The following is a 51,789-nucleotide window of genomic DNA, read 5'->3' on the forward strand; positions in this document are numbered from 1 at the left end:
GATGGGTGAGCTATGCGCTCTCCAAGTGGGTCGAAGACCCCGATTGGCCGCCGAAGGAGGAGCGGCTGGCGAAGCTTCTGACCGTGCCTCTGGGCGCCAACAAGCCTCAGCGTTTGCCCGCCTTCGAGACTCCTCCCACCCTGTGGGATCTGCCGGAGGACGAACACGCTGCGGTCTCCGAACAAGCGGGCCCGCCGCTCGGGGATCTGCCGCGGGACGAACGCGTTGCGGTCTCCGAACAAGCGGGCCAGTCGCTCGACCACGCATTGGCCATGCTCTTCATTCGCCTCGGGCCTCCGCCCGAACCGACCGAACTCGACTACGTGCCCGCCGGCAACGGCGGCGGAGGGGCTCAGCAGTGACCACGGAGGACAGGGGGTCCCTGCACGCCCCGCAGACCTCAGAAAGCGATCCCGTGCTGTCCGCAGGACTGAGTATCGCGAAGCAGTGGGGTTCGGTTCTCGATCCGGAGCAGCTCAACATCGCTCTCAACGCGCTGGAGCCCCAGCTGCGCCGGGAACACAAGGAGCGCATGTTCCGGCTGGAGATGCAGCGGGAGATCGCTGAGCAGGCGGCGCGGGAGAAGCGCGATCTGGCCGCGCACAGGCGATATATGGCGGGGTTGGTGGTGGGCTCGGTCGTGGCGATCGCGATGCTCGGCGCCGGGGTGTACGCGGCTAAGGACACCTGGTGGCTGTCCGTGCTGCTGTGCGGTCCCAGCCTGTTGGCCCTGGTGAAGATCTTCGTTCTCCGCCGAAGCGACGCAGGCGACATGGACGCGGTCTCGCTCGCGACTCGACGCGGCATGAACGCGGCTCAGCCCCCGCCCCCTCCGCCGCCCGTCGTCTGAGCTGTGCTCGCCGGCAGCAAACCGTCGGCCCTGTCGTCACCAGGGCCGACAAACGAGGCCGAGGACTGGCGGCATCTGTACGCCCTTCACTCCCCCACTGTTCTATCTCGCGCTCGTCGCGCCGCATACTGCGCTCGCCGCCTGTCCGACTTCCAGCGTTCCAGCTCGTCGGTGATGTAGACACAGGCCTCGATGTAGTCGCGAGCTGACTTCCTGGTCACCACAACGTCGTCGCGATCACGGCGAGTTTGCAGCCGGTGGAGAGCTCTCAGGATTCGAACAGCCTCGGGGCGCAGCCCGAGGGCTTCCACGTCATCAATGAGACTCGCCATGGACCGCGAGGGTGCAATCGTCGGTCGTTCGATCAAGTCTTCTCGGGCGACTCGAGCGAGAATGCTCACCAGGTTCCGTTCCGCGTGTTCCACCCCCCGTTCAGGCGACGTCGCTAGGCACAGGGCAGCGTCGACATACCGCCCCATAGGCGTCCTCATCGCTCTGCTGTAGGCGGCCCAGGAACCGTCTTCCCCAATCATGGTGGCGGGTGGGCGACCGAACTCTCGCTGCGCCTCCTCCTCCAACGGGCCCGCGAGATCTGCGGGATCCGCGTCCTCCGCAGGATCCGAGCGGTCTGTGGTGTGATCGTGATCGGGTGCTCGCTCGCCGGAATGCGCGGGTCGGGGAACGGCTGCGCCCGAGGCGGCCTGCTGGCTATGGGACTCGGCGAGATGACGCGCGTCGTCACGCGCATCTGATGCTTGCTCTGCGAAGTCAACCGAGCCGGCGGGGGTCTCCACCCTGGACACGCGCTTGAACACGTCGCCAAGGTGGCTCCGGAAGTAGATCACCAGGCCGAAGACGACGGTCGGCCACGCGAGTGCGCTCACGTACTTGAGGACGAGTTCAGCGATCTTCACACCTTGAATCCTGTTGCATGATCACCCGTCATGGGTGCTCGTCCACTGGAGTGTTACCAGTCCGTGGCGGGCGAACGCCGCCAGTGCCTGCCTCCCTATCCGTCGCCTCACTCCACCGGCGAGGTCGCCGAGGGCACCGCGCCGGCGCCGGGTCCGCTCATCGTCGCGATCGAGGAGAAGGGCCGCGACGAGAAGTCGGACCGCATCAGCAACGTCTTGTCGTACACCGTGGCGGCCGGGGAGCCGCCCGCTGGCTCATCTTCGTACCGGGGCCAGCAACTCCCCTGCCATCCTTGTTCGGTAGCAATTCACTGGAGGGGGCTGCTTTGATCATTCTGGACACGTGCATCTTGGACAAGGTCAAACCCGACAGCACGAGCGCGGACCTGCTGCGAACCCTCAGGACCTCGAACGTTGACGTGGTTGCCGTGCCCGACGTCGTGATGCACGAGCTAACCGCGCACAGGGTGATCCCTCAGCGTGAGAAGCACGATCGGATGGCTGAGGCGTTCCGGAACTACGCGGAGTCGTCGCCGTGGCCCGTAGTTCAGCAGCACCCTGCCCTCGACCATGATCGTCTGGATGAGCACTGGCGTCAGCAGTGGACGGACATCGTCGAGGTCATCGATTCCAGCGCGGACGCGATGAGGGAAGCTCTGCGCCGGGAGGCGATGCTCCTGCCTCCGTGCAAGCGGGTAGACGGCAGCAATCCAAAGTCCGCGAAGATCGGCGCGCGCGACGCGGCGATCTGGCTGACGGCGATCGAGTACGCGCGCGAGCACCCGGACGAGAGGGTCGTGTTCGTGAGCGCCAACACCAAGGATTTCGGGGATGGCACCGCGTACGACTACCCGATGGACCAGGACGTGGACGACGTCGACAACTTCGTGCACCTGACGAGCTTCACCGAGCTCATCGATGAGTTCACCGAGAAGGCCGAGGTTGATCTGCGCGACGTCGAGCGCATCCTGCGGACGGAGAAGGTCGAACAGGTGGCGACCCGCACCGCCGTGTCCGCGCTCGGCCCGACTCGCGCCTCGCGCCGCCTCTTCGACGTGACGCTGTGGCACGGTGTCACGGAGGACAGTGTCGAATACGGCCGCGCTCGATGCTTCGTGACGCACGCCAAGGTCCACTTCGATTCCGTTTCCGACGTCACCGCGCACCGTATCGGGGAGCACGTGTGGTGTTCGGCCACAGTACGGTGGCTCGTCACCGGCATCGCTCTGAGCGGGTTGACGACCAGTCCGGGGTTGCGGCTGGCCTGTACTAGCTGGCCAACTCGCATTCTGTTCAGCACTACCGACCCCGCGACGCCCGTGACGGTGCTGCGGACCTGGCCGCCGACGCCGCCCACAGCCTCCCAAATCGCCAGCGTCCCGCCCGAGCGACTTGGAGACGTCAGCGGACTGCTGCCCTACGTCCCTTCCGAGGGAGCGCTGACGAACTCCAACGACGGCTCACTGGCCGCCATTCTCGCGGACATTTCGATCATGTTCACATCGGCCCTGGCGAGAACCTCGGATACGCCGGTGGAACAGGAGCTCGCCAGGAGGCTACGCGGACGCTTCCACGACGGGAGGCACCGTTTCTTGTGGAAGGACTCGAAGGGCGACGACGCCGGTGCCGAAGTGGGCGACGATGAACCGGAGCAGTAGGCGCGCGCTCGTCGACAACCCCAGCCCCGCCCATCGAGATGCCGCTCGGGACGGCGCTGTGCAAACCCGTCCATCTGGTGTGACCGGTTCCGGCCGCACATCCTGCGGGGCATCCCTACGCTGTGGCGCATGAGCGATCTCAACGACCAGGGAGTGCGCGACATCCTCCACCCGCACCGCGACGGAGGGCCCATCAGCCGCCTGTACGCGACGGGCGAGATCTCCGAGGGCACCGCGCTGGCGCTCGGGACGCTGACCGTCGCGCTAGAGGAGAAGGGCCGCGACGAGGAGGCGGAGCGCATCGGCGACGTGCTGTCGTACACCGTGGCGGTCGGTGAACGGCCTGGAGTAGCCGGCTGGGTCGGCAAGCTCTGATCTTTTGAGCGCTGCGTTCCGTCAAACGCACTGCCATTCTTGCCTTCTGGCAAGAATGGCGAGGGGGCCACGTTGATCATCCTGGACACAAGCATCCTGGAGAAGTTCAGCCTCAACAGCACGAGCAGTGACTTGCTCAAGACCATTCGCACGTCTGGTGGCGACTCTGTGGCTGTTCCCTCTGTGGTGATGGAGGAGCTGACCTCGCACCGTGCTCTGCCACACCGGCAGAAGCACGAGCAGGTGACTGACCTCCTGAAGAGCCTCGCGCGGTCGTCTCCATGGCAGGAGCCGGTAGCGCCCCCGGCCTTGGACCTTGATGCCCTTCATCAGCACTGGCGGATGCGGTATGGCGAGATCGTCGACGTCATCGAGACGAGCGAGCGGGCACTGAGGCAGGCGGTACATCGTGAGGCCAACGTGCTCCTGCCGTGCAAGCAGGTCGAGACGAACAGCGGCGCGTTCAAGACCGGTTGCCGGGACGCAGCGATCTGGCTGACTGCGGTTGAGTACGCCGCCGACCATCCGGACGAAACGGTCGTGTTCGTGAGCGCCAACACCAGGGACTTTGGCGACGGTAGGTCTTACGCGTTTCCGATGGACGAGGACGTCAGGGGCCTTAGCAACTTCGTTCATCTCACGAAGTTCATCGAGGTCATCGATCGGTACGCCACCCCTGTAACGGTCGATGAGGGGGTGGCCGAGCTGACCCTTCAGACACCGGACACCGCCGGAGTTGTCCAGCGGGAAGCAGTGCGCCTCAACGGGCGAAGGCGAGGAAGAGTGCACCCCTCTTTCGAGTGCACCACGTCACGCACTGGCGCCTTCAGCGCGGAAGAAGTCCAGGCAGGCGCCTTGCAGACAGTGGTTGCGAATCGGTGGGCGCACCCTCCTCAGATCAAGTTCAACTCGGTGCGCGAGGTCGAGGCTCACAGCATCGGTGATCACGTGTGGTGCGCTGCCACGGTCAGCTGGCTCCTCACGGGCTACGTCTTCATCAAACCCGCCCCTGGGGGGATCGGCTCCACCAGCATCGCGCCGGCAGGAGCGGTGTGGGAGACGCGGATCCTGTTCAGCACGACGCATGCCGAGGCGCGCCCCACCATTCTCCGTACGTTCGCGCCGCGTGGCTTCACGGCCGACGAGTTCCCGGACATGCCCGACTTCCCGCCGGCCCTGGAGAGCCAGGAACGCCCCATCCACCGGCTCTCGGCGCTCAGCAACATCACGCACCTCGCCTCCGCGGTTCTCGAGGAATCGGGGCGCACCACGGTGGAGCGGATGTTGGAGAGACTCGGAGACCTTCGCGCTGGTGACATCGTCGGGTTTGCTGAACCTGTGGAGTCTGATCCAGACGATGCCTACGAAATCAGCTCCGACGCTGAAGATCTCGGCGCGGACCCCGACGCTGACGATCCGGGTGCGGGCCCCGACGAGATCGACCGGTAGTCACGCGCCGGCCCACGGTCACGCGCCGGGGCTCAGATCGTCGGCATGCCGAGCTGCTGCATGAGGTGCTGGGACTGCTCCACGCGCGTGCGGTCGAGGCAGTCGGGCACGACGCTGTCCATGATCCGGCGTCGCGTGTCCTCTGGTAGTCCCTCGGCCTCCATCGCCTCGTCGACGTGGCCGAGGACCGTGCGCAGCGTGTGGCAGGCGGCGGCGTACTCGGCATCGTGCATGGCCGCGTACCGGGCCCGCTCGTTGCCGTCCAGGTACGCGCGGATCGCCGCCTCGGCGGTCGGGGAATTCATGGCTCCAGTCTCGCAGCTCACTTACCGATCCGGCGCCCGTACGTGGCTGCTGCGGCGCTCGCCGGCGCGCTGCGCCCGTACTGGCCGGGCTGCGGCGCGGTCGGGAGCGGGGCGTGCACGATCGCACCCTTGTTGATCTCGGGGATCAGGCCGTAGACGAGGACACAGGACGCGTCGATACGGCCGGGACTGTCCGAGTCCGTCGGCATCCACGTCGCCCACTCGTTCTCCAGGTCGACGAACGAGCCGCGCAGACGCACCCGGTCCTCGACCATCTGCTGCGCGATCGGCTCCGCCCTGAGCAGCTTGCCCTGCTTCGCGCTGACCGGGTCGATGAGCGGCATCAGCTTGCCCTTGGGGATGCGGCCCTCGTCCTGCAAGGCCTGCCAGGCGGTGCCGATGGCGAGGGTGCACATGTCGCGGCCGAAGTTCCACTCCACGTAGATGACGCCCGCGTTCGTCTCGTGCGCCAGCATGCACGCCGTGCGGGACCACTCGGCCGACGACATGGCCTTCGTCTTGTCGTGCGTGATCCACACCCGGTTGTCGGCGCCGAGGAACCCGCCGATGACGCCCGCGGTGTCCCGGCCGCCGCCGGACGGGTCGATCGAGACGGCGATGCGCTGCGGCTCGACGACGGTGATCCCGTCGCGGATCGAGCGGAGCAGGTCGCGGGAGACGAGCGCGCCCTCGGACGGCTGCGGGTCGCCCTGCGACAGGGCGTGCCAGTCACGGACGCTGGACCCGGCCTTGTCGGCAGCCCACCACGCCTTCAGGGCGCGCCGGTTCCGGGTCGGGATCTTCGGGTGCGGCAGCGGGTCCCCGTCCCGCCGGCCGAGCGGATCCGGCCCGAACTTGCTGGGATTGGCGATCGCCGGGAGATGGACGACCTTCCACTTGCCGCCCTCCTCGATACGGCCGTCTTCCGCGAGCCGGCGTCCTGCGAAGTCGTCGGGATGCCACCTGGTCTGGATGGCCACCACCGCGTGGCGATCGGGCTGGAGACGCTTCAGGGCGGCCGACGACCACCAGTCGTGAACCTTCTCCCGCATCTTCTTCGACTCGGCCTCCGCCCGGTCCTTGTGCGGGTCGTCGACGACGAGGAGATTGACGTCGAAGCCGGTGAGCCCCGCCCCCAGCGACACGGAGCGGACGCCGCCGCCCTGGTTCGTGTCGTAGTCCTGCGCCGCCTCCGAACCGGGCAGCAGCGACAGGCCGTACTCGCCGCCGAACTCGTTGATGTACCGGCGGATCGTCTTGCCGCGCCGCTGCGCCAGGTCATCCGAGTACGAGGTGACTGCGGCCCGGTCCTCGCCGTGCAGGCACAGCCACCAGAACGGGAACCATTCCGCGACGGTGGTCGACTTACCGACCTGCGCCGGGGTGATCACGAGCAGGAAGTTGTAATCGCTGCGCTCCAGGCCCACCAGCGCGTCGCTGATGACCTTCAGGTGCGGCCGCATCCGGTAGCCGGGGTCGAGGCCGCGCGCGAGCGTCGCCGGGTCCCGCAGCAGATCGCGGGCCGCGGCCCTCTTCGCGGCCTGGAGCTGCCGGTACACCTCCGCGTCGTCGAGGTGGTCCAGCTCACCGAAGGCGGGGGCCGTCGTCACTGCTCCTCGCTGCCCTCATCCGAAGCCTGCACGGGCTCGTCCTGGTCGTCCTCGTCGTCGGCCGGCTCGTACGTCTCCTCCCCCTCGTCCTCGTCGTCAGCGCCGTCCATGGCCCGCGCACGGCGGGCCACCGTCGCCGCGAGCTCGGCGAGGCGTACGCGCCGCTGCTCCGGCGGCATGTCCGCGAACTCCTGCACCTGCACCGTGAGCGGGTCCCCGCCCGGCCCGGTGACCGCGATCGTCTCCGTCGGGTCGCCGAGGAGGTTCCGGCGCAACCGCATCGTCGTCTCCACGAACTTCGTGAACTCGCCGATCGACATCTCCCCCGCCTGCTGCTGCACGTTGGGCAGCGCGGCGCCGATCATGCCGGTCATGATGCGGAGGATCTTCGCGTCGTCGCGGGCCGCCTTGCGGCGCTCTTCCTCCAGCTCAGCGCTGTACTGGCGCTGCTGGTGGGCGTCCCAGGCAGCGGCGCGGTCTTGCCACCGGAACTCGGCTGCCATGGCCCGTACATGGCTGTACGAAAGTGCGAGGCCGTCTGACGCTTTTGCAAGGTTGCGTGTGAGGCCCAGATCTCGGAAGGCGATGAAGCGTGCGTGGCGTTTGGCGGACTCTCCGGGCTGTCGGTCCCAGGGGTCGAGTGTGGGGTCGAGGGTGATGCGGTCGCTCATGGTGATCACGGTCCCGAGGGGTGTGCGCGGGGCCCGCGAAGCGTGCGCGAGGTGGGTGCTTCGCGGGCCCTGGTGCGGGGGTCAGGTGGTGGCCGCGTCCTGCTGCTCGGCTGCTTCCTTGGCGGCTTGGTCGACTTCGCGGCGGGCGATGTCGGTGAGGAGGGCGATCATCGTGGTGAAGTTGCGGACGTCCTTGGAGCGGCCGAAGGCGTATACGGCGGAGGCGAACTCTTCGAACTGCTCGACGGGGGCGATGCCTACGAGGTCGGTGCCGTTGGCGATGGCGGTGATGGCGTCTTTGAAGTCGTCCATCTGGTGCGGGAGGAACATGAGCGTTGCGGCGCGCCAGTCGAATTCGCCGTGCGGGATGGCGAGCTTCGTGTCGTCGGGTTCGACGGTGGGGAGCTGGTCTTCGTCGAGGCCGGTGGCGATGAGGTCGTCGACGTTGTCGATCATCGAGACGAGCTGGGCGAGGACGTCCTTGTCGGGGTCGCCGTGGAGTTCGTTGTGGGCGATCTGCTTGGCGATGACTTCGGAGCGGCGCATCGTGCGGGTGTCGATGATCGCGGGGATGCGCTGGAGGCCGGCGGAGCGTGCGGCGCGGGAGCGGTGGTGCCCGGAGATGACTTCGATGGGGCCGGTGCCGCCGGGCTGGTGGCAGTAGGGCAGCGACTCCAGCATGCCGCGCTTGCGGATGTTGCCGGTGAGCCGCTCGAAGTGGCGGGGCTGCATGACCTGCGCGTTGATGTCCTGTTCGCGGAGCGACGTGACGTCGACCCAGCGGATGAACAGGTCCTCGCCGATCTGCATGACGTCCTGCGGCGGCTGGGCCGTGGACCAGGGTGCGTCGGTCGGGCCGGGGTCGGGGGCGCCGGCCGTGTCAGGTGCGGCCGGGGCCGCGTCCTCGAGGGCCGTCGCCTCTCCGGCGGGGGCCTCCACCGCGGTGTGATCCGTGCTGGTGGGCTCGGGCGCGGTCACTTCTTCTTCGCCTTGCTGCGGCTTGCGCGCCATGACTGCTCCTTGCTGAGGAAGTTGGTGAGGGTGGTGGGCAGGTCGGTGTGCGTCCAGTCGGCGCGGTAGGACAGCTTGTAGCCGTCCGGGTGCTTGGCCCTGGACTCCAGCTCCATCAGGCCGCGGAGGCCCTTGGCTTCGGGGTGGCGGGTGTACTCGACGGTGACCAGGCCGTTCGACGCGGCGAGGAGGATCTCCGAGGCGCCGGTGAACACCAACTTGGCGGTGTCGCGGCGCAGCGCGAGCATCGTCGCGAGGCGGGTCAGCCGGTACGTGGCGTGCGGGGCGCCGAAAGCAAACCGCATCAGGAGGTGCGTCGTGTACTTCGTGGCGCCCGGGTACGGGCGGGTCATCGTTTCGGCGCCGTAGCCGATGACGCCGGCCGCGTAGCCGTCGATGACGACGAGCATGTTGTACGAGCCGGGGGCCGCGGCGAGTCGGTGCATCCACAGGTCGCGGTAGTAGTCGGCCTCCGTGCCCTTCGCCGGCACGACCTGGATCGTCGACTGGTCGGTGATCTCGTGGTCGGGCGGGATGATCGGGTGCGGGGTCGGCGCGTACGAGCGGGAGGCGCCGAGCGCGATCTTGGGTCCGCCGGTCAGCGCGAAGATCTCGTCGGGCCGGTTCGAGATGACGAAGGCGCGGGCGACGTCGCCGAGCGGGTGCGCGAACACCGGGGTCTCGTGTGCGGCGATCCCGGAGCGCTCCTCCTGGAGGAACATGAGCAGCGCGTTCTTGTCCCGCATGTGATCAGCGAGGCGCTGCATGTCGACCTCGGGGTCGAAAATGCTGTACGGGGGCGTCGCCCACTCGACCCGACCGCCGGTATCAAAGAATTTCTCGAAGCCGGCGCGGTAGGTCGGGGGCGCTGCAATCACGATCGTTCCGGGGTCGTCCTCGACCTCCCGGATGTGATCCCACATGCACTTGGGCGTGAACTGGACGCCCTGCAGGCGGGTGGCGATCGATTCGATGGAGTCGACGAGCCGCTTCTTGTGCTCGGCCTCGCGCTCGACCATGTCGGTGACGAGGTTGTTCCAGTAGTCGGCCTCGCCCTTGGCCTGCATGCGGGCGAGCCAGTGGACGTACATCAGGTGCGCGGCCTGCTCGGCGAGCGTGGAACCGATCAGCTCGACGGGCTCGCCGTCGAGCGTCATCTCCAGGCTCTCCAGGTCGCCGCCGGCGACGCACGTGCCGAGGATCGACGTGTAGAGCGTGACGTCGCTGGTCTCCATGGTCGACGGTGGGATGCCCGCGTTGGCGGCGACGAGGGCCGCGGCGAACGAGCCGACACCGACTTCGACGTACCTCGTGTACTTGTCGCGCGGGAGCTTGTTGAAGACCTGCCGGTAGAAGGCCCGGTCGGGCGCGGAGCTGTTGCCGGCGAAGAGCACGCCGGGCTGTGCGAATCCTGCGGGCATGGCGATCCCATGGGTGAGGGGTTCGCCCGGCCCACAACCAGCAGCGTTCGGGGGCACAGGGTAGCCGCAGGGCTGATCACCGAAACGGCGCCGGCCCCGCTCGGTGTGACCAAGCGGGGTCGGGTTGGCGCATTCAGGGCCGAGGGATCTCGGGCAATGCGTTGGGGGCACTGCCGTTACGCCGCGCCGACGGCAGAGCCGCGGCGGCGTCAGGTGCGGTATCGCCGGTGGGCGGCTCGTCGGGAGCGACCGGCAACGGTGGCAGGCCCTTCTCTGCTCGGAGGAACTCGGCCTCTTGCCGCTTGAGTTCGGCCTGCGCCCTGATGATGGCTGCTTCCCCCTCCTTCGTGGCTCTGATGACGTCTGCTTCGTTGCTCCCCGAGTCCTTCGTCTTGGCGCCCCACGCACGCAGGATGCGGGGGATCACGGCTACCAAAGTAGCGATCAGCGCCGGGCCGCCCAGTCCAACGCCGAGGACGGCGGGTACATCTTGGGGCCCTAGCCGCCCGTGGCTATCGATGCTGGCCAGGATGTCGTACACGCCGGCAACGGTGACCACCAGGACGGAGACCATCAGGTACGCCATCGTCAAGGACCGCTGCATCTCGTCCAGCTCCCTACGGGCCCTGTGGATGCGCATACTCCCCAAGGCATCCTCGCGAAAGTAGTGGGGGGTGCCCTGAGTGCTCCAGCGACTGATCCCAATACGAGCGCGATCGCGGAGGCCACGCGGGATCGTCATCGAGGACCAGTTCCCGAGCAGCCAGCCCCCAAGGCCGATCCAACCAAGCAGCACGAGGCCGCCGTACTTGGCAGGGAGGGTGGATGTCCAGACGAGCGCACCGGCCAAGACCAGCACGGCCATGGCGACGGCCTCGGCCACCGCAATGCGCTGGGCGCGCTTGATGGGTGAAGCGTTCATTCGACAAGCTTGCCGAAACGGCCCCACCGTTCGGGATGCTTTCAGTCAACGAGCCCCCACCGCGGCGGTGGGGGCTCGTGCTGCTTGACCGCGAGGGAGGACTCGAACCTCCAACCTCCGCCTTCGAGAGACGGTGCTCCATCCAATCGAGCTGCTCGCGGGCGCCCGTGACGGCAAGTCAGGACATTAGCACCTTTCGCGGGGCACCCAACGGCGCTCTGGGCGGCCCCTGATGACTCCCAGATGGTCATGGGCACCTGACGTGAAGAGGGGTGCTCGGTCGCTCCGGTCGGCACCCGTGCCGCGAGCTGGCGGAGCGCCAAGGAGGTTGTGCCTCCCCGGCGCTCGGCCGGCTCGTCAGAACAGGGGCTCGGGCGTCGGCGGCTTGGGCCTGCGGGGCTGGCTCGGGGCCACACCCATGGGGGCGGGGAGTTCGGGGATGTCCCAGCCCCACCGCTCGGCCGCCCATCCCGCGAACCAGCGCCGGTGGCAGCCGTTCGGGCCGTCCTTGCCGAGGACGTCTTCGAAGCACATGAGGGCCGCCGGGGTGTCCGGGTGCTCGTGCGCCAGGTGGTTGAAGGCGTCGAGGATCTGGGGCTCGTACACGCGGAGGCGTTCGCGGTACACCTTCCGCTCGATCTCGATGTTGTCGACGCCCTTGAGCGCGCCGCGCATCAGCTCGTACGGGGCGAGGGCGTTGATGGCGAAGTAGTCCGCGCGGAAGAAGCGAGGCCGGCCGACCGTGATGCCGACCGGGAGGTATCCACTGGCGGGCCTCCACCACTGGTAGCGGGTGGTGGCCAGCTTCAACGGCTGTGCGACCTCGACGCGTTCGGCGGGCTCTTCGGGGGCCGTCAGGTCGAGCTTGCGGATGTCGATCATCGGGTGCGCTCTCTTTCGGTGGGGGTGGGATTGTCCATTTTCATTCATTGACCAACCCGCCGGGTTCAACCTCGTTATCCCGGCGAATTTGGCCCAGGGGTCCGGCTGTGCGGACCCCTGGGCGGCCGGGGCTACGCCTCGGTGGTGTTGGTGGCCTCGGCGTCGGGAGCGACCCGGAGGGCGCCCGCGCGGACGGTGGCGGCAGTGGCGGCCTTGGCCAGGTTCTGGGATGCCTTCGTGGCGACCTGCCGCAGGTGGTCGACGCGCATCCGGTTGCCGGGAATCCCGCCGTGCGCGCCCGCCAGGAGCAGCGCGAGCTCGTCGGGGTCCATGGAGGCGATCTCCTGGAGGATCTCGCCGGCCGCGCCGAGCTTGCCGATCTTGCCGACGAGCTTGTTGCGGTCGCTCACGATCTTCTCGCGCCGGTCGACGTCGACCGAGTCGAGCTCGGGGAACATGCTCTCGTTGACCTTGGCCGGGTCGGCGACCTCTTCGGCGAGGACGAACATGACGCTCTGGCTGGCCGCGTTCTCCTCTTCGGCGCGCACGCGCTGGGCGAACTGCTCTGCATCACGGATGGTGTTGAACTCCCCTCGGCTCCAGCGGGCGATGAACGCGTTCTGGTTGGCGGGGCTGATCTGGGCGGCGTACCAGGCGAGGCCGACCGGCAGGTGCCCCTTGAGGAGGGCCTCCTGGACGGCGGGGACGAGCTTGAGGAGCTGGAGCCGGTTGTCGACGTGATTCCAGCTCTTGCCGACGCGCTTGGCGACTTCGTCGGGGGTGAGGCCGAAGTCCACGAGCTTCTGGAAGGCCCGCGCTTCTTCCATAGGGGTCATGTCGGCGCGGCCGAGGTTTTCGGCGACCGACCGGGAGAAGGTCCCCAGGGTTTCGGCGCCGCCTTCGAGGCCGTGGACGACCATGGCGTGCATCTCGGTGAGCCCAGCCATCTGGGCGGCTCGCCACCGGCGTTCGCCGCTGATGACCATGTAGCGCCGACTGCCGGGGAGGTACCGGACGGTGATGGCCTGCTGCTGGCCGACTTCCCTCAGGCTGTCGGCGAGTTCCTGGAGGGCTTCGGGGTCGAAGACTTCGCGGGGCTGGTTCTCGTCGCGGTCGATGCGGTCGGTGGGGATGGTCTTGAGGGCGGTCTTGAGCTGGGTCGGCTCGGCGTCGGCGAGGCCGCCGCGGAGCTTGCTGCCGGTGGTGGTGGAGGCCGCCTTCTTGGCCGCCGTCTTCTTCGCCGCGGTCTTCCGGACGGTCGGCTTCTTCGCCAGCGCGGCCTTGGCGTCTGCGGTCGCCTTGGGGGCGGCCTTCTTGGCGGCCTTGGTGGTGGTGGCGGTCATGGCGTCCTCCGTGGTGGGTGGTTGATGTCGTGCATTCATCATGTGACAAGCCGCTCGGGATTAACCTCATATGCCGGATTATTTGGTCAAGAGATCGGCAAGTTTGCGCAGGTCAGGGCGTCGAACAGGCTGCCTTGCCGGGTCTCGTCGGGGGCGAGCCGGGCGGTCTGGCGATCGAGGTGATGTGCGACCGTCCACCTGGCCCACTCGGGCTCGGGCCCGCCGCGCCGGCTGCCGGATCTGTCGAGGACGAGGCGGTCGGCGCGGACGCGGTGGACGGTGCCGTCGTCGTGCAGCCAGACGTCGCACGCCGGGGTGCCGAGGGCGGTGACCATGGCCAGCCGGTGAATGTCGCCCCATCCGGCGTGGAGTGCTCCAGGGCGGGCCCAGACCCACGTTCCGAGGTTCACGTCGCCGGGTCCGGCCGGGGTGTGCCGGTAGGGCGGGCGCTGGCGCACGGGCCGGGGCGGCTTCGGCGGGTAGAAGTGGCTGGGCGGGTAGTGCACGGGGCGGGCCTCGCGGAGTTCGGCGGCCTGCCAGCGGACGACGTCGGCGTCGGTGTAGCAGCGGGGGCCGAGGTGCCAGTGCCGGATGGTCGTCTTGTCCCGCCAGGTGGCCGCCCCGCAGGCGCAGCGGCCGGGGCTGAGGAACTCCCCCGCGGTCTCGCAGGGCCAGTCGGTGGCGCAGGCCCGGCAGGCGGGCTGTCCGTCGCGGAGGCCGTGCGGCAGGTGGCTGTCGGGGAGTCGAAGGGGGCGCATCACCCAGGCCATCGGGCGTCCTTCCTGGTCGGGCGGGCCGCTGTTGTCGGCGGCCCGCGGTGCGGGGGGATGTCAGGCGTGGCGGGTGATCTCGGGGAGGGCCGCCAGGGCGGTGGTGAGGTTGGGGACGCCGACGAGGCTGGCGGGGCCGTCCTGGCCGATCTCGTCGACGGCGTCGACGGGGACGATGCACTCTGAGCACCCGTAGGTGCGGGCGATGCTGGCGAGTTCGACGGTGTCGCGGGTGGCGGAGAGCCGTCCGTCGGGGCCGAGTTCGCCGAGGAGCACGACATCGGTGAGGCCGGTGGCCGGGATGCGTCCCGCGGCGGCGATGGTGGCGCAGGCGATGGCGAGGTCCGAGCTGGCGCCGATGCGTACTGCCGTCCAGCGGGCTTCGATGTGCACGCGGCCGGGGGCCTCGAGTCCGCTGTTCGCGATGGCGGAAAGGATTCGGTCGCCGGCTGCGCGGGCGTTCCGGAACCAGCCGTCGAGCGTGAAGGCGGGATCGCGGGCGGGATCGCACTCGGCGCGCACGGTGAAGATGCCGCTGGCGGTGCAGGAGATGCTGGCCGCTCGCCGGGGTGCGTCCGCACCGGCGGGGCGGGGGGCGGGGTTGGGCGTGTGGTCCATGGTGCGGTGTCCTTCCGGGGGTTGGGGTGACAGGGCAGGGTCGGGCCGGGCGACGTGTGCCGCCCGGCCCGCCGGCCGCTACTCGCCCAGGACGTGGACCGCCTTGCCGATCCGGCGGGGGGCGTAGCAGAGGTACTCGCCGTACTCGTCGTGGAGGCGCTTGCCGGTGCGGTCCCAGATGAGGGTGCGGTCGCACTGGGCGCACTGTCCGACGTCCTCCCCCGGCGTCCCGGCGGGGGTCGCGTGCATGCCCTTGAGGGAGGTGAGCGCGGCGCCGAGGTCCTGGACGCCGATCGGGGTGATGTCGGGGTCCTGGCGGACCTGGTCGACGTCGGCGGCGGCCACGATGACCGTGGAGCACCCGGCGTCCTTGGCGGTGCGGGCGAGGTCGAGGATGTCCCGGACGGGGTGCACGCGGCCGTCGAGCCCGAGTTCGCCGATCAGGGCCACGCCGTTAAGGGCGGCCGGGTCGATGATCCCGGCGGCGGCGAGGGCGGTGCAGGCGATGGCGAGGTCTGCGCTGGAGCCGGTTCGGACGACCGTCCAGTGGGCGGCGAACTTCATGAGGCCCGGCCCCCACTGGAGGCCGCTGTTCACGATGGCCGCTCGGACGCGGTCGCGCCGCTCGCGGGCGTAGGTGAGGTTCGGGCCGGTGATCTGGAAGGCGGACGTGCCGCCGGGCGTGTACTCGGCCTCGATCGTGACCATGCCGACCGGGGTCGGGAACGAGGAGGCTGCGGTGCTGCGCGCGGCGTTGTCGCCGGCGGGGAGCTGAATCGTCAGGTACGGAATGCCTCCGGTCGCGGCCTCCCAGCCGATTCCGTCGAGGCCGCCGAAGGGGAACGAGTGGTGGAACAGGCTGCTGACGTCGTCGGCGATGCCGTTGCTGAGCGGGCTGTCCTTGGTAAACGGGGTGCGGTAGAGGGCGTTCCCGTTTCCGTCGCGGACTTCGCGGAGTTCGCCGACTTCGGGGTCGACGGTGATGGCGTCAGCGTCGGGGTGGGCGGCGTGGATGAGGCGGGCGGCGTATTCGAGGGTGTTGCGGTGGAGGGCCTGACGGGTGCGGGTGGCGGCATCGAGGGCGTCGTCGGCGGCGAGGGAGAGGGCGGCGGTGACGGGGTCGGGAGTCTTGCGGGGATCGGTCATGGTCGGCCTTTCGTGAGGTGGGGCGGGGGCCGCCAGCGCGGCCCCCGCGGTGATTCAGCCGCGGCAGGTGCAGGTGTCGCGGGACTGCGCCGGCTCGCCGTAGAGCCAGTGGGAGAGGCGGAGGATGCGGTCCGCACCCTGGCGCGGTTCGGAGTTCTCGTCGCGCTCGGCCTGCGCGGTGCGGGTGCCGCGGAGCCAGGGGAGGAGGAGTTCCATTTCCTCCCAGGTGAGGAGAAAGCCGTCTCCGGCCTGGACCTTCTCCGCGAGAGTGGCGTTGGTGGTGGCCTGGTTCATCGGTCGCTCCGTGGCGGGTGGTTGGTGTGTCGTGCATTCATCATGTAGCAAGTCGTTCAGGTTTACCCCCTTATACTGGAGAATTTGGTCAAAGAATCGGCATGGAAGCCGCAGGTCAAGCGGCCAGGTCGTAGCGGCTGATCTCCTCGCCGGTGATGCACTCGGCGAGCGCGCAGATCAGGATCTCGGCGGCCGGGGGCGTAACCGCGTTGCCGAGCTGGCGGACGCGGTCGCGCTTGCTGCCGAGGACCTTGTAGGCGTCGGCGAAGGCCATTGCCCGCTGGATCTCGTGCGGCTGGAGCATCCTGAACAGGACGTCCTCGATGTTGACCTCGCCCTGGACGAGCGCGAAGCGGTCTCGGGTGGAGAGGGCGCCGACGGGGTCGCTGACGGGGCGCGGGGTCCCGTTGCCGTAGTACGGGGCCAGGAACGGTTCCCAGGTGACGAGAGACTGGTGGCCGGTGGTGGTGAGGGTCCGCATCGGGTCGTCGAGGCTCGTGCAGTGCTCGCCGCCGTCGCCGGTCGAGCCGTTGTTCCGCATCATCATGCCCGGCACGGGGACGGCGGCCAGGCCGTGATGGTTGCCACTGGCGCAAACGGTGGCGAGCGGGTCGGTGACGGCGCGGACGTCGCTGCCGCCACCCCGGATCTCGGTGATGAACGGGAGCCAGGCGAGCCCGGCTTCGGCCCTGGCGGTCTGGGTCTGCATCGGCCCGTAGATCGAGCGGGCGTTCTTGCCTTCGCGGCCGTCGCAGGGGACGAGGAGCGGCGGGATCGCGATGCCGTCGTTCTCGCGGGTGGTGCGGGTGGGCATGGGGTCGAGGAGGTCGCTGGCCGCGTCGCGCCAGGTGCCGCCGGTCGGGACCATGAGCGGGCGGGCGAACTTGTCGAGGCCGGCCTGGATGCGTCGCATCGTCTTGTCGGCGAGGGGCTTGGCGCGGTCGCCGATCCGGGTGCCGGGCATGGACCAGTCGATGGCGGCCGCCGCGGGGAGCGTCTCGGGCTCGACGATCTGGTGGCCGCACTTCGTGTTCGGGCACCGGTAGTCGTACTGGGTCTTGTACCGGCCCATGTCGACGCCGGGGCGCCGCCACGACTGGGTGGCCTGCACCCACTCGTCGCAGCCGGTGCAGAAGGCGCGCGGGTCCAGCCACTTCGACCAGTTCGGGGTGCGGCCGAGGCTCTTGTGCCAGTAGGCGAAGTACAGGCGGTCGCGGGACTGTGGCGCCCGGTGTACCGAGCGGGGGTCCGCGTGCATGCTGTTCAGGGCGATCAGGCGGGTCCGGTAGCCCATCTTGTGGAACTCGGCCACCCAGCGGTCCCACTCGTGCCACTGCCGGACGTCGACCACGTTCTCGACGACGCCGGCCTTGACGAGTCCGCCGCGTTCGATGACGCCCCGCAGGTAGAGCGGGATCTCTTCCATCAGGGCGCGGCTGGCCTCTTCTTCCTCGGTGGGGCCGTTGTCGCGCTCGTCCTCGGTCTGGAACTTCTCGGCTTCCAGCTCGGCGTACAGGTCGAGGAGGTCGCCTTGGACGGCTTTGGCGAACGACCGCTTCTTTCCCTGGGCGATGGACCACTTGGTGCACTCCGGCGAGCCCCAGTGGACGTCTGCGATCGGCCAGGCCCAGACCGGGGCCTTGCGGATGTCGCCGATGTAGTGGGCGACGCCGGGGAAGTTCCGCTCGTGGCTCTCGATGGCCTGCTTCCAGTGGTTGGCCGCTCTGGTGACCTTGACGTTCGGGACGGCGTCGGCGCCCTGGGTGGAGCCTCCGGCGCCGCAGAACCAGTCCATGACGGTCAGTTCGCTGCCGTCGTGCTTGTAGGCGCGGACGGGGGAGGTGGAGAGGGCGGGCCCGGAGGCCGCCATGGATCGGGTCTCTACGGAGATGTAGGGCATTCGGTCTGTCCGTTCGGGGGTCAGGCCTGCGTCCATGCCGAGTCCGCCGGGGCAGTTGGGTTGCCCCGGCGGACTTGGCTGCCAGGCCGTCAGGCGGTGGCGTTCGGGGTGGGGGTCAGGCGCGGCCGGCGAGGGTGTCGATGAGCTGCTGGGCGTGGGGCGCGAGCTGGTTGGGCCCGGCGAAGGTCATCTCGTTGTCGAGCTGGCGGGCGAAGTAGTTGAAGCGCCAGCGGGGGAGGTCGTCACCGCGTTCGAGCATCTGGGCCAGCTTGTGGGCCCAGCGGGCGCAGGCGGTCATGGACTCGCGCTCAGGGCCGTTGGCCATCAGGTCCGCGCGGGCTCCGGCGACGAGGCCGTAGCCGGTGAGGATGGCGGCCGTGGCGATGGCCTCGGGGGCGATCAGGGCGGTGGTGGTGGCCATGTCGGACTCCTTGGGGGTGGTGGTTGGTGACACATTCATCATTGACCAAGACTCTCGGGACAACCTCCCTTTACCGATGAATTTGGTCAAGAAATCGTCAGGAAAACCGCAGGTCAGGAGGCATCCTCCACGTAGACGAGCACGCCGTCGCGCCACTCCAGGCGCTGCCCCTCGTCCAGCTGCTCCTCGACCTCGTACCTGTCGATGGCCGCGCGGCACTCGGTGCAGACCAGCCGGCTCCGGTCGCCGTCGGCGGCGAGGTGGTTGTAGCTGCCGGTGCCGCACTCGTAGCAGGGCACGACCTTCACGTCCTGGCCGTCGGTGGCGGCATCCTTCTCGGCGGTGCTGCCTGCGAGTTCGGTCCAGCGGAGGAAGCGTCCGCAGCGGATCCAGTGGGCCTGGCTCTCGCGGCCGGCCAGGTCATACTCGCCGTACTCACCCGGCGCGGGGTCGCATCCGCAGTCGCAGGCCTTCTGCTCCTGCTGGCTGTCGCGGTTCAGCTTGCAGCGGGTGCAGTCGATGTCGTGCCAGTCCATGACGGACCCGCAGGCGCACCGCCAGGTTTCGTAACCCCAGCACCACTCCCAGCCGCCGACGCAGTAGCGGCCCTCGCGGTCGGGCTCGATGACCTTCGCGGACTCCTTGCCCGCGCCGTCTGCGAGGGAGGTCCAGGAGACGCGGAGGACGACGACCAGCGGGTTGCCCTCGCGGTCGGTGCCGCCGCCGTCGATGACGTGGACGGTGTCCAAGCCGTCCGGGCCCCATTCGTCGAGCAGGTCCTGCGTCTGCTTGGCGAGCTTGCGGACGTTGTCGAGGGTGAAGTGGGGCGAGACCCATCCGTTCCACAGGTTGGCGGGGTCGACCTTGGCGTCGAGGGGGCCGAGCATGTCGTCGATGCAGACGCGGGTGTCGATGATGCGGGCGCGGGCGGCGGCCCTGCGGAGTTCGGCGGGCGTGCGGTAGCCCTCCCAGATCTCGCCGTCCTCCTGGTCGAGTTCGTAGGCGAGCGTCTTGCACATCTGGGCGTAGAGGGCCTTGCGGTGGGCGTGGGTGAGGCTGTCCCGGTTGCGGCTGGCGGTCCACGCCTTCACCCAGGCGTTCCTGTCGAAGCGGGGGTTGAGCGGCATGTCGGCCGCGACCTGGAGGCAGACCCTGCGGTCGATGTGCGCGCCTTCGGTGCCGGCGAGGCGGGCGCGGGTGAGCAGGATGTCGCCGACGGCCTGGAGGGCGGCGGACAGTTCGGGCTTGGTGACTTCCGGGGTCGGGCTGGTCATGACGGTTCCCTTCGTGCGGGTGGGTTGGATGAGGGCGGCCGGTCAGGCCATGGCGAAGAGGTCGAGCTGGTGGGGCTGGCGCTGGAGCCAGCCGTGGGTGTGGAGCGGGCCGTCGGGGTCGCCATCGAGGCGGAGGAGGACGGTGCGGACGCGGGTGCCGGACGGGGCGAACGCTTCGTCGGGCAGCGGGATCAACTCCCCTTCAGCGAGGGCGATCAGCTCGCGGAACTCGATGGCCGCGCGGTCGCTGTGCCAGGTGATCGACTCGGGGAGGACGGTGACGAGGGTTCCGCCGTCGCGCATGAACTTCAGGGCGTGCAGGACGTGGGCGATGGCGTTGGCGAACGGCGGGTTCATGAGCACGCGGTCGTACGGCTCGTCGATGGCGAGCGGGTCGAGGTCGAGGAAGTCGCCGGCGAGGACCTTGCGGGCGATGCCGAGTTCGCGGAGTGCATGGACGCGGCGGGCGTCGAGTTCGACGCAGTCGACGATGCCCATCTGGTCGGCGGCGGCCTGGGCGAGGTTGCCGGTTCCGGCCGAGGGTTCGAGGACGGTGTGCCCGACGCGGATCGAGGCGTGTTCGAGCATGTCGAAGACGACCTTGGGCGGGGTCGGGAACCAGCCCTGATCGGTGCGCGAGGGCCACTCCCCCGCGGCGAGGCAGGCCCGCATGAACTGTTCGGCGGGGAAGGGGAAGACGTGGGCACGGACGGCGCTGCGTCCGTCCCAGCGTCCGCCGATATCCTTGAGGATGCGGTTCAGCTGCTCGTACAGGGGGCGGTCGAGCTCGAAGGGGATCTGGACGCGGTCGCCGCGGATGACGGTGCGGGGGTCGGTGAGTACCGCGTGGATGTCGTCGGGGATCTTCATCGGGTGCTCCTTCGTGCGGGCAGGACTGGGGGCGCCCCGCCGGCTGGGGCGGGGCGCTGGGGGTGTGGTTGCTACGTCCTCATCATTGACAAATAGCCTCGGGGTAACCTCTTTATCCCGGTTTATTTGGCTGGTGAGGGTGGGGTTTGCCGGGCAGGCTCCGGGGGCTTACCGGCCTTCGGTCTGGAGCTTGGCGGCCATGTCGGCGCCGCTCATCCGGCCCGTGAGCTTGTCGTACGGGAGGGTGCCGGTGCGGGTGTCGAGCTGGTTCGTCCGGTCGTAGACCTTGGCCCGGAAGTCGACCGACTTCGGGACGGTCACGGTCTTGGCGTTGACGCGGAGGACGAGGTACCAGCGGTCGCCGATGGCCGCGTAGTCGCCGGCGGTGAAGTCGTCGCGGCTCCAGATCTTGACGCCGTCGGCCTGGGCGTCGGCGAGGTGCTGTTCCCACTCGGCGATCTGGTCGCACAGGTCGTGGTGGTCGGCGTCGAGGCGGACGAGGCTGTCGTAGATGTACTGCGGGTCGAGCGGGTTGCCGTCCTCCGCGCTTGCGGCGGCGGTGTCGACGACCTTGTCCATGTGGCGCTCGGTGCGCCGCCGTTCGGCGCGAAGCCGGTCGAGGCGGCGGAGGGTGGTACCGGGGCGCTTGCGGCCCTGCTCGTACGTCGCGGCGGCGTCGGCCAGGTCGCGCGTGCGGTCGGCTTCCTGCTGCTCGGCCACGGACTGGCCGGAGAGGGCGTGGGAGCGTTCGAGGTCGCGGATGTGCTTGCGGGCGGAGTAGTGGTCGACCTTGACGGGCTCGCCCTGGTAGCTGGCGTTGATGCGCAGGGCGCGCCGCCACTTCTCGTCGGAGGAGGCTTGCAGCCGGTCGGCGCGGGCGTCGAGGCGGACGGCGCGGTCGCCGGCTCGCCGGTACCGGTCGTCTTCGGCTTCGCGGAAGGTGCGGCGGGCGGTCTCGTCGATGTCGAGGGTGACGGTGTGGTTCTTGCCTTCGAGGGCGGCCTTGGCGCCTCGGATCCGGCGCATGTCGGCGGCCCGGTCGCGGGAGCCGCGCAGGTAGATGAAGCCGACGCTGCGGGCGTAGCGGAAGCCCCAGGGGTTGAGGAGCTCCAGAATGCCGTCGCCGGGTTCGGAGCCGTGGATCAGGGTGCCCTGGGCGCGGGTGTGCTGGATCGTGATGGCGGTCATGCCGGTGCCTCCTGGTCTGGTGTCGGGCGTGGCCGTGCTGGCGGTGGGGGGTCACGCGCTGGCCTGGTAGTGGCGGGCGTGGGCCTCGTGGCGGGCGTCGGCCCAGGCCCGGATGAGGGCGGCCCCGGCGTCGCCGGCGGCGTCGCCGGGGGTGCACCCGCGGTCGAGGGCGGCGAGGTAGCGGGCGGTGATCATGTCGAGGGCGCGGGGGCGGGTGAACGTCTCGACGAGCAGCTCGGGGTCGAGGTTCGGGAAGCTCTCGTGGAGGGAGCGGGCGGCGAGGCCTGCGATCCGGCCGATGGCGTCGCCGAGGTCGCGGGCGGTGATGGTGGGCTGGGCGGCCATGTCTGCCCCTTGGGGTTGATGGTTGGTGACACATTCATCATTGACCAAGAGCTACGGGATAACCTCCGTTTACCGATCGATTTGGTCAAGAGATCGGCAAGGAAACCGCAGGTCAGGCCATCGCGAAGAGGTCGAGCTGGGCGGGCGTCTGGTCGTCCGCCTCCAGGGGCGGCAGGTCACCCAGGGGCGGGATCTTGCGGTCGGGCAGGACCGGCCGGGGCTGAGGGTTCTCGGCGTCGGCTCGTAGCTCGGCGACCACGTCGGGGTCCAGGCCGTGCCGCTCGACCTCCTCGTCGGTCGGCACCCAGCCGGCCGGGCGCCGCTGGAGCCGGTAGTGGACGTCGTGCACGGCCGCCCATGCCTGCCACAGCCGGTCCTCGCGGTCCTCCCAGGCGCGGACCCGTTCGACCGCCTCGGCGAGTTCCGCACGCCGGGCCTTCGCCGCCGCCTCGTACTCCTGGAACTGCTGGGCGAGCCTGCGCGCCTGCACGCCCTGGTAGAGGGGGGCGAGCTTCTCGCACTCCTGCTCGCGGGTCATCGCCACGGGCCGGGGCTTCCAGCGCTTCCACACGGTCACGGCCCGGCGCCCGTCGACGGTGACGAGGACGAGGCGCCGCCTGTTCGGGTCCGGGGCGGCGATGGTGAGGAACCCTGCCTTCACGAGGGCCTTCAAGCGGTGGTTGGAGAGGGTGCGGCCCTCGGTGCCGGGGGTGTCCTGGCAGTGCAGCGTGCCGTAGGCGTGCAGGTAGAGCCGTCCGGTCGCGGCTGCAAGGACGAGTTCGGCGTGTCCGGCGGACCAGCCGAGGGCCTTGGCCTGGTCTCGTTGGAGCTGTACGTCCCCGGGGTCCTCTGCGGGCGGGGCTAGGTCGCCGGCCGGGGCCGTGTCGCGCTGCTCGGGGTCCGGCTCGTCGGCTGCGGGGGGCTCCTCGGTGGGGGTGGCGGGCTCGGGCTGCTCGTCGGCCCCCGCGGGCTCGGGCGGCTCGGCCTCGGCGGGGGCCTGCGGCTCGGCCTCGGGCGTCTGCGGCTGCTCGTTCTTCTCGATGGCCCTGGTGATGCCGCGCCCGGGCGAGCCGTTCCAGTGGTCGCCCCGGTAGGCGTAGCCGCGCTCCGCCAGGAGCTGGGTGACCGCGCTCAGCAGCGAGTCGGACCAGACGGAGCCGGTGAACGTCTCGCCGTCGGGGGCGCTGATCGTCTCGGGCTGGTGACGCTTGTGGGGCCGGTTGCGGCCGTCGAGCCAGGTCAGTGTGGCCTCGGTGGCGTCCCATCGGCAGTCGATCCGTACGCGCGCCGGGACGTTCGGGTCGCGGCGCCGCTTCGGCTTCGCGGCCTGGGCGGCCCGGACGGCGCTCGCCGGGGTCTCTTGGTGGGCCTTCCAGGCGGACTTGGTGCCGGGCACCTTGTTGTCGGCGAGGAAGGCCCGCATCGCGGCTTCGGGGCAGCGGGCGCGGACGGTGCTGTAGTCGATGGTGAACGTACCGACATCGCCGTGAACGGTGGCGTCTTCGAGCGTCAGGACCTGCTTCCGGGTGAGCCGCAGGTTCCAGGCGATGGACAGCGTCTTGGGGTTGACCCGCCTGATCTGGTACCAGGAGCCGTCTCGTAGGGCGAAGTCGCCAGGGGCGAAGTCGTCGGCCTCCCAGAGCTTCACGCCGTCCGTCTTGGCCTGCTCGACGACCTGCCGCCAGTGGGCGATCTCTTCGTCCAGGTCCCGGATGCGGCGCTCGGTGCGGCCGGTGTCCCAGCCCTTCTCAACGGCCTCGGCGAGGTCGCGTTCATGGCCGCGCCGTTCGGCTTCGAGCTTGTCGAGGCGCCGGCGGGTGCGATTGGGGTCATAGCGGCGCCCCTCGTACTGCTCGGCGGCTTCCGCCCGGTGGCCGTAATGCGCGGCCTTACCGCTCTCCTCGATCGACTTCCGCATGTGGCTGTCGCTGCGCTCGATGGCGCGACGGCGGCGGCGCTCGCTGTGGTGGCCGACAAGGATCGGCTGGCCGGGCTCGATGCCGTCCAGCGCGCCCAGCGCCGCCTTGTGCCGGGCGTTGCTGTTGCTGGCGGCCCGGCTGGCGCGGTCACTGAACCGCTCGGCGCGGCCCTCGGCCCGTTCCAGGCGTTCAGCTTCGGCTTCGGCGAAGCTGCGCCGCTTGGTCTCGTCGATCTCGACGGTGACTTCGTATCCGGCGCCGCGCAGGGCGGTGACGGCCTGGTTGATGCGCCAGCCCGGTGCTTCCCTGTCGCGGGATCCGCGGATTCCGAGCACGCCCAGGGTGCGGAAGTACCGGAAGCCGTAGGGCCGGACGAGCTCGTAGACGCCGTCGCCCTTCGTGGAGCCTTCCAGGAGCGCGCCGTCCGCGCGGGTGTGGGTGATGGTGACGGACGCTTTCGGGCTGGGCTTCTCGGCCGGGGGCTCCTCGGCTGTCTCCGGCTGCGCCGGGTCCTCGAGGACCTCCGCGCCGGCTGGCGGCTGCTCCGGCTCGGTCTCGGTGGCGGGCGGCTCGTCGCGGACGCGTTCGCCGGTGCCGTTGGTGATGGTGGTGTGCGGGCGGGTCTTGCCGTCGAGGTAGCGGATGGACACCTTGAACTGCCAGCCGCCGTCTTCGCTGACCCAGCGCTCGATGTCGTCGGCGCGGGCGGCGATCGTCTCGTCGGCGTGCTGGGTGAGGACGAGGACGTTGGTGGCGGTGCGCTCGCCGTTGCTATAGGCGCCCTCGACGCGGAAGTCCTTGCCGGAGCCTTGGGCCAGGCCGAGCCGGCGCAGCGCGCGGGCGATGGCGGTGGTGGGGGTCTGGGCGGTCTGGGTGACTGCCATGCGTGCCTCCTTCGGTGGTAAGTGGGGCGGCCCGGCACTCGGGTGCCGGGCCGCGGTGGTGGCGGGGTGGGTCAGTTGGCGCCGCCCATGCCCCACCAGATGCCGTTCCGCTCGTCGGCTTCGGCCTTCCGGCGGGCGGCGAGGCGGGCGTCGCGCTCCTCGGGGGTCTCCTGCCAGACCTTGATGTCGGTGAGCGGGCCTTCGTGGCGTTAGTTCCTGGCGACGATCGCTGCGGCCTCTTCGGGCGTCAGCTTCTCCTCGCCGTTGTTGAGGTAGGTCGTGTTCTTCTCCAGGCCGTCACGCGCCCACCAGGAGCCGGCCGGGGCGGGGTAGCTGTATCGGATCTGCCAGCGCTGGTCGGTGAGGGCCATGACGTTTCCTCCGGGTCCGTGTGGGTGTTACACCTTCTTCATTGACCCAAGCATCTATGGGTTACTCTCCTATCCAAGTTAATTTGGTCAAAAGGTGGGCAAGCATGGCCCCCGCCCCTGGGAGCCGGAGGCCCGCTCAGGCCAGGGCTGCCACAGCCTCTTGAAGCGCAGCCACATCCCGGTAGAGGACTTCGACGCAGGCGACATGGCCGCCGTCAGCGTCTTTGCCGTACGGGTGGGCGTCGGGCATGGTCGCAACCAGCTGGCCGTCTTCCAGCTCGACTCGGGCCTGACTGGCGGGCTGACCGGACCTGTGCATCCAGTCCTTGTACGCGGCGTGCGCGGCGATCTGCTCCAGGGCGGCGGCGAACGCGCTGGGCGGGCCGGGCACGAAGTACCAGGCCTCTTCGACCCGCCACGCGTATGAGCGTTCCTTCTCGGTGGGCTCGCCGTCTCCGAGGTGCAGCCGGTTGCTCGCCGACACGTACTCCGGGGTCGAGACGTAGGCGGATTCGACGCTGCGGACTTCGACGGACCACCAGGGGGTCATGGCGGGGGTCGGTTCGAGGATGGCACCCATCGTCTGCTGCTCCTTGGGTTGAGTTCTGATCAGGTTATGAGGCACGGGGGCGCCGCTCGACTAGTTCCGACCATCCAGGGCGGACAGGGCGCGGACCATGGTCCAGCCGTCGGAGCGGGCCCGAGCGACTTCCCGCTCGTAGGCCGTGCGGTGCTCGGGTCGGACTTCGCCGTCGGCGCCCAGGTGGGATCGGGTGGCCTTGTCGAAGTCGCGGGCCAGTTCGGTGGCTTTGTCGGCGAGGTCGTCGAGTTCGCGCTGGCGCCGGTGCTCGGGGCGCAGGTCGCTGTATTCGAGTCCGAGGCGGCCGAGGGGTGCGCCCTCGTGGGACTCGTCGGCGAGCACCATGCAGTCGGGCGTCTCCTCTGCCGCGATGTGCCAGGCGAGCGCGATGGCCCAGGCGTGCTGGGTGGAGCAGGCGTCGACGACGTAGCGGGTGGCGGGGCCGCCGTCGTAGCGTTCGGGCCCGGCGACGGCGACGGTGAAGGGGCGCTCCTTCTGGCTGTGGTCGCTGGGCAGGTTGCCGTAGAGGGGCTCGCCGCCGTAGCGCTCAGGCGTCTCCAGGTGCTTGCTGGTCATGCTGTCCTCCTGTGGGGGCGGGTAATAGGGCTGTCCGGACCGTGTCCGGACGCGCTGTCTGGGTGGCGTCCGGGCTAGCTGGCGAGGGCGGTCTGATCTGCGCGGATGCTGCCCGGACGCCGCGTCCGGACGATGTCCGTGCGGATGGTGGCGTGGAGGACGGTGGGGTTGCGGTGTCCGGCGTGGTCTACGACCAGGTGCACCCAGGGCCGTCCGGAGATCGAGCGGGAGTCGGGGGCGGGGAGGGGCCAGCCGGGGATGACGCGGCGGGCGCTCCAGGCGCCGTGGAAGTAGATGCGGCCCGCGGCCATGGCGTAGCGGTGGCCGACGAGTTCGTTGAGGTCGAGGCCTTCGAGGGAGAGGTCTCGCAGCTCGTCGGCGAGCGCGCGCAGGGTCCAGGTGGAGGACCAGCCGAGCCGTTCGGCGCCGGCTTCGCGGAGTGTGCGCAGTTCCAGCGGGCTGATCGGCTCGTCCTCGTAGCGGCGGTGGATGGCGTCGTCGAGGGCGCGGAGGAGGTGGCGGGGGGCGGCGGTGGCGTCGGTGTCGGGGAGGTAGGTGGCGGCGGTGGCGTAGATGCCGCGGATGACGGTTTCGGTGACCTGCATGGTGGCCTTTCTGGGCTGGAGGGCGTCCGGAGGGTGGCCGCCGACCTGGGCGGACACGGTCCGGACGCTGTCCGGGCGGTGGGTCAGGAGAAGTTGGCCTGGTCGGCGTGTTCGCCGCCGCGCTTCCAGATGAGGGCGCGCACGTGGCCCGCGGGGACCTCGTAGAAGAGCCGGCCGGTGAGCGGTTCGCCGTCGAGGCGGGTCAGCCGGAGCTCGCGCTCTTCCAGCTCCCAGGCGCTGCCGTCGGGGGCGTTGATCGCTTCGGGCAGGTAGACGTCTACGCATCCGTCTCCGGCGGTTGCCTTGATGGCGATGACCTCGCCGCCGGCCAGGCGGATGCGGTGCATGGGGCCGGGCGCGGTGCCGTCGGTCATGGCCTGGTCGAAGCGGTCGGTGGTGGGGGCGGTCTGGTCGGGGTGTTCGCCGCCGTGCTCCTCGATGAGCGCGCGGAGGGCGGTTGCCGGGACTTCGTAGAAGTGGCGGCCGTCGACCGGTTCGTCTCCGGCGGTGAGCCACGCCTCCCAGGGGTCTTCCAGCTGCCAGGCGTCGCCGTCGGGGGTCTCGATCTCGTCGGGCAGGTAGACGTGGGCCTGGTCGGCGCCGGGGGCAGCCTTGATGCTGATGAGCTGGCCGTCGCCGAGGCGGAGGGGGAGGTAGGCGGCGTCGGTACCGTTGGCGAGGCGGCTGTCGAGGTGGGTGGCGGCCATGGCTGCTCCTGGGGTGGTGGGTGGTGGTTACGTCATCAATCATTGACCATTACCGCCGGGATAACCTCGTTATCCCGGTTTATTTGGTCAAAGAATCGTCAGGAAAGCGCAGGTCAGGACGCTGCCACCGCTGCGGTGTATGCGGCGGGCAGGCCGTCGAGGAAGCTGCTGGCCACCCGCGCGAGGTGGCGGCGCTGGCAGTCGTCGGCGGCCTGCGGACTCGGGCAGGAGGCGGCGAGGCCGCACGCGCACCAGGTGGTGTGGCGGTCGGTTGAGTCGAGGCGGGCGTGAGCGCGGGCGAGGAGAGCGAGGCGCGCGACCAGGGTGAGGCGGAGGAGGCCGCGTCGGTCGGCCGCGAGGTAGCCGCGCTGCTGGATGCTCTCGGTCAGGGTCGGCGGGATCTCGTACTCGCCGGCCGCGATGACGATGTCGTCGTACCGGTCACTGTGGTCGTAGCGGGCCTCCTCCACGCTGTCGATGTAGCGCAGGTTGGAGGCGTCGGTGCCGGTCAGGATGCCGGGAAGGGCCGGGGTGAGGGTGATGGAGTGGCGGACCGGTTCGATCTGGCTGAGGTGCATCCGGCGCCAGCGGATGACGGCGCCGCCTTCGCTGGTGGGCTCGATGGCGTAGCCGCGGTTGCTGGCCCGGCGGAGGAGGCTGAGGGCGTGGGCTTCGGTGGCGGTCCCGGTGCAGGTGCTGTCGGGGCTCTCGATGGTCTCAGTGAACACGGGTGCGTCTCCTTCGGCTTGAGGGCGGGTCAGGCGTTGTCGGCGGGCTCGTCGATGGGCGCGCCGTGGAGGGCGAACAGGGCGCGCAGGTACTCGTCGTTGTCGGCCTGCATGTCGGCGACCACCCTGCGCGCGGCCGGGAGGTGCGGGTCGCAGGCGCCGAGGCCGTAGCCGGTGCGGGCCTGGATGACGGTCGGGGTCTGGGTGTTCTGGCCGCCGAGGAGGCAGGCCACGCAGGGCATCGTGATGGTGAGGCGGGTTTCGCGGGGCTGGGCGGTGTTCACGGGGCGTCCTTCCGGTCGGGCGGGGTGGCGGTCAGGTGCGGGGGAAGCGGTGGCCGTGCTCGGCGAGCCAGGTGGCGAGGCGGAGGGCGGCGTCGGCGGTCTCGGTGTCGATGTCGAGCCCGGCCGGGCTGGCGAACACCTCGTCGATGTACTCGCGGTCGCCGTCGTACAGGTGGGCAGACCAGGGCTCCTGGTGCTCGCTGGCGGGGCGGTCCGCTCGCTCGCCGCAGTGGAGGTAGACCTTCGGTCCGGCGTGGGCCCGGTCCTCGTCGTCGGTGCGGTCGACTGCGGCCAGGACGTAGGAGATGCCGAAGTCCTCGACGAGGAAGGCGGGGATGCCGAACTCGGCGAGGGCGGCGATGAGCTTGTCACTCTCGCGCGGTCCGGCGCTGCCGGCCGCCTTGAGGGCGTAGCCGTGCTGGGCGGTCAGGTGGAAGGGCGGCTTGCCCTGGTTGCAGGGGCGCCGGTTGTCCTCGGCGATGACGGCGGCCAGGCGGTCGCGCTTGTAGTGGACGGTGTTGAGGACGCGCAGCCCCCAGGCCACGATCTCGTCGTCGTCGGATTCGAGCTGGCGTGTGTGGACGATGGTGTTGCGCCGCTTCAGGAGCTCGAAGTCGTCGCGGGCGAGCTGCTCGGTGACCGCGTTCAGGGGTTGCGGCCGGGCGGGGGCCCCGAGGGCGGGTTCCACGAGGTAGTCGAGGACTGCCGGGGAGATGTGGAAGTCCTGCTCGCCCAGCAGGTCCTTGGCCTCCTGCAGCGTGTTCAGGGTGACGCTGGGCAGGCTCTGGCCGGGGTCGGTCGGGGCCGTCGCGGCGGTGGCGGCCGCGTCGGCGAAGAGGTCGGCGAGTCGCTCGATCTTCCAGCGCTGCGGGTGGTAGGCGCGGTCGCGGACGAGGGTGGCGAAGAGGCGGAGGCGTCGGGCGACGGCCTCGGTGGCGGTGGTCTCGATGGTGGCCATGTCGGTCCTTCCTGGATGGGCTAGCTGGCGAGGGCCATGACGTGGGCGGCGATCCGGTGGGCGCACATGTAGGTGGCGCGGAGGCCGGCGGGGCAGGTGCAGGCGGCGCGGGCGGTCCGGTAGACGTCGAGGCCGTCGCTGCTGACGGCCACGTAGACGGCGTTCTTACCGGTGTCGCGGAGGGGGACGAGGCCGCCCATTTCCAGCAGCTCGACGGCCTTCTCGACGAGGTGCGGCTTGTGCTGGCGGGCGATCTCGGCGGCCTTGCCGGCCTTGCGGACCATCCGCCTGCACTTCGGACCAAATCCGTCGGGAGAAGCGTTGCGGAGCCGCCGTCCGCACTTCGTGCACCGGGTGTCCGGCTGGGCGTTCATGGCGGCTCCTTGCTGGTGGGTGGTGGTGTGTCGCGCATTCATCATTGACCAAATGCCTTGGGTTTACCTTCCCTATCCCGGTTTATTTGGTCAAAGAAAGGTCAAGAGACGGCCGCTCGCGAGGGGGGCGGAGCCGAGGCCTCGACCGGCGCCCAGGTCAGGCACCGAGGTCGCAGTGCTCACAGAAGACGACGTCGGCGCCGTCGGCGAGGCACACGAACTCGCGGCCACAGTCGCAGCGGCCGAGGTCAGGCAGCGCCGGTAGCGGCTCGGTGACGCGGACGGCCGGGACGGTGACGACGATGGCGGGGGCAGCGACGGGGGCCATGGGATCCTCCTGCGTTCTGTGTGGTGTTTTGTACCACTTCAATCATCCCCGACCCCGCGACCGTCCAACCTCGTTTGCCCAAGGTTTACGCAGGTCAGAGCGCACACGCACGGCAACAGTGACGCGGCTTCCAGGTTTATCCCGGTGGCCTTGTGCAAGACTCGCGGTATGGCCACCGACAGCCAGCCGCCGGAGAGCGGCTACGAGCCCAGCGCCCAGCTCAAGGAGCGGCTTGCCGCCTGGAATGCCGCCGTGGAGGAGGAGCCGAAAGCCCGCGAGGTCCTGGAGCAGGGCATCGCGACCGAGCTGACCGAGAACCTCCAGCTCACGCTGAACGAGCTTGCGCAGCACATGCCGTGGACGTCGGAGATGCTTCGTCTCCTCATGGCCAAGCGGGGCGTGCCGCCTCGCGACCGGCACCGCAAGAGCGAGGGCGATCAGGCGGCGTACACGCCGAGCGACCGGCTCCGTGACCAGCTCGCCGGCTGGCACATCGCCGTGGACAACGAGAAGAAGGCGCGCGCGGCCCTCGAGGAGGCCGTCGCGAACGACCTGAAGGCGAATCCGCAGCTGACGAACCCGGAGATCGCCGAGCATCTGCCGTGGGGCCAGGAGCAGGTGCGGGTCATCGCGCGGGCGCACGACGTGCCGCGGCGGAGGAAGCGGTCGTCGGAACACCGGCTGACCGTCGAGAACGGAGTGCCGAAGACGGTCACGGTCCCGTACGACTGGTACATCAAGCAGCCGGGCGCCGATCCGAACATCGCGAAGCGGTAGCTCGCCGTCCGAAGGGCCGTGCACCTCGCGGGTGCACGGCCCTTCGGCGTATGGCGGGCGTCCTCAGAAGTGTTCGAGGACGAAGCTCAGGATGACGATGGCCACGAACACCGCGGCGACGGCCTGGACGCGGGGCACGTCGGCGAGGCCGCCGCCGGAGAGGGTGATGATCCGCTCGCCGTCCGGGATGTGGCCGCCGTGCGCGGTGTCGCGGTGGACGCGCCGCTCGCGGCGGAGGTCGGCGTCGGTCCGGCAGACGGGCGACGTCGTCGCGCACTGGTCGCAGCGGTACTTGAGGGCGGCCACGGCTCCTCCCTTCCTCACGGCGTTGCCTGCTCCCATGCTGGCGGACCTCCTCGGTGCGCGGTACGTGTTTCTCGGCGTTGGGCCTGAACAAGTTCGTTCGACTCAGGTGAGCCGGTTGTAGCGGTGGGTGTCGGCGGGGTTGCGGAGGATCGTGAGCCCGTCGCGTTCAATGCGCACTACACCGGACCCCACTCCGGGCCCCCTCTCGGGCGTTGTTGGCGTTGGCGTTGGCTCCTGACCTGCGGCAACAACGCTTTCCAGGGGCGCTTCAAGGGGAGGGGGCGGCGGCGGGAAGTCGGAGCGGTGCACGCCGGGCCCGTTCCCGGCTGCTGTCCGCACCCCCGCTCGCACCCGGATGTGGGCCCCGGCGAGGGCCTTCCGGACGGCCCTCGTATCGGCCATTCCGTGGTGCCCGCAGAGGGTAGTGAGGAGCACTCCGCGCCCCTCTCCGACGAGGGCGTGGAGGGACCCGGCGAGGGCCTCGATCGAGGGCTGTTCGGGGGCCTCTTCCGGAGGCTCGGCAGGGGCCTGCGGCGGGGCCTCGTCGACGTCGCCGGCAGGGGTCTCCTCGGCGGCCTGGTCGGGTGCCTCGTCAGTGGCCGGGCCGGGGGCCGCGGGGAGGCGGCTGGCCCAGCTGCCGTTCACGCGCCAGGACGCCGTCACGCAGGCGAGGAACAGTCCGCCGGCTGCGGCGAGCGGCACTGTGTCGGGCCAGGTCCCCCAGGCCCGGTAGGCGCAGTAGCCGCTGACGAACAGGGCGCCGAAGCGGGCGTACGGCGGCATGTTCTTCGGCTGCCACTCCCCTCCTGTCCAGCGGAAGATGACCCGGACGAGGATCAGTCCCCCGCGCGCGAGTTCCCGGAAGACGAAGAGGGGCCCGTAATGCCAAGGGGTGTCGTCCTTCGGCCGGGGTTGGGCCTTGCGGTCGCGGCGCCGTTCCTTGCAGGCCGCGCGGGTGCGGCGGGCGGCCCGCACCATCGCGTTGATGAGGCCGGCGGCCCAGGTGAGGGACACGTAGTCGGTCAGGTCGGGCATCGCGAACGCCCGCCGGACGACGACCTCCTTGTCCTCGTGGTCCAGGGCGTCGCCATCGTCGGCGGGCCCGGTCTCCGGCGGCACCGTGTCGGCGGCCGCGGTGTCGGGCGGCTGCGGGGTGCCGGTGTGGGGCTGGTCGTCGTCGGGCTCGGGTACGAGGTGCAGCGCGGTACTCATCCGGATCAGGACCAGTGCATGGCGACGATTTCGATGCGTTCGGCGACCCATGCGAAGGGGCCGCCCGCTCCCGCGCTGACGGTGAAGAACGCGATGCCGGTGAGGGCGACCTGACGCAGGGACAGTTTCCGGAAGCAGACCAGGACGAGGATGCACAGGGCGAAACCTGCGCTGGTCATCGTCGGGACGGTCTCTCCGACGAGGCCGAGGACGTCGTTGATGAGGTCGGCGAGCCAGGAGAACGGCGGCCCGGCGGCCTGGTAGGCGCAGCCGGCGACCATGGCGAGGAACAGCGTCCAGCCCCAGGAGAGGGTGCCGAGCCGGCCGCCCCCGGTGGTGCCGAAGATGAGCAGCAGCGTGAGCCCCAGGGCGACGCCGCCGATACCGAGGTGGATGTCCACAGGAGTGCTCCGGTCAGTTTCCGAGGGGGGAGCCGTACCAGAGGGCTCCGATGATGACGGTGGTGGTGAGGCCGCGGGCCGCCCAGGCGATCGGCGGGAACCAGCGGCGTGACCTGCGGTCGAAGAGCAGGATCACGACGCCGAGCGCGTACGTGCCGATGGCCTTGGCGCTGCCGGTGCCGTGGAGGGTGACGTACTCGGCTCCGGCGACCGCCTGGCCGAAGGCGCCGGCGTAGATACCGCCCGCGAGGCCGGTGACGTGATACACGAGCCACTTCGTGTGAGGCTCGATGCTCCCCCACCACGTGAACAGGTTGTGTCCGGGCTGTGGCAGGCCGGGCGGGCGGCCGAGGGCGGGGCGGGACCAGCTGCGGCGCCGGGACGGCGCGTGCGGTTCGGAGCCGTCGTGCTGTTCGTCTTCGTCGACCTGGTCGTGCTCGACGTGCGGCGGGTTCTGCTTGGGCTTGATGACGCGCCGCCAGGCCGGGCGCTTCGTCGCGGGCTCCGACTCGGGTTCTGGCTCCGCCTCGGGCTCGGGCTGCGGCTCGGGCTCAGGCTCGGGGCCGTCGGCGGACAGGCCCGGCTTCTTCTCGGCCCACCAGTCCGGCAGGCGGTCGTTGGCGGCGCGCCGCTCCGGCTCTGCTGCCGGGGCCTCGGGCTCGACCGGGGCCGGGGCGGCCGGCCGCGCGGTCCGGTGAACGCGCGGGAGCCGGATACGTCCCCGGGGCTTTGTCGTCTCCTCGGGCACCGGCGGCGGGAACGGCGGTGGCGGCGGGTAGGTGGCCGCGTCCGTGCCCTGGGGGCGGGTGTCCATCGGTCAGTTCCTTCCGTACGGCTTGAGGAGGCGGGCGGCGCGCCAGCCGATGAGCGGTCCGATGCCGTTGGGGCGGCGGGCCAGTCGGCGCAGGGTCGGGACGAGGTGGTCGGCGGGGACGATGTGGATGCCGTCGAGGAGCAGTTCGCCGCCTTCGACGGGCGGGCCGTCCATGGCGACGACCGGGATGACGGGGAGGCCGAGGACCTGCGAGACGATGCGCGCCTCGTGGTGGAGGCCGCGGAGGCGTTCGGTGACGTCGTGGGTGCCGTGGAGGAGGCGGCCGCCGACGAGGCGGATGCGGTACCGGCTGGGCCAGCGCTTGGTGTCGATGACGAAGACGACGCCGCACAGGGTCACCACGATGTGGTCGACGTTCGCGCGGCCGGTCGGCAGTCGCCGGTCGTGGAGGACGATCCACGCCCGCAGCCACAGCGGGCTGAGCCGTGCGGCGGTGCGCCGCTCGCCGTCGGCGCCGGCCTGCCACTGGGCGGCGGTCCGGCGGTTGGGGCTGTGCCGGCTGGTGACCGCTTCGGTGAGGCGGGCGAGCGGCCCGTGGAGCTGGCGGGCGCGGGCTGCGGCCGAGGCGCCTGCCCCTCCCCCGCGCACGCGGTGAAGGCCCCAGGCGCACAGGGCGATGACGGCGATGACGCTGCCTAAGCTCACGACACCCTCTTCTTCTTGGGCTTCTCGATGCGGCCTCGGGTGCGGCGGACGGTTTCGGTGAGCTTGTCGCTCTGGCCGTGGACCTCGGCGACCTTCGTGGTCAGGTCGGCGTCGCTGATCTTCGGTTCGGCGGCGAGGATCTTGCGGATCGTTCCGGCGATCGACGGCGCGTCGATGGGGCGGACGTTGCCGTCGCCCGCACCGGACGTGTCCGGGTTCGGTCCGGACGCGGGCGGCTCGGGCGGGGTGACGGGCGCGGACACGCGCGGGACGGCCGGGTGCTCAGGCGGGGTGACCGGCACGGGCGCGGGCGGGGCAGATGGCGGCTCGGGCGGTAGGGCGGGCTCCGGAGACGGCTCCGCCACCTCCTGCCCAGGCACCGGCACGGACACGTCCGGACGCTGACCGGACACGGCGGGCTCGCCCTTCACGGACTTCGTGAGCGCGTGCGCCGCCTGATACTCCGGGCCACCCACGGCCCGCTGGTACGCCTCGCCGCGGTGCAGCTTCCGCAGCCGGTCGCCGAGCAGGGCCCGGCCGGCCGCCGCCTGCTCCTGCCGCACCACCCACATTGCGACGCCCCGGTTCAGCGGCACTTGGTAGCGGCGCAGCAGCAGAGTCCAGAAGCCCTTGGCGAGGAGGTCGATGCACGCGCCGACCGCGCCGACCCACGGCAGGCCGTGAGTCCATCCGTTGAGGAACACCGCGCCCATGCCGATGACGAGCGCGATCCAGCCGCCGGCGCGGGCCGGGAGCGCACGATCGGGGTCGATCCGTCCGTCGATCCACTCCAGGGCCAGGCACCCCAGCCACGTCGCCGTGAAGACCAACCCGAGCGCGTAGCTGACGACCGGGTGGAGGAGTTCGGACAGCAGGCCGCCGATACTCGCCGACGTCCCCACGGACGCCACGACGGTGAGGAAGATGGCCAGCCCGATGACGCCGCGCAGGAGGATGGTCTCCCAGTCGGTCGGCGGGACCGGCTCGTCGACGACGTACTCCTCGTCGTGCGTCGACTCCACGCCGTCGATCACGGTCGTCACCGGCCGCGTCCGCTTCACGCGGCGGTACTTCACACCGGGCTCCCGGTGCTGCGGAGCGTCAGGAGTCTCGCGGGTCATGCTGTGCGCCCTTCGCGTGGGGTCGGCTTGGACAAAGGAGGGAGGCCGGGCCCGGTTTCAGAGAGGGGAGGGCCCGGCCTGGTCGGGGGCAGTCAGCCGCAGAGGATGCCGTCCAGGACTCGCCTGGTGTGCGCGGCGGGGTTCCTGTTGGGGCTGGCCTTGGCCACGACGGTCAGGCACTTGCCGTCGGTGCCGGTGAAGGCGATCGGCCCGGCGTACGAACGGAACAGGCCCTCGTCGGAGTTGGCCTTGCTCGTGCCGACGACCGTGGCCCACACGTGCAGGTAGCGGGTCGACGTCTTCTCGGACACCGTCTTGAGGCAGTTCGTGCCGCCGTGCGCGGGCGAGTAGAAGACCTCGACGTGCGCGGAGCCGCTGACCGTGTACGTGGCGACCCTCGCGCCGGGGCAGGAGCCGGTCGGCGGGGCCATCGGGTCGGCCGCGGCAGCGGGGGTGGGGACCAGCAGGGCGGCCGTGAGAGCGATGGCGGCCGGGCTGGCGAGGAGCGCCGTGTTGACGCTAGCGCGCTTGAAGTTCACAGAGTTCTCCCAGGAGTTCGTGAGGTAGCTCAGGGGCTGGCACCGTGCGCCAGCAGAGAAAGGGGCGGTGCGGGCCCCGGTCGGCGGGGCCTGCGGCCGCAGGTCAGCGAGGGCTAGTCGTCGTCGCGGCGGTCGAACGGGATACCGGCCGCGTCGCCGTCCCGGAACACGGCGGCCCGGTGGCCGGCGCGGCGGACCGCGGAGGCCTGCTCCTCGCGCTCCTGGTCGCGCCGACTCATGTCGGCGGCGAGCTGGCGGTCCGAGCCCGGCTTCAACGACTGGACGAAGGCGCGGATCCCCATCAGGACCGCCCCCTCGGAGTCCCGGCCGACTCGCTGCCGTGAGAACGGGCAGCGGCCGACTGGTTCCTCGCGTCGGCCTGGCGCTGCGCGCGCTCGGCCGAGGTCCCGTAGTCCTTCTTCGCCTCGGCCAGGATCCGGGTGACGGTCTCGTTCGGCATCAGCCCCGGACCTCCTTCGCGGCCCGGTCCGTGGCGGGCCGCTGCCCGGGCACGGGGACGCGCGGGATCACCGGCTTGTTGTCGTCGTCGGACCACTCGTGCGCGGCCGACGCCTTGCGGACGAGCAGCGCGAACTCGCCGCGCGTGATGCCCGGCGGAATCTCCGGCATGACGGCCATCGCCGCCTGCGCGAGCTTCGTGGCCTGGCCCGTCGAGCGGCGCTCGATGACGTCGTACGCCTCGGCGCTGGTGCAGAGCAGCACGGAGCCGGCGTCGATCGGTTCGGTCGGGTGGGTCTCGGTGAAGTGGTCGGCGACGGCGATCAACACGCGGCCGACCAGGACCTTCGGGTCTTCGGTCTCGCCCTGGGTCTTCCCAGAGACCTGATCAGTACAGTTGGGCACTGCGTCATCCCTGTCGGTAGCAGGTGTGGCGTGTCCCGAACCGTGTGCAACCACGGGACGGGCTGAGGCGGTGCCCGGTGTGCAACCACCGGGCACCGCCGCTTTCAGCAGCCCCGGCCTTGTGTGCAACCACGCGGCCGGGGCTTTCTGCTGATGTTTGAATACTACGCGCAACCTCGTTACATTTGTCAACGGGTTGCCGGAGAGGACGGTGCCGTGTCGGACGAGCACCCGGAGAGCGGAGGGGATCCCTTGCTGACGATCGCCGAGATCACGCAGCGCTTCCCCGTGAGCCGCCAAACGATCCATCGCCTACGAGCGCGCGGCCTCTTCCCCGCCCCGGAGCCGAGCCCTGGGAGCACCCGGCTGAAGTGGCGTGAGTCTCGCGTCGCGTCGTACTTCGCCGAGAACCCCCTCCGCCCAGGCACTCGCACAGACCTGCAACGGCAGCACGAGGAGCAGACAGGCAATGACGGCGATACGGGAGACGGGGGCCAGTCGCCCCGCCAAGGAGAGGCCTGACCGAGCAGCACGGGGGACCATCACACACCCGTCGAGCCCGGACGACGTAGCCGTGTACCGCCTCTACGACGAGGTCGGCGAACTCCTGTACGTCGGTATCAGCAAAGATCCCTGGCACCGCTGCGCCGACGAGCACCGGCACACCCATTGGTGGCGAGACGTCAGCTCCTTCGAATGGAGCTGGCACACGTCGCGCGCGGCCGCCCGCGACGTGGAGCGAGCCACCCTCTCTGCCGACCTCGCGAAGTACAACGTGCACAGCACGCCGCGACACGGCGAGAACCAACGCCGCCGGCGCGCATAGGGCCACCGCCCAGGGCGCACGAAGGCCCCCGTCACAGAGCGGGGGCCTTCGAGGAACGCGCGGGCTGAAGCGAACACCAGTCACCGACACCCGGAGAGTAGCAGAGCGTGCACGCCGCGTGACGGTGCGGTGGTGGTCGCGTGCGTGCGCGAGGTGTCGCCCGGTCGGGCGGCGGGTGTCGGTGTTCGGCGCGGCGGTTGGGTGAGCCGGCTACTTCTGCGGTTCCAGATCAGGGGAGCGGGAGTGGACATGCGTGGGCGCGTGGCAGGTGCGCGAGGAGATCACTGGACGAAGTCGGTCAGGTTGGTGAGGTTCGCATACGCAGTCTCAGCTCGGCGTGCCTCGGGGGCGTTCGGTGCGCAAGCAAGGAACTCGGCAGTCGGGCCGTCGAAGGTGATGTTGCCTTGTGTGAGGACGCACACGTGGTCCGTCTCTTCCGCGAGGTCGGACACGCTATCGGTGGACATGAGGACGCGCACATCCGTGGCCAGGCCCCGGATGAGGTCTCGGAAGTCGCGACGCTGGGTGGGGTCCATGCCTGTGGTGGGCTCGTCAAGGAAGAGGGTGTCGGCGCCGTGGACGAGTGCGGAGGCGAGGCCCACGCGGCGGAGCTGCCCTCTGGAGAGCTTCTTCGTCTTGGTGTCGGAGTGCTCGCGCATCTGCACATGTTCGAGAGCCCGGGCGGATGCCTCCCACGCCGCGGCCCGGGGCATGCCGTTGCGCCGGCCGTTGTAGGCCACCTGTTCGCGTGCTGTGAGACCGGCCTTTGGCGTAATGGTCTGCGACATCCATGCGACTCGCGCGCGAAACTCCTTGGCCTCTGAACCGATGCAGCCATAACTCACGGACCCGCTGTCCGGGCGATTCACCCCTGAGGCCAGCTTCAGGAGTGTGGACTTTCCTGCGCCTTCAGGTCCGAGGAGAACAGTGAAGCCATCGGGTACCCGGTAGCTGAGGTGCGAGATGACGTTCTTGCTGCGGCGTCCGTAGGCGTAGGAGACATCTACGAGCTGAACTGTCATGAAGAGAACCGCCTTTCAGGCGTAGTTGCGTGTACAGGCCTGAACGGCAAGGGCACCTGCAAAGGCGAAGAGCTCGGTACGCGGCGGGCACGCACCCCACTGGGCGCAGGGTGACGGCCCGGGGCCCACGGGTTGGGTCTCCCGAGGAGATCACGATGATTACCCAGCCCACGACGTAGGGGCTCGGCACTGGGGGATGCAGCGATCGACTCTCGCCTTCGGTGGGCCGTTGCCTCTGGCACCGACTCCGACCAGTACATGGTCTGCACGGAGTCGGCGGCTGGGCAGGACACGCGACACAGGCGCTGGTGAAACCGGCCCGCATTGCCATCGGAGCGAAGGTTACGGCTTTCAGGACGCTTTGACAGAGCGGATGCCTGTGACTGCCATCAGTACCGCTGTCAGGGACCACGCGGGGATACTGTTCGCCGGGTACAGGACCACGGCCCACCAGGCGTGGCTTCCTCCGGGGCCGCGTCCCGCAGCGATGCTGGCGATCATCAGCATCATGCCCGTGGCGATTCCTGATGCACTGTTGCCCACCTGGGAGATCAGGAGACCGATGCAGGTCAGCAGCAGGACGTTGCGGGCGTTGTCGAAGCCGGTCACGAAGCCGGCTGCCAGACACAGGCCAAATGCGGATGCTACGAATGCCGCATCGATCGCGGCGAGGGGCACTGCGGCGGTCCGCTCAATGTGATCGGCCCGTCGACTGAGGCAGTACAGGGTCGTGGAAGACACCAGCAGGGGGGTGAAGTAGGCCAAGGGCGCAACGCCGCTGCCGTTGAGTGCTGGAAGCTCGATGCTGCTCGTTCCTGACAGCTGACACACAACTGCCATCAAGACGATGGCCCCGGCTGCAGCCCACCACTTCCGCACTGCTGTCACATAGAGTCTCACCGCGCCCCCTGTGCTGTGCAGGCGTGGTCGAGGACCTGCTGCGTGAACCAGGCGGACTGCTGCTTCGCCGGCTTTTCGAGGACAGGGCCTACCAGTCCCCACAGCTGCGGATCGGTTACCTGGCGCACCTCATCCTTGTCTCCTGCAACGGCAGTGGCCCATACGAGTTCCGGAGCGGACGGGCCGCCGCAGGACTGCTTCCCGTGCTGGGCCGCGGTTCCCTCGACAGCCGATACGGCCATGACATCGGCGGCCGTGTGGTAGGCAGGCTGCTGCTGAGCGGCAGGCAGTGCCCAGTGCAGTCGCCACACGCCCGGTGCGAGCTTCACTGACGGAGACAGGATTTCCATACGCTTGGGCTGCGTGACGCCGGCGGCGACCAGAGCGTTGAGCGGACCGCGAGTGCTGCGGCGGATCTGCGGAATGTAGGAGCGGTACTCCGGTGGAACACAGATCTGCGGAGCGGTGCCAGAACACGTGGACTCAACGGCGCGGACGGTTGACGGGTTGCTGAAGCCCCATCCGCTGACTGCGACGTAGCCCCCGAGGAGCGCTACCGCGGTGGCACCTGCACCGGCGGAAAGGAAGATCCGACGGGAACCAGTACGGGTGAGTAGCCACGCCACACCTATCAGGCAGCCTGTGAAGATCCATGGCACGAAGTAGATTTCGGGCCGGTGGACATCAGTGATGGTGGATGTTCCGTCGATGAACCCGCCGAGGTGCCTCAGCCATGCGTTCGACATGGCATGCGGCATGGTCAGCCAGGCCCAGCACGCTGCTGCTGCGGCCGGTGCGGCAATGCTCTTAGGGAGACGCGCACCGAGGTACCAGCCGATCACCGCCCACTCGGCAGAGACGATGATCACGTGTACCAGTGCAGTCCACCCCGCACCGGAGGGAAATACCCCTGTGTTGATCCGCGCCATGACGACGGCGAACAGGAGAAGCACAGCCCCCAGCGCGGCGATGGGAGCGCCACCGAACAGCAGCAGCGACCACCGTGACCGGGCGGCAGTGATCAGCATGGAGCGTATGGGCCGCAAGCGACCCGAATCCCATGCGGCACACGCGGCAAGAGCCGGGGCGATCGTGGCCAGTGCAGAGATTACGCTCTCACCCGACTCGATTCCGTAATGCGACGGAACGGTGAAAATCATGCTCTCCATGTACAAGTACACGAAAAGGACTGCCGGCAGGATGATCCATGGAGCCGCCGAACGCAGCATCTGACGCCAGATGATCACCGCGATCCCCCTTCGAGGACAGCGGTGTAGGCGTCTTCAGCGGCGCGCTCAGGGTGACCCTGGTTACCCGAACGGGCAAGGAACGAAGGGACAGGTCCCTCGAACAGGACGCTGCCCCCGTTGAGCACGACGACGTCACTGAAGGCTTCACTGATGTCAGCGATGTCATGCGTGGAGACGATCACCTGCACGTCGTTCCGCAGTGACGTGATGAGCTGGAGGAAAGATCTCCGCTGTTTGGGATCGAGCCCCACCGTAGGTTCATCAAGGAGCAGGACCTTTGCCCGGTGAACGAGCGCCTGAGCGATCGCGACACGCTGCTGCTGCCCGCCGGACAGCTCGGTGACCTTCCGGTCCACTTGCTTGCCAAGGCCTACACGTTCCAACGCCTCACCGGACGCGCTCGACGCGTCGCGGTGTGCCATGCCCTTGAGCCACCCCGCGTAGGTGACGTGCTGACGGCACGTCATCCCAGAGAGAAACGCCGGCTTCTGCGGAAGCCAGGCAACTGAAGCGCGGTAGGCCGCAGACTGCTTGCGGTTCCACGGGCTCAGGCCGTCGAATGTCACGCGCCCCGACCGTGGGCGCAGTGCGCTCGCCCCCAGCGACAGCAGCGTGCTCTTGCCGGCTCCATTAGGGCCGAGGAGGACGGTGGCTCCGGAGGTGAAAGCCAGATTCAGGCTCTGGATGACGTCATCACCGCCCCGGTAGCCGAAGGTGCACTCACGGAAGGTGAGAGTCATTGAGGGGCCTTTCTGTGCCCCGGGCCCGCCGCACGGTGTGCGGCGGGCCCGGCGGACTGTCGATCAGTAGTAGACGGTCAGCGACGACACCGACGTCGGGGCGTAGTTGTTGGACCCGTAGTTGACGACGAAGTAGTAGTTGCCACTGCCGTGGTCGTCCCAGTTGCCGGTGGACGTGGCGCCGGAGTACTCGAAGCACTTGGTGAAGTTCGCGTTGGTGTACTTCGGGTCAGGCCCGACGGTGTCCTTGCGCAGTATCACACCCACGGCCTGCGTCCCACTACTCTTGCAAGTGGTGAACTTGATCGTCGTGGAGCCGCCGGTGTCGGTCCAGCGGCGCGACTCGAAGTCGTTGTACACGTTACTGAGGGAGCTGGACCAGGAGGACGCCTGAGCCGGCGCCGCGAGAGCACCAATGGATGCCGCTACCGCCGCCGTGCCGATGATCAGGGCGCGCTTGCCTGCGCGGGTCATCGTCGAGCCGTTCATCGATAAGCCTTCCTGTAAGACAGGTTGAGGTTGACCGCCAGATCAAATCCCGGCGATCACGCCCCGGGTATGGCGGAGGCCACACTTCCGCCTCAGAAGTTCCTCAAGTTTGAGCTTCTGGTGGATGCCGTGTGACCGCGGGGTGGGTTCCATGTCGCTCGCGAAGGCGGTATAGGCCACTAGTCCCGAAATACTCCGGTCGTGATTACCCATCAGGGCGATTCCTCTGGCTCAGCGTCAGCCCAACAGATGCGGTTGCCATCTAGCAGCGGGTCGTCGAGGAGACGAGAGCGGGAAGCTGAGCGCGTGCCGACGGAAGACGCGGTCGGCACCGGTCCGCTATCAGACGGCCATGACGGCTGCGGCGACGGCAATCCACCCCTTGTGGAGCGCCTGGTCGATGAGCGGCCGGCGGCGGGGTCGCGGGTGAGCCACTTGGCCTTTCCGGCGCGGTGGGCGGCTCGGACGATGGCGGGTGCACCGTCGCTGGTGTCGTCCCAGTGGGTGGCGCACCGGTCGATCGCGTAAGGCATGAAGGCAGAGACGGCGAGGCCGGCCAGCGCACGTCGGCCGCTGAGCTGAAGACGCAGCTCCTGGTTCGCGGCGGCGAGGCGATGGCCTCGGGCCGTGTCCGGGCAGCGTCCGCCCTGGTCGGAGGCAGCCCGCAGTCGGGTGCCTCTCCGGCGGTGAGCAATGCCCGGACGGCGCCGCCCCGGGCGGGCGGCGTGTCCGGATGGCTGTCCGGGCCGGTTACTCGGTGGCCACCGTGGTGTTCGCGGCCGGGCCCGACTCGGAGTCTCCAGGCTCGCTCAGGATGATCGGCACGGCCGACGTCAGGTTCGGGTCGGCCATCCCGGCGTCGTTCGGCGGGGCGTGGAGCGGACCGCCGGCGTGGGGCAGCCGCGTCGGGTGGTCGAGGCGGACCAGGAGGTGAAGCATCTCCGCGAGCCGGTCGGCCATGTACCGGGCGCACTCCGGGGACAGGTCGAGCGCCCACCCGGCGTGGCACTGCTGGAGCGCGTACGCGATCTCCTGAGGGGTCGCCGGCCGGACGCCGGGTGCCGGGTTCAGGGCCTCGTCCCACTGGTAGTCGCAGCGCTGGCACTGCCGTTCCAGGCGTTCCGGGAGCGGCCCGCGGACATCGGTGCTGCCGTTGTAGTCCCACAGGCCGCGCGGGCACGCCGGCCGATAGCGGGTGAACGCTTCCGGGTGGGCGCACTTCGCGCAGACGCTCTCGTCTCCGGTGAACGGCGGCAGGGTCTCGGTGCGCTCGACGACGGCCGCGGTGACGAGGTGGTCGGTGTGGGGCATGTCTGGCGTCCTTCGCTGGGCGACGGTCGGCGGCACCGCACGGGAGGATCGCCTCGCCTCGTGCGGTGCCGGGGGATGGTAGAGCGTTCAGGAGGGGCCGTTTCCACGCGCGCGCGGCGGGCGGGACCGCACGGCCAGGTACAGCTCGACGTCCCAGCGCCGGTAGCGGATCGCGCCGGAGGGCAGCTTCCGGTACGGGAGGCCGGCCCCGAGCGACCGCTGGTTCTTGAGGGTCTTGACGCTGTGGCCGGTCTCGTCGGCGACCTGCTGGGGGGTGAGCCACTCCTCGGCGGCGAGCTCCTGCGGGGTGAGCCAGCCGGTGTCCGGCGGGCCCTCCAGGGAGCGGAGGGCTTCCTCGGCGACGCGTCGTCGGCGGGCGGGGATGCCGGTGTCGCAGCAGGCTTCCCGCCCCCAGGAGTTCGGGTGCGGCTCGGTGTTGTCGCCGTGATAGCGGCAGGTGGCGGGGAGGGCTTCGAGGGCGCGGCGTACGGCGGCCGCGGCGGTGGCGGTCACGGCAGAGCCTCGCCCTCGTGTGCGGGCGGCGGTAGCTCGGACCAGCCGAACGGGGACTCGTCGCGGTCGGTGTCGCTCTCGACGTCCAGGAGGCGGCCGAGGTCGGCGCGGGCCGCGCTCGTGTCGGCCGCCTGGCGAGCGGCGCGGGCGGCGACGGCCATGTCGAAGACGGCGGTGATGCCGTGTGCGAGGTCCGGTGTGCCGCTCGTGTCGGCGCCTGCGGCGAACGCGTCGAACAAGGCGACGGCCATGTCGAAGTCGTTGTTCGCGCAGGCGGCGACGAAGCGGACCGCGAAGCGGAGCGGCGGCGGCATGTCGTCGATGCTCGCCGGCTGCCCGCCCGGGCCCTGGACGTGGATCGTGACGGGGTGGTCGGGGTCGGTGTTCTGCTCGCGGGCGGCCTCGGCGAGGACGCACAGCATGCCGAAGGTGCTGCCGCGTCCGCCGTCGACGTACGGCTGGAGCATCGTGAGGGCGGTTTCCCTGCGGCCGAGGGTGCCGTAGGTGACGGCGTCGAGGATCGGCTGGGCGTCGGAGGTCACGGCCGGTCGTGCCTTTCTGTGCTGCTCGGGGCCGGCCCGGCGGGGAAGCCGGGCCGCGGGTTCGAGGTGTGCCGGACGCTCGCGAGGGCGCGGGCGACGGCCTGCGGCCCGTACCGGGCGGTCGCGGCGTCGGTGCCTTGCTCCTCGATGGCGTGCAGCACTTCGCCGTGCTGCACCCCGTCGGGCACGGGCCGGGCCGGCCGTCGGGCTGCGGTGCCGCACAGCAGGCACGAGTTGTCGGCCGTCGGGTCGATCGGCCCGCCGGGGTGCTTCGCGCACTGGTTCCCGGCCTGCCGCTTGCCCTGCGCCTGGGCGACCAGGCGGCGGGTGCGGTCGAGGTCGTCGGCGAGGTCAGCGAGCGTCGCGTCAGTGATGTCGGCGCGGTTGCTGAACTCGCAGATGGCGCGGAGGGCTTGGCCGATCGCGGGCAGCAGGTCGGGGTTCATCCGGCAGTCACCGGCCTTCGTGGGGCTCCCTGTCGGGAGGGCTTCGGGTGGTGTGCGCGCCAGCCGCTCATGTGCTGGGCAAGCCGGTGCTCCAGGAGGTCGCCGAACACACCGGCGCGGGACAGCTCGGCGCGGAGCCGGTCCTCCTCGGCGGCCTCGTCCCGGCTCCAGGCGTCGACGGCGCCGTGAGCAGCCGCGTGGGCGGCGCTCTCGGCTTCCAGACGCTTCCGGATCCCCTCGGCCGCACGGGCGGCCTCAAGGCGTTCCGCGTGCCGCTCCTGGCAGGCCCGGCAGGCGCCGCCGCCGATGATCTGCCCGTCCTCGCACCCAGAGTCAGGGCAGTCCTGGGCGAGGATCGCAGCCTCCAGCCACGAGTTCCGGTTCCGGATCCGGTCACAGCCGTCCGGGTTCTCGGGGCTGCGGCGCGGAGCCGGGCACCCCGCCCCCGTGCACCGGTCGCAGCCGCGATAGCCGCGCGCCGAGCGCTCCTCGGCGTTCTCACCGAACCAGCGCCGGTTCATCCGGGCGATCACCTGCTCCGGCGTCCTGCGCGGAATCCCGGCCGCCACGTTGCCGTCCAGCAGCTCGTTGATCGCCCGGTGCAGCCCGACGAACAGCTTCGTTCCGGGGCGAGCCACGGCGGCCGGGATCGCCGCCCGCACCAGATCGAAGCCAGGCGACTCCATGCGGGGCCTGGTCCTCGCCGGCGCGGGCCTCGAGGACGTCTTGCGCTGGACAGGGAGCTTCGGTTCGGACGCGGCGCAGCCGCCCCCGTCCTCGCCGATTTCCTCAGCCGCACCGTCACGCTCGCCCGCAGACGCGAAACCACCTGCACCTTGGCCTACGGCGTCAGCCACAGCGGCGGTTGTCTCGTCTTCTGGGGTTTCTACCGTCTTCTTAGAGACTCGGGGTTCCACCGAGTCCCGGTCAAACCCCGAGTCGGTGGAACCCTGGTCTCCGGCTCCGGGAATTCCAGGAGCCGGTGCCGCTTCAACAGGGCCGCCCTGGGCCGCACTTACCGACGACTTCACGGCGCGCACGGCGGCCTTCTTGGCCAGCTTCTCCCGGCGCGCCTGGGCGCGCTTGATCGCAGTGGCCGTAGGCGGGATGACCTCGACCCGCCGCGCATCCGGGTCTTCCTCCCGGATGTCCGCGAGCAGCTGCTCCACTTCGGCGTCGGTGGCCGGCGGGGCGTAGACGGCTACCTCCGTGCGCCAGCGACTGCCAGCGCCCTGGATGCGTACCTTGACGACGTACCGGGCCACCTGGAGGGCGCCCATGGCATGCGCCATGGCGTCCTCACCGTGCCCGTACTTCGCACCGACGGCGGCGAGGGTGATATCCCAGCCGTCCTTGTGGCGCAGCAGGGCCGTCAGGAGCCCAAGCGCCGTCAGATCCAGATTCGGGGAGTCGTCGACGGACTCGTTGGGCACCTGCGCGAACCGGGGCGGGCGACCGCTCCGCTTCCTCATGGTGTCTCTTCTCGGTTGTGCTGTCGGGTGGTTGGGGGTCAGGCCGAGGCCGGGCCGAGCAAGTCGTCCAGCCGGGGAGGTTCCGGGGCGGGCGGCGGCGGGCGCGCCGCGCGGAGGTACCTCTCGCGGGCGCGGATCTCCTCGTCGGCCCGCTCCATCACCTCGTCGCTGGGCTCGGCGAAGGCAGCGAGGTGGTACGCCCGCGCCTTGGCGGCGAAGGGACGCGTGGCGGGCCCCCACTGAGCCATGCCGTCGTGACGCTGCATCAGCGCGTTGCACTTGTCGCAGAGGAGCCCTCGGACGAAGAACAGCCCCTTGCCCTGGAAGTGGTCGATGACCAGCTCCCCGCGCGGCGTCTCGCGGCCGAGGCGCTGGCAGATCTCGCACCGGTCGTCCGCCCGGTCCCGCATCGCCTCGTACTCGTCGCAGGTCAGGTTGTAGGTCACCGCGTGCGTGCATTGCCCGTCGGAGGGCCTCTGGTGCCCGTAGTCCGTGCGCCGGGCCCCCTCTGCCGCCACTTTCTGGGCAGGCCCGAGCACCCCCAAGGGGAGGTCGTTGATCATGCTCGAATTGTACAACCCGACGCATTGAACTTTAGGACGGACATGAATGCTCGTCTGGGCGTCATGTACGCTTCCCGTATGAGTCAGTCGCAGGAAGTGCAGATGGGCGTTTCGGACGCCCGCGCGAACCTGACCGAGGTCATCGCCAAGGTCCGCCTGCTGGGGCAGCGGGTGGTCCTGACGCGGCGCGACAAGCCGCAGGCTGTGCTCGTGTCGCACGAGTTCTACGAGCGCGCCGTGAAGGCCCTCGACGAGCAGCCGGCTTCCTGACGCTCGGTTCACCACAGGCCGCTCCCCCATCAGGGCGGCCCCTTCGCCATGCCCGCTCACCCGCGTCATGACCGCCTCCGGGCCTTGTGCCGGTACGCGTCCATGTCGGCAACCCCTGCGGGCAGTTCGGCTGGCCGCGCGGCTACGCGGTCCGCGGGGCCGGTGCGGGGCGTGCAGGTCGCGACGTGCGGCTTGTGGAGGCGTTCCCAGCCCATGACGGGAAGTTCCGCGCTGGGGCGCCGTGAGCGGTAGCGGCCGGTGCCGTCCCGGTAGATGGCCGTGTTGCCGTCGGGGTGCGGGTGGGCGTCGACGAGGAGTCGCTTCCCTGCTTCGGTGAGGGTCCAGAGCACCGCGCCGCCGCAGTCGGGGCACCGCAGAGCCACGGCCATCGGTCGGTCCTTTCTCCGTGTCGTGAACGGGGTGCGCCGTGCCGCCCCGCAACTGCGGTTGGCGGCACGGCTGGTGAGGGTCAGTCGCACAGGTCGGTGTCGACGTGGACGCCGGAGCGGGGCGGCCGACTCGTCGACCGGGGCCCCGGCGGGTCCTTCCGGAGGCCTGGAGACGTGGCCTGCGGCGCCGGGCGGGGCGGGTTCGGCTTGCTCGTGACCGGGACCTGGGGGCCGGCCGGGAGCGCGCACCACCATCCGTCGTCGCTGTCGCCTCTGGGGCCGGTGCAGCCGAAGGCGAGGAAGAGCAGGAAGACGGCGACCGTGCCGAGGGCGAAGGGCCACAGCGGGCCGGGGCGCTTCACGACGTCTTCGTCCCGCGCGCGCGGCCCCGAAGCACGACCTTGCCCTCCAGCAGCAGGTTCCGGGTCAGCCCGTACGACAGGCCGTGCTCGGCGACGAGGGCGCGGATCGAGGCGCCGCCCTCGTACTGGTCGGCGAGCCGCTCGATCATCGTGGTGCGCTCGTCGCCGCGCAGCGTGCGGTACTGCTTCTCGTGCCGGGCGCCGCGCCGTGTGCCGGGCGCCTTCTCCTCAGTGGTCATCGGGGGTCCCTTCGGTGGGGGTGGTCTGGGTGGCTCGGGCGTCGAGCTCGGCCGCGTAGGCGAGCAGGGCCCGCAGGGAGTGGCGCCGTGAGACGGGCCCGGCCCGGTCTGCTGCGGCGACCAGGGCCGTGACGGTGTCGCTGTCGCGGTTGGCGTGCGCGGTCACCAGGCGGACCGCGAACAGCCGGTGCGGGTCGTCGGCGGCGTCGCCGAGCTCGTCGAGGACCCACATCTCTCCGGCAGCCGGATCCGGGGCGCCGAACAGGCGGGTCAGCGCGAGCACCGCCGCGCCGGCGAACACGCGGGCCGCGGCGAGGACGTCGAGGACGTCGCCGCGCTGATTGATGCGGTGCACGGCCTCGTCGGCGTCGTGGTGGTCGCCGGTGACCATGGCATCGGTTGCCTCACGGACGAGGTGGGCCAGCAGGCCGGGACTCAGCACGCCGCACCTGCCCTACGCGGCCGCGGTGACATCGGCGTTCTCCTGCTCCTTGGGCGCCCGCTTCTTCTCGCGCCGCCGACGCCGCTCGGCCTCCCGGCGGGCCTCGCGCTGCAACTCGGTCCGCTCGCTCTCGCTCAGGCCGCCCCACACGCCGTAGTGCTCGGGAAGCGTGAGGGCGTGCGTCAGGCACTCGACGCGGACGGGGCAGCGGACGCAGAACTCCTTGGCGTACTCGACGTCGGCGAGGAGCGGCACGCCGCCCTTGCCGGTCGGGTAGAACAGCTCGACGTCCTGGCCGCGACAGGCGGCGTCGTCGCTCCAGTGGTGCGGGCGGGGCAGGGTGTCGGGTGCGTAGCGGCTGGGTCGCGGCATGACGTGCTCCTTGCTCGTGGTGCTGTGTCCGGCTGCGCGGACACCCGCCCCGGACGTGTCCGGTCGCGTGTCCGCGCAGGTCAAACCCGTGAGGCTGGGGTCCGGAGCGGTATGTCGGGGTCGGTGTCCGGACGGTGTCCGGACACGGTCCGGCGGCGCCTGCGACGGCCAGAACGGCGCACCGCCATACCGACGGCGAAGAGGGTCAGGGCGACGGGCCCCCAGGTGTCGGCGGATGCCACGGCCGAGTGCACGGCAGCCCAGTACGCGACGCACGCCTCGATGACGATCACGGCCCGCCGTCCTCTCCGCGCCACCGCACGACGGTCCGCTCGGTCACTCCGAGGCGCCGCGCGATCAGCCGCGCGGACACCTGCGCAGCAGTCATCGCCCGGCACGCGTACCGGGCCTCTTCGTCGCTCAGGGCAGGGCACGGCCACCGCAGATCCATGGCCCGCTCGACCGCGATGAGGTCGATGCCGCCGCGCCACGTAGCGCCGACGAGCGTCATGCGTCGCCCCCGTGCTGGCTGCGCAGCGTGCGGTCCCGCAGATGCGAGCCCTCCACACAGCCCGAGAAGCCGCACGCCGGCCGCACGTAGCCGTCCGGCTCGCGCCCGTTGTGCCAGCGGAACGCCAGCCGGTACGCCGTATCGACCCGCGACCGCAGCGACAAGATCGGCGTACCGGTCTGGCTGGTCGCCCCCGTCCAGTGCAGGTGGCCGCCCTCGACGGCGACGGTCCGCACATTGAACTCGCGGCGCCAGGAGTCCGCGACGGTCGTGCGGGCCTTCGGACCGGCGAGGATCCACGCGGCGGCCTCGTCGAGCGCCGCCGCGACGTCCTGCGGATTCACAGCGTCCTGCCGGTTCACAGGGCACCGCCCACCGGGTCCGCGCGGAACAGGCGGATCACGGCACCCTGCACCTCGAGGACGTCGGCGACCTGGCCGTGATCGGTGACGTACCGCTTCTCCAGACGCCGGTAGCCGACGATCAGCGCGTCGTCGTGGTAGCCGCCCGCCGTCGTGATCGCGTCCTCGGTCGAGCGGGCCAGCTTCGACAAGTCGGGCGCCACGGCGGGCCGTTGCGGCGCGGACTCCTTGAGCACGCCCGCATTCCGGCCCGTCCCGTAGTGCCCCTTCGGCCGGTTGAAGGAGAACACCATCGACGCCTCCAGGGCGCCGACGAGCGGCTGCCAGCCGCGATGCCGGGCAAGCTCCTGCCTCATCGCCCACACCACGGCCTCACGCCACGGCTTGACGTGGATGGACGACTCCACCATCCGGCCCTTGCCGACATGGCGTTTGCTGCCCTGCGGCGCCGGAAGCCCGTACACCGTCACGGTCAGCAGCGGCCCGGACAAGGTCACGGGCGGAACCTCCGGCGGGCACGGGCCCGCCGGAGACACGTCGAACAGGGTCGGCTCGGTCATCGCCGCCCCCGCTCCGCGATACGGATGAGCCGGCCGGTAGCCACGGCGACCGGCCAGAACACGCAGATCACCGAGGCGAACATGCTCAGCCCCACGGGGCGCGCCGCGAACAGTGCCGACAACTGGCCGTCCCTGACGACCAGGCGCGGGATTCCGGCGGCCACGACCGGGATACCGGCCAGCCACACGAGCGCGGCGACGACAGCGAGAGCGGTCACGACTCACCACCGGCCCACTCGGCCGGCGGGCGGGGAGCGTCGCCGAAGTGCGTAAGGACGAGGTGATCGGCCTCGACCGCACGGCAGTTGGCCTCGGCCTGGAGCCACCGGCCCGGCAGCTCCGCCGCCCGCAGGCCCGTGTCGTTGCCGATCTGGTCCAGCGGCACGGTGACCGGCTCGCCCTTCCGCCACGCCGGAACACTCACCTGCGCCGTCCGCGCCGCCGCGTCGACCTCGAGGACCCGGAGCACCGCCGGGGCCCGCACGTCAGCGCGCGCCCGCAGGTACGTGCGGCCCAGCTCGGTGATGGCCGGGGCCAGGTTGATCGTCTGCACCAGGCCGCGCACCCTCAGCTGCGGCACGAGGACCTCGTCGTCGGGCGCCTGCTGGCCGTCGGCGAGCGTCTGCAGCAGCTGCTCCGCGTCGCCGTCGACGGGCGCCTCACGGGCCAGCCGCGTCACCCGGATCTGCGCGATCCGCCACGACAGCGTGTGCCTCGTCGTCGGCGCCGAGCAGGGGCAGCCCCGGACGGTGTGCTTGTGCTCGGCCGGCGTGAGCCCGGTGCACTCCATCGGGCTGTTCCGCCCGCGTCGGCACAGGTCGACAGTGCAGCAATGGCAGTTCGGACAGTCCTGCTGCTTGGGCCGGACGTACTCCGGACCGAACGTCTCGGTGGTCATCATTCGCCTGCCGTTTCGTGCCCGCACTCCCAGCAGCGTCGGTCGCCGTCCACGCTCAC

70 protein-coding genes and 1 tRNA gene (2 of these 71 cut by a window edge) are annotated in these 51,789 nt (G+C 70.2%); 8 read left to right on the plus strand and 63 right to left on the minus strand.

What is annotated here, in order from left to right:
* Positions 1 to 362: the end of a hypothetical protein gene (locus ACZ4E1_RS17750; protein ID WP_467540067.1), read on the plus strand. The gene continues 757 nt to the left of window position 1, outside the view; 362 of the gene's 1,119 nt are visible here — the last part of the coding sequence; the start codon falls outside the window, past its left edge; the stop codon is at positions 360 to 362.
* Entirely contained in the window at positions 359 to 850 is a 492-nt protein-coding gene (locus ACZ4E1_RS17755; RefSeq protein ID WP_467540070.1) for a hypothetical protein, read from the plus strand. Before ACZ4E1_RS17750 ends, ACZ4E1_RS17755 begins: the two co-directional genes overlap by 4 nt.
* An 86-nt stretch (positions 851 to 936) precedes the next feature.
* Here ACZ4E1_RS17755 and ACZ4E1_RS17760 read toward each other — a convergent pair whose 3' ends face one another.
* The gene (locus tag ACZ4E1_RS17760) at positions 937 to 1,764 is read right to left on the minus strand and encodes a hypothetical protein (protein WP_467540073.1); all 828 of its coding nucleotides are present in this window, start codon (positions 1,762 to 1,764) and stop codon (positions 937 to 939) included.
* A 326-nt stretch (positions 1,765 to 2,090) separates the two neighbouring features.
* On the opposite strand from ACZ4E1_RS17760, the gene ACZ4E1_RS17765 reads away from it, so the two are divergent.
* The 3 genes from ACZ4E1_RS17765 to ACZ4E1_RS17775 all read left to right on the plus strand — a co-directional run bounded on the left by ACZ4E1_RS17765 (position 2,091) and on the right by ACZ4E1_RS17775 (position 5,246).
* Positions 2,091 to 3,422, plus strand: coding sequence for a PIN domain-containing protein (locus ACZ4E1_RS17765; protein WP_467540075.1), 1,332 nt, complete (start codon positions 2,091 to 2,093; stop codon positions 3,420 to 3,422).
* A gap of 129 nt (positions 3,423 to 3,551) precedes the next feature.
* Complete coding sequence (locus ACZ4E1_RS17770) at positions 3,552 to 3,797, plus strand: hypothetical protein (protein WP_467540079.1); 246 nt, start codon at positions 3,552 to 3,554, stop codon at positions 3,795 to 3,797.
* A 72-nt stretch (positions 3,798 to 3,869) separates the two neighbouring features.
* On the plus strand, positions 3,870 to 5,246 hold the full coding sequence (locus ACZ4E1_RS17775) for a PIN domain-containing protein (RefSeq protein ID WP_467540082.1): 1,377 nt from the start codon (positions 3,870 to 3,872) through the stop codon (positions 5,244 to 5,246).
* A 32-nt stretch (positions 5,247 to 5,278) separates the two neighbouring features.
* On the opposite strand, the gene ACZ4E1_RS17780 is transcribed toward ACZ4E1_RS17775, so the two are convergent.
* The 30 genes from ACZ4E1_RS17780 to ACZ4E1_RS17925 form a co-directional block, all read right to left on the minus strand.
* Positions 5,279 to 5,551, minus strand: coding sequence for a hypothetical protein (locus ACZ4E1_RS17780; protein ID WP_467540084.1), 273 nt, complete (start codon positions 5,549 to 5,551; stop codon positions 5,279 to 5,281).
* 17 nt (positions 5,552 to 5,568) lie between these two features.
* Positions 5,569 to 7,161, minus strand: coding sequence for a terminase large subunit domain-containing protein (locus ACZ4E1_RS17785; RefSeq protein ID WP_467540086.1), 1,593 nt, complete (start codon positions 7,159 to 7,161; stop codon positions 5,569 to 5,571).
* Positions 7,158 to 7,664 carry a hypothetical protein gene (locus ACZ4E1_RS17790; RefSeq protein ID WP_467540089.1) on the minus strand — a complete coding sequence of 169 codons (507 nt, stop codon included), beginning with the start codon at positions 7,662 to 7,664 and terminating at the stop codon, positions 7,158 to 7,160. The genes ACZ4E1_RS17785 and ACZ4E1_RS17790 overlap by 4 nt, the downstream gene beginning before the upstream one ends.
* A 249-nt stretch (positions 7,665 to 7,913) precedes the next feature.
* Positions 7,914 to 8,843: a ParB N-terminal domain-containing protein gene (locus tag ACZ4E1_RS17795; protein WP_467540092.1), complete on the minus strand. Its 930-nt coding sequence runs from the start codon at positions 8,841 to 8,843 to the stop codon at positions 7,914 to 7,916.
* Positions 8,807 to 10,264, minus strand: coding sequence for a putative antirestriction adenine methyltransferase (locus ACZ4E1_RS17800; protein ID WP_467540094.1), 1,458 nt, complete (start codon positions 10,262 to 10,264; stop codon positions 8,807 to 8,809). Before ACZ4E1_RS17800 ends, ACZ4E1_RS17795 begins: the two co-directional genes overlap by 37 nt.
* A gap of 133 nt (positions 10,265 to 10,397) precedes the next feature.
* A complete protein-coding gene (locus ACZ4E1_RS17805; RefSeq protein WP_467540096.1) occupies positions 10,398 to 11,186 on the minus strand; it encodes a hypothetical protein in 789 nt (262 codons plus the stop codon).
* A gap of 87 nt (positions 11,187 to 11,273) precedes the next feature.
* A tRNA-Arg gene (locus tag ACZ4E1_RS17810) sits at positions 11,274 to 11,347 on the minus strand.
* 196 nt (positions 11,348 to 11,543) lie between these two features.
* The gene (locus tag ACZ4E1_RS17815; protein WP_467540098.1) at positions 11,544 to 12,068 is read right to left on the minus strand and encodes a hypothetical protein; all 525 of its coding nucleotides are present in this window, start codon (positions 12,066 to 12,068) and stop codon (positions 11,544 to 11,546) included.
* Positions 12,069 to 12,199: 131 nt separating this feature from the next.
* A complete protein-coding gene (locus tag ACZ4E1_RS17820; RefSeq protein ID WP_467540102.1) occupies positions 12,200 to 13,411 on the minus strand; it encodes a ParB/RepB/Spo0J family partition protein in 1,212 nt (403 codons plus the stop codon).
* 86 nt (positions 13,412 to 13,497) lie between these two features.
* Positions 13,498 to 14,181, minus strand: a complete 684-nt coding sequence (locus ACZ4E1_RS17825; protein WP_467540104.1) for a hypothetical protein — start codon at positions 14,179 to 14,181, stop codon at positions 13,498 to 13,500.
* Between the two features lie 60 nt (positions 14,182 to 14,241).
* Positions 14,242 to 14,799, minus strand: a complete 558-nt coding sequence (locus tag ACZ4E1_RS17830) for a magnesium chelatase domain-containing protein (RefSeq protein ID WP_467540107.1) — start codon at positions 14,797 to 14,799, stop codon at positions 14,242 to 14,244.
* Positions 14,800 to 14,877: 78 nt separating this feature from the next.
* Positions 14,878 to 15,945 (minus strand): magnesium chelatase domain-containing protein, encoded by a 1,068-nt coding sequence (locus tag ACZ4E1_RS17835; RefSeq protein WP_467540109.1) that lies wholly within the window; start codon positions 15,943 to 15,945, stop codon positions 14,878 to 14,880.
* A 54-nt stretch (positions 15,946 to 15,999) separates the two neighbouring features.
* Entirely contained in the window at positions 16,000 to 16,239 is a 240-nt protein-coding gene (locus ACZ4E1_RS17840) for a hypothetical protein (RefSeq protein WP_467540111.1), read from the minus strand.
* A 115-nt stretch (positions 16,240 to 16,354) separates the two neighbouring features.
* Complete coding sequence (locus ACZ4E1_RS17845) at positions 16,355 to 18,139, minus strand: DNA cytosine methyltransferase (RefSeq protein WP_467540113.1); 1,785 nt, start codon at positions 18,137 to 18,139, stop codon at positions 16,355 to 16,357.
* 115 nt (positions 18,140 to 18,254) lie between these two features.
* Positions 18,255 to 18,560 (minus strand): hypothetical protein, encoded by a 306-nt coding sequence (locus ACZ4E1_RS17850; RefSeq protein WP_467540116.1) that lies wholly within the window; start codon positions 18,558 to 18,560, stop codon positions 18,255 to 18,257.
* Positions 18,561 to 18,673: 113 nt separating this feature from the next.
* Positions 18,674 to 19,834, minus strand: a complete 1,161-nt coding sequence (locus tag ACZ4E1_RS17855; protein ID WP_467540119.1) for a hypothetical protein — start codon at positions 19,832 to 19,834, stop codon at positions 18,674 to 18,676.
* Positions 19,835 to 19,876: 42 nt separating this feature from the next.
* Positions 19,877 to 20,704 carry a methyltransferase gene (locus tag ACZ4E1_RS17860; RefSeq protein WP_467540121.1) on the minus strand — a complete coding sequence of 276 codons (828 nt, stop codon included), beginning with the start codon at positions 20,702 to 20,704 and terminating at the stop codon, positions 19,877 to 19,879.
* A gap of 168 nt (positions 20,705 to 20,872) precedes the next feature.
* On the minus strand, positions 20,873 to 21,892 hold the full coding sequence (locus ACZ4E1_RS17865; protein WP_467540124.1) for a DUF3560 domain-containing protein: 1,020 nt from the start codon (positions 21,890 to 21,892) through the stop codon (positions 20,873 to 20,875).
* A 51-nt stretch (positions 21,893 to 21,943) separates the two neighbouring features.
* Positions 21,944 to 22,237, minus strand: coding sequence for a hypothetical protein (locus tag ACZ4E1_RS17870; protein ID WP_467540127.1), 294 nt, complete (start codon positions 22,235 to 22,237; stop codon positions 21,944 to 21,946).
* Between the two features lie 112 nt (positions 22,238 to 22,349).
* Positions 22,350 to 25,040 carry a DUF3560 domain-containing protein gene (locus ACZ4E1_RS17875; RefSeq protein WP_467540129.1) on the minus strand — a complete coding sequence of 897 codons (2,691 nt, stop codon included), beginning with the start codon at positions 25,038 to 25,040 and terminating at the stop codon, positions 22,350 to 22,352.
* A gap of 209 nt (positions 25,041 to 25,249) precedes the next feature.
* Complete coding sequence (locus ACZ4E1_RS17880; protein ID WP_467540131.1) at positions 25,250 to 25,411, minus strand: hypothetical protein; 162 nt, start codon at positions 25,409 to 25,411, stop codon at positions 25,250 to 25,252.
* 136 nt (positions 25,412 to 25,547) lie between these two features.
* Positions 25,548 to 25,991: a hypothetical protein gene (locus ACZ4E1_RS17885; RefSeq protein ID WP_467540133.1), complete on the minus strand. Its 444-nt coding sequence runs from the start codon at positions 25,989 to 25,991 to the stop codon at positions 25,548 to 25,550.
* 60 nt (positions 25,992 to 26,051) lie between these two features.
* The gene (locus ACZ4E1_RS17890) at positions 26,052 to 26,567 is read right to left on the minus strand and encodes a hypothetical protein (RefSeq protein ID WP_467540135.1); all 516 of its coding nucleotides are present in this window, start codon (positions 26,565 to 26,567) and stop codon (positions 26,052 to 26,054) included.
* A 74-nt stretch (positions 26,568 to 26,641) separates the two neighbouring features.
* Positions 26,642 to 27,229: a hypothetical protein gene (locus tag ACZ4E1_RS17895; RefSeq protein ID WP_467540137.1), complete on the minus strand. Its 588-nt coding sequence runs from the start codon at positions 27,227 to 27,229 to the stop codon at positions 26,642 to 26,644.
* A 26-nt stretch (positions 27,230 to 27,255) separates the two neighbouring features.
* On the minus strand, positions 27,256 to 27,879 hold the full coding sequence (locus tag ACZ4E1_RS17900; RefSeq protein WP_467540139.1) for a hypothetical protein: 624 nt from the start codon (positions 27,877 to 27,879) through the stop codon (positions 27,256 to 27,258).
* Between the two features lie 113 nt (positions 27,880 to 27,992).
* Positions 27,993 to 28,607: a hypothetical protein gene (locus ACZ4E1_RS17905; protein ID WP_467540142.1), complete on the minus strand. Its 615-nt coding sequence runs from the start codon at positions 28,605 to 28,607 to the stop codon at positions 27,993 to 27,995.
* Between the two features lie 29 nt (positions 28,608 to 28,636).
* Positions 28,637 to 28,891, minus strand: coding sequence for a hypothetical protein (locus ACZ4E1_RS17910; protein WP_467540144.1), 255 nt, complete (start codon positions 28,889 to 28,891; stop codon positions 28,637 to 28,639).
* Positions 28,892 to 28,922: 31 nt separating this feature from the next.
* Complete coding sequence (locus ACZ4E1_RS17915) at positions 28,923 to 29,849, minus strand: hypothetical protein (RefSeq protein WP_467540146.1); 927 nt, start codon at positions 29,847 to 29,849, stop codon at positions 28,923 to 28,925.
* Between the two features lie 20 nt (positions 29,850 to 29,869).
* Positions 29,870 to 30,223 carry a hypothetical protein gene (locus tag ACZ4E1_RS17920; RefSeq protein ID WP_467540148.1) on the minus strand — a complete coding sequence of 118 codons (354 nt, stop codon included), beginning with the start codon at positions 30,221 to 30,223 and terminating at the stop codon, positions 29,870 to 29,872.
* A 157-nt stretch (positions 30,224 to 30,380) separates the two neighbouring features.
* The gene (locus ACZ4E1_RS17925; RefSeq protein ID WP_467540151.1) at positions 30,381 to 30,551 is read right to left on the minus strand and encodes a hypothetical protein; all 171 of its coding nucleotides are present in this window, start codon (positions 30,549 to 30,551) and stop codon (positions 30,381 to 30,383) included.
* Between the two features lie 168 nt (positions 30,552 to 30,719).
* On the opposite strand from ACZ4E1_RS17925, the gene ACZ4E1_RS17930 reads away from it, so the two are divergent.
* Positions 30,720 to 31,328: a hypothetical protein gene (locus ACZ4E1_RS17930; protein ID WP_467540153.1), complete on the plus strand. Its 609-nt coding sequence runs from the start codon at positions 30,720 to 30,722 to the stop codon at positions 31,326 to 31,328.
* Between the two features lie 63 nt (positions 31,329 to 31,391).
* Here the strand turns inward: ACZ4E1_RS17930 and ACZ4E1_RS17935 are convergent, their stop codons facing one another.
* From ACZ4E1_RS17935 to ACZ4E1_RS17980, 10 genes are all read right to left on the minus strand, one after another.
* Positions 31,392 to 31,634: a hypothetical protein gene (locus tag ACZ4E1_RS17935; RefSeq protein ID WP_467540156.1), complete on the minus strand. Its 243-nt coding sequence runs from the start codon at positions 31,632 to 31,634 to the stop codon at positions 31,392 to 31,394.
* Between the two features lie 102 nt (positions 31,635 to 31,736).
* Positions 31,737 to 32,846 (minus strand): hypothetical protein, encoded by a 1,110-nt coding sequence (locus ACZ4E1_RS17940; protein WP_467540158.1) that lies wholly within the window; start codon positions 32,844 to 32,846, stop codon positions 31,737 to 31,739.
* 5 nt (positions 32,847 to 32,851) lie between these two features.
* A complete protein-coding gene (locus tag ACZ4E1_RS17945) occupies positions 32,852 to 33,247 on the minus strand; it encodes a hypothetical protein (RefSeq protein WP_467540160.1) in 396 nt (131 codons plus the stop codon).
* A gap of 13 nt (positions 33,248 to 33,260) precedes the next feature.
* Positions 33,261 to 34,061, minus strand: coding sequence for a hypothetical protein (locus ACZ4E1_RS17950; RefSeq protein ID WP_467540162.1), 801 nt, complete (start codon positions 34,059 to 34,061; stop codon positions 33,261 to 33,263).
* A gap of 3 nt (positions 34,062 to 34,064) precedes the next feature.
* The gene (locus ACZ4E1_RS17955) at positions 34,065 to 34,727 is read right to left on the minus strand and encodes a nuclease-related domain-containing protein (protein ID WP_467540164.1); all 663 of its coding nucleotides are present in this window, start codon (positions 34,725 to 34,727) and stop codon (positions 34,065 to 34,067) included.
* Positions 34,724 to 35,848, minus strand: coding sequence for a hypothetical protein (locus ACZ4E1_RS17960; RefSeq protein WP_467540166.1), 1,125 nt, complete (start codon positions 35,846 to 35,848; stop codon positions 34,724 to 34,726). Before ACZ4E1_RS17960 ends, ACZ4E1_RS17955 begins: the two co-directional genes overlap by 4 nt.
* A gap of 92 nt (positions 35,849 to 35,940) precedes the next feature.
* Complete coding sequence (locus tag ACZ4E1_RS17965) at positions 35,941 to 36,387, minus strand: hypothetical protein (protein WP_467540168.1); 447 nt, start codon at positions 36,385 to 36,387, stop codon at positions 35,941 to 35,943.
* A 113-nt stretch (positions 36,388 to 36,500) separates the two neighbouring features.
* Positions 36,501 to 36,689, minus strand: coding sequence for a hypothetical protein (locus tag ACZ4E1_RS17970; RefSeq protein WP_467540171.1), 189 nt, complete (start codon positions 36,687 to 36,689; stop codon positions 36,501 to 36,503).
* Entirely contained in the window at positions 36,689 to 36,847 is a 159-nt protein-coding gene (locus tag ACZ4E1_RS17975) for a hypothetical protein (RefSeq protein WP_467540173.1), read from the minus strand. The genes ACZ4E1_RS17970 and ACZ4E1_RS17975 overlap by 1 nt, the downstream gene beginning before the upstream one ends.
* A complete protein-coding gene (locus ACZ4E1_RS17980; RefSeq protein WP_467540175.1) occupies positions 36,847 to 37,251 on the minus strand; it encodes a hypothetical protein in 405 nt (134 codons plus the stop codon). Before ACZ4E1_RS17980 ends, ACZ4E1_RS17975 begins: the two co-directional genes overlap by 1 nt.
* Positions 37,252 to 37,825: 574 nt before the next feature.
* Between ACZ4E1_RS17980 and ACZ4E1_RS17985 the strand changes: the two genes are divergently transcribed.
* Positions 37,826 to 38,077, plus strand: coding sequence for a hypothetical protein (locus ACZ4E1_RS17985; protein WP_467540177.1), 252 nt, complete (start codon positions 37,826 to 37,828; stop codon positions 38,075 to 38,077).
* 281 nt (positions 38,078 to 38,358) lie between these two features.
* Here the strand turns inward: ACZ4E1_RS17985 and ACZ4E1_RS17990 are convergent, their stop codons facing one another.
* The 11 genes from ACZ4E1_RS17990 to ACZ4E1_RS18040 form a co-directional block, all read right to left on the minus strand.
* Complete coding sequence (locus ACZ4E1_RS17990; protein ID WP_467540179.1) at positions 38,359 to 39,099, minus strand: ABC transporter ATP-binding protein; 741 nt, start codon at positions 39,097 to 39,099, stop codon at positions 38,359 to 38,361.
* Positions 39,100 to 39,450: 351 nt separating this feature from the next.
* Entirely contained in the window at positions 39,451 to 39,999 is a 549-nt protein-coding gene (locus ACZ4E1_RS17995) for a hypothetical protein (protein ID WP_467540181.1), read from the minus strand.
* Complete coding sequence (locus tag ACZ4E1_RS18000; protein WP_467540183.1) at positions 39,996 to 41,246, minus strand: DUF7224 domain-containing protein; 1,251 nt, start codon at positions 41,244 to 41,246, stop codon at positions 39,996 to 39,998. Before ACZ4E1_RS18000 ends, ACZ4E1_RS17995 begins: the two co-directional genes overlap by 4 nt.
* On the minus strand, positions 41,243 to 41,989 hold the full coding sequence (locus tag ACZ4E1_RS18005; protein ID WP_467540185.1) for an ATP-binding cassette domain-containing protein: 747 nt from the start codon (positions 41,987 to 41,989) through the stop codon (positions 41,243 to 41,245). Before ACZ4E1_RS18005 ends, ACZ4E1_RS18000 begins: the two co-directional genes overlap by 4 nt.
* 63 nt (positions 41,990 to 42,052) lie before the next feature.
* Positions 42,053 to 42,478, minus strand: coding sequence for a hypothetical protein (locus tag ACZ4E1_RS18010; RefSeq protein ID WP_467540187.1), 426 nt, complete (start codon positions 42,476 to 42,478; stop codon positions 42,053 to 42,055).
* A 750-nt stretch (positions 42,479 to 43,228) separates the two neighbouring features.
* Complete coding sequence (locus tag ACZ4E1_RS18015) at positions 43,229 to 43,789, minus strand: hypothetical protein (RefSeq protein WP_467540189.1); 561 nt, start codon at positions 43,787 to 43,789, stop codon at positions 43,229 to 43,231.
* A gap of 87 nt (positions 43,790 to 43,876) precedes the next feature.
* Positions 43,877 to 44,302 (minus strand): helix-turn-helix transcriptional regulator, encoded by a 426-nt coding sequence (locus tag ACZ4E1_RS18020; protein WP_467540191.1) that lies wholly within the window; start codon positions 44,300 to 44,302, stop codon positions 43,877 to 43,879.
* Entirely contained in the window at positions 44,299 to 44,844 is a 546-nt protein-coding gene (locus tag ACZ4E1_RS18025; RefSeq protein WP_467540193.1) for a hypothetical protein, read from the minus strand. Before ACZ4E1_RS18025 ends, ACZ4E1_RS18020 begins: the two co-directional genes overlap by 4 nt.
* Positions 44,841 to 45,290: a hypothetical protein gene (locus ACZ4E1_RS18030; RefSeq protein ID WP_467540195.1), complete on the minus strand. Its 450-nt coding sequence runs from the start codon at positions 45,288 to 45,290 to the stop codon at positions 44,841 to 44,843. Before ACZ4E1_RS18030 ends, ACZ4E1_RS18025 begins: the two co-directional genes overlap by 4 nt.
* On the minus strand, positions 45,287 to 46,723 hold the full coding sequence (locus ACZ4E1_RS18035; RefSeq protein ID WP_467540196.1) for a hypothetical protein: 1,437 nt from the start codon (positions 46,721 to 46,723) through the stop codon (positions 45,287 to 45,289). The genes ACZ4E1_RS18030 and ACZ4E1_RS18035 overlap by 4 nt, the downstream gene beginning before the upstream one ends.
* Before the next feature lie 77 nt (positions 46,724 to 46,800).
* Complete coding sequence (locus ACZ4E1_RS18040; protein WP_467540198.1) at positions 46,801 to 47,325, minus strand: endonuclease domain-containing protein; 525 nt, start codon at positions 47,323 to 47,325, stop codon at positions 46,801 to 46,803.
* A gap of 78 nt (positions 47,326 to 47,403) precedes the next feature.
* Between ACZ4E1_RS18040 and ACZ4E1_RS18045 the strand changes: the two genes are divergently transcribed.
* Entirely contained in the window at positions 47,404 to 47,595 is a 192-nt protein-coding gene (locus tag ACZ4E1_RS18045) for a type II toxin-antitoxin system prevent-host-death family antitoxin (RefSeq protein ID WP_467540200.1), read from the plus strand.
* Between the two features lie 65 nt (positions 47,596 to 47,660).
* On the opposite strand, the gene ACZ4E1_RS18050 is transcribed toward ACZ4E1_RS18045, so the two are convergent.
* From ACZ4E1_RS18050 to ACZ4E1_RS18100, 11 genes are all read right to left on the minus strand, one after another.
* The gene (locus tag ACZ4E1_RS18050) at positions 47,661 to 47,984 is read right to left on the minus strand and encodes a hypothetical protein (RefSeq protein WP_467540202.1); all 324 of its coding nucleotides are present in this window, start codon (positions 47,982 to 47,984) and stop codon (positions 47,661 to 47,663) included.
* 80 nt (positions 47,985 to 48,064) lie between these two features.
* Positions 48,065 to 48,346 carry a hypothetical protein gene (locus tag ACZ4E1_RS18055; RefSeq protein ID WP_467540204.1) on the minus strand — a complete coding sequence of 94 codons (282 nt, stop codon included), beginning with the start codon at positions 48,344 to 48,346 and terminating at the stop codon, positions 48,065 to 48,067.
* On the minus strand, positions 48,343 to 48,585 hold the full coding sequence (locus tag ACZ4E1_RS18060) for a helix-turn-helix domain-containing protein (protein WP_467540206.1): 243 nt from the start codon (positions 48,583 to 48,585) through the stop codon (positions 48,343 to 48,345). Before ACZ4E1_RS18060 ends, ACZ4E1_RS18055 begins: the two co-directional genes overlap by 4 nt.
* Positions 48,575 to 49,027: a hypothetical protein gene (locus ACZ4E1_RS18065; RefSeq protein ID WP_467540208.1), complete on the minus strand. Its 453-nt coding sequence runs from the start codon at positions 49,025 to 49,027 to the stop codon at positions 48,575 to 48,577. The genes ACZ4E1_RS18060 and ACZ4E1_RS18065 overlap by 11 nt, the downstream gene beginning before the upstream one ends.
* Before the next feature lie 12 nt (positions 49,028 to 49,039).
* Positions 49,040 to 49,399 (minus strand): WhiB family transcriptional regulator, encoded by a 360-nt coding sequence (locus ACZ4E1_RS18070; RefSeq protein ID WP_467540210.1) that lies wholly within the window; start codon positions 49,397 to 49,399, stop codon positions 49,040 to 49,042.
* A 289-nt stretch (positions 49,400 to 49,688) separates the two neighbouring features.
* Complete coding sequence (locus ACZ4E1_RS18075; protein WP_467540212.1) at positions 49,689 to 49,910, minus strand: hypothetical protein; 222 nt, start codon at positions 49,908 to 49,910, stop codon at positions 49,689 to 49,691.
* Positions 49,907 to 50,254, minus strand: coding sequence for a hypothetical protein (locus ACZ4E1_RS18080; protein ID WP_467540214.1), 348 nt, complete (start codon positions 50,252 to 50,254; stop codon positions 49,907 to 49,909). Before ACZ4E1_RS18080 ends, ACZ4E1_RS18075 begins: the two co-directional genes overlap by 4 nt.
* A gap of 14 nt (positions 50,255 to 50,268) precedes the next feature.
* Positions 50,269 to 50,832 carry a RusA family crossover junction endodeoxyribonuclease gene (locus tag ACZ4E1_RS18085; RefSeq protein ID WP_467540216.1) on the minus strand — a complete coding sequence of 188 codons (564 nt, stop codon included), beginning with the start codon at positions 50,830 to 50,832 and terminating at the stop codon, positions 50,269 to 50,271.
* On the minus strand, positions 50,829 to 51,050 hold the full coding sequence (locus tag ACZ4E1_RS18090) for a hypothetical protein (RefSeq protein WP_467540218.1): 222 nt from the start codon (positions 51,048 to 51,050) through the stop codon (positions 50,829 to 50,831). The genes ACZ4E1_RS18085 and ACZ4E1_RS18090 overlap by 4 nt, the downstream gene beginning before the upstream one ends.
* Complete coding sequence (locus ACZ4E1_RS18095) at positions 51,047 to 51,730, minus strand: hypothetical protein (RefSeq protein WP_467540220.1); 684 nt, start codon at positions 51,728 to 51,730, stop codon at positions 51,047 to 51,049. The genes ACZ4E1_RS18090 and ACZ4E1_RS18095 overlap by 4 nt, the downstream gene beginning before the upstream one ends.
* Positions 51,730 to 51,789: the 3' portion of a hypothetical protein gene (locus tag ACZ4E1_RS18100; protein ID WP_467540222.1), read on the minus strand. The gene runs 174 nt beyond the window's last position; the window shows 60 of its 234 coding nt (coding positions 175–234); the start codon falls outside the window, past its right edge — the gene reads right to left on this strand; it ends in the stop codon at positions 51,730 to 51,732. Before ACZ4E1_RS18100 ends, ACZ4E1_RS18095 begins: the two co-directional genes overlap by 1 nt.

The organism is Streptomyces sp. NPDC025806, from assembly GCF_055558275.1.

Coding starts and splice junctions, on each gene's coding strand:
- ACZ4E1_RS17770 (WP_467540079.1), top strand. CDS start 3,552: ATGAGCGATCTCAACGACCAGGGAGTGCGCGACATCCTCCACCCGCAC.
- ACZ4E1_RS17780 (WP_467540084.1), bottom strand. CDS start 5,551: ATGAATTCCCCGACCGCCGAGGCGGCGATCCGCGCGTACCTGGACGGC.
- ACZ4E1_RS17790 (WP_467540089.1), bottom strand. CDS start 7,664: ATGGCAGCCGAGTTCCGGTGGCAAGACCGCGCCGCTGCCTGGGACGCC.
- ACZ4E1_RS17795 (WP_467540092.1), bottom strand. CDS start 8,843: ATGGCGCGCAAGCCGCAGCAAGGCGAAGAAGAAGTGACCGCGCCCGAG.
- ACZ4E1_RS17800 (WP_467540094.1), bottom strand. CDS start 10,264: ATGCCCGCAGGATTCGCACAGCCCGGCGTGCTCTTCGCCGGCAACAGC.
- ACZ4E1_RS17805 (WP_467540096.1), bottom strand. CDS start 11,186: ATGAACGCTTCACCCATCAAGCGCGCCCAGCGCATTGCGGTGGCCGAG.
- ACZ4E1_RS17815 (WP_467540098.1), bottom strand. CDS start 12,068: ATGATCGACATCCGCAAGCTCGACCTGACGGCCCCCGAAGAGCCCGCC.
- ACZ4E1_RS17820 (WP_467540102.1), bottom strand. CDS start 13,411: ATGACCGCCACCACCACCAAGGCCGCCAAGAAGGCCGCCCCCAAGGCG.
- ACZ4E1_RS17825 (WP_467540104.1), bottom strand. CDS start 14,181: ATGGCCTGGGTGATGCGCCCCCTTCGACTCCCCGACAGCCACCTGCCG.
- ACZ4E1_RS17830 (WP_467540107.1), bottom strand. CDS start 14,799: ATGGACCACACGCCCAACCCCGCCCCCCGCCCCGCCGGTGCGGACGCA.
- ACZ4E1_RS17835 (WP_467540109.1), bottom strand. CDS start 15,945: ATGACCGATCCCCGCAAGACTCCCGACCCCGTCACCGCCGCCCTCTCC.
- ACZ4E1_RS17840 (WP_467540111.1), bottom strand. CDS start 16,239: ATGAACCAGGCCACCACCAACGCCACTCTCGCGGAGAAGGTCCAGGCC.
- ACZ4E1_RS17845 (WP_467540113.1), bottom strand. CDS start 18,139: ATGCCCTACATCTCCGTAGAGACCCGATCCATGGCGGCCTCCGGGCCC.
- ACZ4E1_RS17850 (WP_467540116.1), bottom strand. CDS start 18,560: ATGGCCACCACCACCGCCCTGATCGCCCCCGAGGCCATCGCCACGGCC.
- ACZ4E1_RS17855 (WP_467540119.1), bottom strand. CDS start 19,834: ATGACCAGCCCGACCCCGGAAGTCACCAAGCCCGAACTGTCCGCCGCC.
- ACZ4E1_RS17860 (WP_467540121.1), bottom strand. CDS start 20,704: ATGAAGATCCCCGACGACATCCACGCGGTACTCACCGACCCCCGCACC.
- ACZ4E1_RS17865 (WP_467540124.1), bottom strand. CDS start 21,892: ATGACCGCCATCACGATCCAGCACACCCGCGCCCAGGGCACCCTGATC.
- ACZ4E1_RS17870 (WP_467540127.1), bottom strand. CDS start 22,237: ATGGCCGCCCAGCCCACCATCACCGCCCGCGACCTCGGCGACGCCATC.
- ACZ4E1_RS17875 (WP_467540129.1), bottom strand. CDS start 25,040: ATGGCAGTCACCCAGACCGCCCAGACCCCCACCACCGCCATCGCCCGC.
- ACZ4E1_RS17880 (WP_467540131.1), bottom strand. CDS start 25,411: ATGGCCCTCACCGACCAGCGCTGGCAGATCCGATACAGCTACCCCGCC.
- ACZ4E1_RS17885 (WP_467540133.1), bottom strand. CDS start 25,991: ATGGGTGCCATCCTCGAACCGACCCCCGCCATGACCCCCTGGTGGTCC.
- ACZ4E1_RS17890 (WP_467540135.1), bottom strand. CDS start 26,567: ATGACCAGCAAGCACCTGGAGACGCCTGAGCGCTACGGCGGCGAGCCC.
- ACZ4E1_RS17900 (WP_467540139.1), bottom strand. CDS start 27,879: ATGGCCGCCACCCACCTCGACAGCCGCCTCGCCAACGGTACCGACGCC.
- ACZ4E1_RS17915 (WP_467540146.1), bottom strand. CDS start 29,849: ATGGCCACCATCGAGACCACCGCCACCGAGGCCGTCGCCCGACGCCTC.
- ACZ4E1_RS17920 (WP_467540148.1), bottom strand. CDS start 30,223: ATGAACGCCCAGCCGGACACCCGGTGCACGAAGTGCGGACGGCGGCTC.
- ACZ4E1_RS17925 (WP_467540151.1), bottom strand. CDS start 30,551: ATGGCCCCCGTCGCTGCCCCCGCCATCGTCGTCACCGTCCCGGCCGTC.
- ACZ4E1_RS17930 (WP_467540153.1), top strand. CDS start 30,720: ATGGCCACCGACAGCCAGCCGCCGGAGAGCGGCTACGAGCCCAGCGCC.
- ACZ4E1_RS17940 (WP_467540158.1), bottom strand. CDS start 32,846: ATGAGTACCGCGCTGCACCTCGTACCCGAGCCCGACGACGACCAGCCC.
- ACZ4E1_RS17950 (WP_467540162.1), bottom strand. CDS start 34,061: ATGGACACCCGCCCCCAGGGCACGGACGCGGCCACCTACCCGCCGCCA.
- ACZ4E1_RS17960 (WP_467540166.1), bottom strand. CDS start 35,848: ATGACCCGCGAGACTCCTGACGCTCCGCAGCACCGGGAGCCCGGTGTG.
- ACZ4E1_RS17970 (WP_467540171.1), bottom strand. CDS start 36,689: ATGGGGATCCGCGCCTTCGTCCAGTCGTTGAAGCCGGGCTCGGACCGC.
- ACZ4E1_RS17975 (WP_467540173.1), bottom strand. CDS start 36,847: ATGCCGAACGAGACCGTCACCCGGATCCTGGCCGAGGCGAAGAAGGAC.
- ACZ4E1_RS17990 (WP_467540179.1), bottom strand. CDS start 39,099: ATGACAGTTCAGCTCGTAGATGTCTCCTACGCCTACGGACGCCGCAGC.
- ACZ4E1_RS18005 (WP_467540185.1), bottom strand. CDS start 41,989: ATGACTCTCACCTTCCGTGAGTGCACCTTCGGCTACCGGGGCGGTGAT.
- ACZ4E1_RS18010 (WP_467540187.1), bottom strand. CDS start 42,478: ATGAACGGCTCGACGATGACCCGCGCAGGCAAGCGCGCCCTGATCATC.
- ACZ4E1_RS18015 (WP_467540189.1), bottom strand. CDS start 43,789: ATGCCCCACACCGACCACCTCGTCACCGCGGCCGTCGTCGAGCGCACC.
- ACZ4E1_RS18030 (WP_467540195.1), bottom strand. CDS start 45,290: ATGAACCCCGACCTGCTGCCCGCGATCGGCCAAGCCCTCCGCGCCATC.
- ACZ4E1_RS18040 (WP_467540198.1), bottom strand. CDS start 47,325: ATGATCAACGACCTCCCCTTGGGGGTGCTCGGGCCTGCCCAGAAAGTG.
- ACZ4E1_RS18045 (WP_467540200.1), top strand. CDS start 47,404: ATGAGTCAGTCGCAGGAAGTGCAGATGGGCGTTTCGGACGCCCGCGCG.
- ACZ4E1_RS18050 (WP_467540202.1), bottom strand. CDS start 47,984: ATGGCCGTGGCTCTGCGGTGCCCCGACTGCGGCGGCGCGGTGCTCTGG.
- ACZ4E1_RS18060 (WP_467540206.1), bottom strand. CDS start 48,585: ATGACCACTGAGGAGAAGGCGCCCGGCACACGGCGCGGCGCCCGGCAC.
- ACZ4E1_RS18070 (WP_467540210.1), bottom strand. CDS start 49,399: ATGCCGCGACCCAGCCGCTACGCACCCGACACCCTGCCCCGCCCGCAC.
- ACZ4E1_RS18075 (WP_467540212.1), bottom strand. CDS start 49,910: ATGACGCTCGTCGGCGCTACGTGGCGCGGCGGCATCGACCTCATCGCG.
- ACZ4E1_RS18085 (WP_467540216.1), bottom strand. CDS start 50,832: ATGACCGAGCCGACCCTGTTCGACGTGTCTCCGGCGGGCCCGTGCCCG.
- ACZ4E1_RS18095 (WP_467540220.1), bottom strand. CDS start 51,730: ATGACCACCGAGACGTTCGGTCCGGAGTACGTCCGGCCCAAGCAGCAG.